The sequence below is a fragment of the Ruegeria sp. TM1040 genome, from assembly GCF_000014065.1.
Classification (GTDB): Bacteria; Pseudomonadota; Alphaproteobacteria; order Rhodobacterales; family Rhodobacteraceae; genus Epibacterium.
Genome location: NC_008044.1, coordinates 2,749,079 through 2,804,929 on the forward strand (window position 1 = coordinate 2,749,079; position 55,851 = coordinate 2,804,929).

55 protein-coding genes (2 of these 55 only partly in view) are annotated in these 55,851 nt (G+C 62.6%); 36 read left to right on the forward strand and 19 right to left on the reverse strand.

The window, feature by feature from the left end; genetic code table 11:
* From TM1040_RS17505 to TM1040_RS17520, 4 genes are all read left to right on the forward strand, one after another.
* On the forward strand, window positions 1–368 hold the 3' portion of the coding sequence (locus TM1040_RS17505) for an MFS transporter (protein ID WP_011539929.1). Its footprint begins 847 nt before the window's first position; the window shows 368 of its 1,215 coding nt (coding positions 848–1,215); its start codon lies off the left edge, out of view; the stop codon is at window positions 366–368.
* Between the two features lie 263 nt (window positions 369–631).
* Window positions 632–1,003 carry a 50S ribosomal protein L19 gene (rplS, locus tag TM1040_RS17510; RefSeq protein WP_011539930.1) on the forward strand — a complete coding sequence of 124 codons (372 nt, stop codon included), beginning with the start codon at window positions 632–634 and terminating at the stop codon, window positions 1,001–1,003.
* 11 nt (window positions 1,004–1,014) lie between these two features.
* The gene (rpmE, locus tag TM1040_RS17515; protein ID WP_011539931.1) at window positions 1,015–1,236 is read left to right on the forward strand and encodes a 50S ribosomal protein L31; all 222 of its coding nucleotides are present in this window, start codon (window positions 1,015–1,017) and stop codon (window positions 1,234–1,236) included.
* Window positions 1,237–1,520: 284 nt separating this feature from the next.
* A complete protein-coding gene (locus TM1040_RS17520) occupies window positions 1,521–2,330 on the forward strand; it encodes a division plane positioning ATPase MipZ (RefSeq protein ID WP_011539932.1) in 810 nt (269 codons plus the stop codon).
* Between the two features lie 190 nt (window positions 2,331–2,520).
* Here TM1040_RS17520 and TM1040_RS17525 read toward each other — a convergent pair whose 3' ends face one another.
* Window positions 2,521–3,666: an adenylate/guanylate cyclase domain-containing protein gene (locus TM1040_RS17525; protein ID WP_011539933.1), complete on the reverse strand. Its 1,146-nt coding sequence runs from the start codon at window positions 3,664–3,666 to the stop codon at window positions 2,521–2,523.
* 97 nt (window positions 3,667–3,763) lie between these two features.
* Entirely contained in the window at window positions 3,764–4,222 is a 459-nt protein-coding gene (locus TM1040_RS17530; RefSeq protein ID WP_011539934.1) for a MarR family winged helix-turn-helix transcriptional regulator, read from the reverse strand.
* 76 nt (window positions 4,223–4,298) lie between these two features.
* On the opposite strand from TM1040_RS17530, the gene hmgA reads away from it, so the two are divergent.
* The 7 genes from hmgA (at window position 4,299) to TM1040_RS17565 (ending at window position 11,994) form a co-directional block, all read left to right on the forward strand.
* Window positions 4,299–5,654, forward strand: a complete 1,356-nt coding sequence (hmgA, locus tag TM1040_RS17535; protein WP_011539935.1) for a homogentisate 1,2-dioxygenase — start codon at window positions 4,299–4,301, stop codon at window positions 5,652–5,654.
* A gap of 117 nt (window positions 5,655–5,771) precedes the next feature.
* A complete protein-coding gene (gene fahA / locus TM1040_RS17540; RefSeq protein WP_011539936.1) occupies window positions 5,772–7,028 on the forward strand; it encodes a fumarylacetoacetase in 1,257 nt (418 codons plus the stop codon).
* A gap of 82 nt (window positions 7,029–7,110) precedes the next feature.
* Entirely contained in the window at window positions 7,111–8,061 is a 951-nt protein-coding gene (locus TM1040_RS17545; protein ID WP_011539937.1) for an MBL fold metallo-hydrolase, read from the forward strand.
* Between the two features lie 122 nt (window positions 8,062–8,183).
* The gene (locus TM1040_RS17550; protein ID WP_011539938.1) at window positions 8,184–9,791 is read left to right on the forward strand and encodes an FAD-dependent oxidoreductase; all 1,608 of its coding nucleotides are present in this window, start codon (window positions 8,184–8,186) and stop codon (window positions 9,789–9,791) included.
* A 5-nt stretch (window positions 9,792–9,796) separates the two neighbouring features.
* Window positions 9,797–10,003, forward strand: a complete 207-nt coding sequence (locus TM1040_RS17555; protein ID WP_011539939.1) for a DUF2783 domain-containing protein — start codon at window positions 9,797–9,799, stop codon at window positions 10,001–10,003.
* Entirely contained in the window at window positions 9,996–10,643 is a 648-nt protein-coding gene (gene maiA, locus TM1040_RS17560) for a maleylacetoacetate isomerase (RefSeq protein ID WP_011539940.1), read from the forward strand. Before TM1040_RS17555 ends, maiA begins: the two co-directional genes overlap by 8 nt.
* Window positions 10,644–10,779: 136 nt before the next feature.
* Window positions 10,780–11,994, forward strand: a complete 1,215-nt coding sequence (locus TM1040_RS17565) for a GAK system CofD-like protein (protein WP_011539941.1) — start codon at window positions 10,780–10,782, stop codon at window positions 11,992–11,994.
* Window positions 11,995–12,069: 75 nt separating this feature from the next.
* Here TM1040_RS17565 and TM1040_RS17570 read toward each other — a convergent pair whose 3' ends face one another.
* Window positions 12,070–14,277: a transglycosylase domain-containing protein gene (locus TM1040_RS17570; protein WP_011539942.1), complete on the reverse strand. Its 2,208-nt coding sequence runs from the start codon at window positions 14,275–14,277 to the stop codon at window positions 12,070–12,072.
* A 289-nt stretch (window positions 14,278–14,566) separates the two neighbouring features.
* Here TM1040_RS17570 and TM1040_RS17575 point away from each other — a divergent pair, with 289 nt between their 5' ends.
* Window positions 14,567–14,905 carry a P-II family nitrogen regulator gene (locus TM1040_RS17575; protein ID WP_011539943.1) on the forward strand — a complete coding sequence of 113 codons (339 nt, stop codon included), beginning with the start codon at window positions 14,567–14,569 and terminating at the stop codon, window positions 14,903–14,905.
* A gap of 29 nt (window positions 14,906–14,934) precedes the next feature.
* Window positions 14,935–16,257, forward strand: coding sequence for an ammonium transporter (locus TM1040_RS17580; protein WP_011539944.1), 1,323 nt, complete (start codon window positions 14,935–14,937; stop codon window positions 16,255–16,257).
* Window positions 16,258–16,329: 72 nt separating this feature from the next.
* Here the strand turns inward: TM1040_RS17580 and TM1040_RS17585 are convergent, their stop codons facing one another.
* Window positions 16,330–16,974, reverse strand: coding sequence for a ribonuclease T2 family protein (locus tag TM1040_RS17585; protein WP_011539945.1), 645 nt, complete (start codon window positions 16,972–16,974; stop codon window positions 16,330–16,332).
* Window positions 16,975–17,143: 169 nt separating this feature from the next.
* Here TM1040_RS17585 and TM1040_RS17590 point away from each other — a divergent pair, with 169 nt between their 5' ends.
* The 4 genes from TM1040_RS17590 to TM1040_RS17605 all read left to right on the forward strand — a co-directional run bounded on the left by TM1040_RS17590 (window position 17,144) and on the right by TM1040_RS17605 (window position 20,791).
* On the forward strand, window positions 17,144–17,911 hold the full coding sequence (locus tag TM1040_RS17590) for a DUF1013 domain-containing protein (RefSeq protein WP_011539946.1): 768 nt from the start codon (window positions 17,144–17,146) through the stop codon (window positions 17,909–17,911).
* 211 nt (window positions 17,912–18,122) lie between these two features.
* Window positions 18,123–18,623 carry a hypothetical protein gene (locus TM1040_RS17595; RefSeq protein ID WP_011539947.1) on the forward strand — a complete coding sequence of 167 codons (501 nt, stop codon included), beginning with the start codon at window positions 18,123–18,125 and terminating at the stop codon, window positions 18,621–18,623.
* Window positions 18,624–18,751: 128 nt separating this feature from the next.
* Window positions 18,752–19,603, forward strand: a complete 852-nt coding sequence (gene sseA / locus TM1040_RS17600) for a 3-mercaptopyruvate sulfurtransferase (RefSeq protein ID WP_011539948.1) — start codon at window positions 18,752–18,754, stop codon at window positions 19,601–19,603.
* Between the two features lie 3 nt (window positions 19,604–19,606).
* Window positions 19,607–20,791: an aromatic amino acid transaminase gene (locus TM1040_RS17605; protein ID WP_011539949.1), complete on the forward strand. Its 1,185-nt coding sequence runs from the start codon at window positions 19,607–19,609 to the stop codon at window positions 20,789–20,791.
* Window positions 20,792–20,892: 101 nt separating this feature from the next.
* Here the strand turns inward: TM1040_RS17605 and TM1040_RS17610 are convergent, their stop codons facing one another.
* Complete coding sequence (locus TM1040_RS17610; protein ID WP_011539950.1) at window positions 20,893–21,507, reverse strand: enoyl-CoA hydratase/isomerase family protein; 615 nt, start codon at window positions 21,505–21,507, stop codon at window positions 20,893–20,895.
* Window positions 21,504–22,253 (reverse strand): SDR family oxidoreductase, encoded by a 750-nt coding sequence (locus tag TM1040_RS17615; protein WP_011539951.1) that lies wholly within the window; start codon window positions 22,251–22,253, stop codon window positions 21,504–21,506. Before TM1040_RS17615 ends, TM1040_RS17610 begins: the two co-directional genes overlap by 4 nt.
* A gap of 134 nt (window positions 22,254–22,387) precedes the next feature.
* On the opposite strand from TM1040_RS17615, the gene TM1040_RS17620 reads away from it, so the two are divergent.
* The 5 genes from TM1040_RS17620 to lpxK all read left to right on the forward strand — a co-directional run bounded on the left by TM1040_RS17620 (window position 22,388) and on the right by lpxK (window position 28,356).
* Window positions 22,388–23,902, forward strand: a complete 1,515-nt coding sequence (locus tag TM1040_RS17620) for a DUF2125 domain-containing protein (protein WP_011539952.1) — start codon at window positions 22,388–22,390, stop codon at window positions 23,900–23,902.
* 136 nt (window positions 23,903–24,038) lie between these two features.
* Window positions 24,039–25,385 (forward strand): TldD/PmbA family protein, encoded by a 1,347-nt coding sequence (locus TM1040_RS17625; protein ID WP_044026911.1) that lies wholly within the window; start codon window positions 24,039–24,041, stop codon window positions 25,383–25,385.
* Window positions 25,372–26,172: an inositol monophosphatase family protein gene (locus TM1040_RS17630; RefSeq protein WP_011539954.1), complete on the forward strand. Its 801-nt coding sequence runs from the start codon at window positions 25,372–25,374 to the stop codon at window positions 26,170–26,172. The genes TM1040_RS17625 and TM1040_RS17630 overlap by 14 nt, the downstream gene beginning before the upstream one ends.
* Window positions 26,172–27,368 carry a 3-deoxy-D-manno-octulosonic acid transferase gene (locus tag TM1040_RS17635; RefSeq protein ID WP_011539955.1) on the forward strand — a complete coding sequence of 399 codons (1,197 nt, stop codon included), beginning with the start codon at window positions 26,172–26,174 and terminating at the stop codon, window positions 27,366–27,368. The genes TM1040_RS17630 and TM1040_RS17635 overlap by 1 nt, the downstream gene beginning before the upstream one ends.
* A complete protein-coding gene (lpxK, locus tag TM1040_RS17640) occupies window positions 27,355–28,356 on the forward strand; it encodes a tetraacyldisaccharide 4'-kinase (RefSeq protein WP_011539956.1) in 1,002 nt (333 codons plus the stop codon). Before TM1040_RS17635 ends, lpxK begins: the two co-directional genes overlap by 14 nt.
* A gap of 36 nt (window positions 28,357–28,392) precedes the next feature.
* On the opposite strand, the gene TM1040_RS17645 is transcribed toward lpxK, so the two are convergent.
* Together TM1040_RS17645 and TM1040_RS17650 are read right to left on the reverse strand one after the other, a co-directional pair.
* Entirely contained in the window at window positions 28,393–29,094 is a 702-nt protein-coding gene (locus TM1040_RS17645) for a DsbA family protein (protein WP_011539957.1), read from the reverse strand.
* The gene (locus TM1040_RS17650) at window positions 29,091–29,618 is read right to left on the reverse strand and encodes a DUF721 domain-containing protein (RefSeq protein WP_011539958.1); all 528 of its coding nucleotides are present in this window, start codon (window positions 29,616–29,618) and stop codon (window positions 29,091–29,093) included. The genes TM1040_RS17645 and TM1040_RS17650 overlap by 4 nt, the downstream gene beginning before the upstream one ends.
* Window positions 29,619–29,703: 85 nt before the next feature.
* Here TM1040_RS17650 and mutY point away from each other — a divergent pair, with 85 nt between their 5' ends.
* Together mutY and TM1040_RS17660 are read left to right on the forward strand one after the other, a co-directional pair.
* On the forward strand, window positions 29,704–30,765 hold the full coding sequence (gene mutY, locus TM1040_RS17655) for an A/G-specific adenine glycosylase (protein ID WP_011539959.1): 1,062 nt from the start codon (window positions 29,704–29,706) through the stop codon (window positions 30,763–30,765).
* An 80-nt stretch (window positions 30,766–30,845) separates the two neighbouring features.
* Complete coding sequence (locus TM1040_RS17660) at window positions 30,846–31,988, forward strand: alkane 1-monooxygenase (protein WP_011539960.1); 1,143 nt, start codon at window positions 30,846–30,848, stop codon at window positions 31,986–31,988.
* Window positions 31,989–32,193: 205 nt separating this feature from the next.
* Here TM1040_RS17660 and TM1040_RS17665 read toward each other — a convergent pair whose 3' ends face one another.
* From TM1040_RS17665 to TM1040_RS17685, 5 genes are all read right to left on the reverse strand, one after another.
* Complete coding sequence (locus TM1040_RS17665) at window positions 32,194–33,657, reverse strand: globin-coupled sensor protein (RefSeq protein WP_166485565.1); 1,464 nt, start codon at window positions 33,655–33,657, stop codon at window positions 32,194–32,196.
* Between the two features lie 60 nt (window positions 33,658–33,717).
* Window positions 33,718–35,112, reverse strand: coding sequence for an adenylate/guanylate cyclase domain-containing protein (locus TM1040_RS17670; protein ID WP_011539962.1), 1,395 nt, complete (start codon window positions 35,110–35,112; stop codon window positions 33,718–33,720).
* A 183-nt stretch (window positions 35,113–35,295) separates the two neighbouring features.
* Window positions 35,296–36,402, reverse strand: a complete 1,107-nt coding sequence (locus TM1040_RS17675) for a site-specific DNA-methyltransferase (protein ID WP_044027278.1) — start codon at window positions 36,400–36,402, stop codon at window positions 35,296–35,298.
* A gap of 108 nt (window positions 36,403–36,510) precedes the next feature.
* On the reverse strand, window positions 36,511–37,128 hold the full coding sequence (locus TM1040_RS17680; protein WP_044027279.1) for a ribonuclease HII: 618 nt from the start codon (window positions 37,126–37,128) through the stop codon (window positions 36,511–36,513).
* Between the two features lie 115 nt (window positions 37,129–37,243).
* The gene (locus tag TM1040_RS17685) at window positions 37,244–37,711 is read right to left on the reverse strand and encodes a hypothetical protein (RefSeq protein ID WP_011539965.1); all 468 of its coding nucleotides are present in this window, start codon (window positions 37,709–37,711) and stop codon (window positions 37,244–37,246) included.
* 178 nt (window positions 37,712–37,889) lie between these two features.
* Here TM1040_RS17685 and TM1040_RS17690 point away from each other — a divergent pair, with 178 nt between their 5' ends.
* The 3 genes from TM1040_RS17690 (at window position 37,890) to TM1040_RS17700 (ending at window position 40,662) form a co-directional block, all read left to right on the forward strand.
* A complete protein-coding gene (locus tag TM1040_RS17690; RefSeq protein WP_011539966.1) occupies window positions 37,890–38,183 on the forward strand; it encodes a hypothetical protein in 294 nt (97 codons plus the stop codon).
* Window positions 38,155–38,856 (forward strand): winged helix-turn-helix domain-containing protein, encoded by a 702-nt coding sequence (locus TM1040_RS17695; RefSeq protein WP_011539967.1) that lies wholly within the window; start codon window positions 38,155–38,157, stop codon window positions 38,854–38,856. Before TM1040_RS17690 ends, TM1040_RS17695 begins: the two co-directional genes overlap by 29 nt.
* Before the next feature lie 252 nt (window positions 38,857–39,108).
* Window positions 39,109–40,662 carry a DUF427 domain-containing protein gene (locus TM1040_RS17700; RefSeq protein WP_011539968.1) on the forward strand — a complete coding sequence of 518 codons (1,554 nt, stop codon included), beginning with the start codon at window positions 39,109–39,111 and terminating at the stop codon, window positions 40,660–40,662.
* A gap of 118 nt (window positions 40,663–40,780) precedes the next feature.
* Here TM1040_RS17700 and TM1040_RS17705 read toward each other — a convergent pair whose 3' ends face one another.
* The 6 genes from TM1040_RS17705 to TM1040_RS17730 all read right to left on the reverse strand — a co-directional run bounded on the left by TM1040_RS17705 (window position 40,781) and on the right by TM1040_RS17730 (window position 47,291).
* Window positions 40,781–42,289 carry an L-piperidine-6-carboxylate dehydrogenase gene (locus TM1040_RS17705; RefSeq protein WP_011539969.1) on the reverse strand — a complete coding sequence of 503 codons (1,509 nt, stop codon included), beginning with the start codon at window positions 42,287–42,289 and terminating at the stop codon, window positions 40,781–40,783.
* 8 nt (window positions 42,290–42,297) lie between these two features.
* Window positions 42,298–43,419 (reverse strand): saccharopine dehydrogenase family protein, encoded by a 1,122-nt coding sequence (locus TM1040_RS17710; RefSeq protein WP_011539970.1) that lies wholly within the window; start codon window positions 43,417–43,419, stop codon window positions 42,298–42,300.
* Between the two features lie 127 nt (window positions 43,420–43,546).
* Window positions 43,547–43,975, reverse strand: coding sequence for an Lrp/AsnC family transcriptional regulator (locus tag TM1040_RS17715; protein WP_011539971.1), 429 nt, complete (start codon window positions 43,973–43,975; stop codon window positions 43,547–43,549).
* Between the two features lie 3 nt (window positions 43,976–43,978).
* Window positions 43,979–44,734 (reverse strand): YaaA family protein, encoded by a 756-nt coding sequence (locus TM1040_RS17720; RefSeq protein WP_011539972.1) that lies wholly within the window; start codon window positions 44,732–44,734, stop codon window positions 43,979–43,981.
* Window positions 44,735–44,835: 101 nt separating this feature from the next.
* Entirely contained in the window at window positions 44,836–46,875 is a 2,040-nt protein-coding gene (recQ, locus tag TM1040_RS17725; protein WP_011539973.1) for a DNA helicase RecQ, read from the reverse strand.
* Between the two features lie 128 nt (window positions 46,876–47,003).
* Window positions 47,004–47,291, reverse strand: coding sequence for a YggT family protein (locus TM1040_RS17730; RefSeq protein ID WP_044027283.1), 288 nt, complete (start codon window positions 47,289–47,291; stop codon window positions 47,004–47,006).
* Window positions 47,292–47,425: 134 nt separating this feature from the next.
* Here TM1040_RS17730 and TM1040_RS17735 point away from each other — a divergent pair, with 134 nt between their 5' ends.
* From TM1040_RS17735 to TM1040_RS17775, 9 genes are all read left to right on the forward strand, one after another.
* The gene (locus TM1040_RS17735; protein ID WP_011539975.1) at window positions 47,426–48,004 is read left to right on the forward strand and encodes an acyl-CoA thioesterase; all 579 of its coding nucleotides are present in this window, start codon (window positions 47,426–47,428) and stop codon (window positions 48,002–48,004) included.
* Between the two features lie 50 nt (window positions 48,005–48,054).
* Window positions 48,055–49,437, forward strand: a complete 1,383-nt coding sequence (locus TM1040_RS17740; RefSeq protein WP_011539976.1) for an MFS transporter — start codon at window positions 48,055–48,057, stop codon at window positions 49,435–49,437.
* The gene (mepA, locus tag TM1040_RS17745) at window positions 49,434–50,357 is read left to right on the forward strand and encodes a penicillin-insensitive murein endopeptidase (RefSeq protein WP_011539977.1); all 924 of its coding nucleotides are present in this window, start codon (window positions 49,434–49,436) and stop codon (window positions 50,355–50,357) included. Before TM1040_RS17740 ends, mepA begins: the two co-directional genes overlap by 4 nt.
* The gene (locus TM1040_RS17750; RefSeq protein WP_011539978.1) at window positions 50,330–51,256 is read left to right on the forward strand and encodes an esterase-like activity of phytase family protein; all 927 of its coding nucleotides are present in this window, start codon (window positions 50,330–50,332) and stop codon (window positions 51,254–51,256) included. Before mepA ends, TM1040_RS17750 begins: the two co-directional genes overlap by 28 nt.
* Before the next feature lie 154 nt (window positions 51,257–51,410).
* Complete coding sequence (locus tag TM1040_RS17755) at window positions 51,411–52,043, forward strand: queuosine precursor transporter (protein ID WP_011539979.1); 633 nt, start codon at window positions 51,411–51,413, stop codon at window positions 52,041–52,043.
* A gap of 616 nt (window positions 52,044–52,659) precedes the next feature.
* Window positions 52,660–53,079, forward strand: a complete 420-nt coding sequence (gene arfB / locus TM1040_RS17760; protein ID WP_011539980.1) for an alternative ribosome rescue aminoacyl-tRNA hydrolase ArfB — start codon at window positions 52,660–52,662, stop codon at window positions 53,077–53,079.
* Window positions 53,080–53,219: 140 nt separating this feature from the next.
* A complete protein-coding gene (locus tag TM1040_RS17765) occupies window positions 53,220–54,242 on the forward strand; it encodes a P1 family peptidase (protein WP_011539981.1) in 1,023 nt (340 codons plus the stop codon).
* Window positions 54,243–54,754: 512 nt separating this feature from the next.
* Window positions 54,755–55,717, forward strand: a complete 963-nt coding sequence (locus TM1040_RS17770; protein ID WP_011539982.1) for a DMT family transporter — start codon at window positions 54,755–54,757, stop codon at window positions 55,715–55,717.
* A 15-nt stretch (window positions 55,718–55,732) separates the two neighbouring features.
* On the forward strand, window positions 55,733–55,851 hold the 5' portion of the coding sequence (locus tag TM1040_RS17775; RefSeq protein ID WP_011539983.1) for an HAD family hydrolase. Its footprint extends 502 nt past the window's final position; 119 of the gene's 621 nt are visible here — the first part of the coding sequence; the start codon lies at window positions 55,733–55,735; its stop codon lies beyond the right edge, outside the window.

Consider the following 55,851-nt stretch of genomic DNA (forward strand, 5'->3'; position numbering starts at 1 on the left):
TTCTGCTGGGCTATGGGCTCATGGGGCTTGGGATGGCGGTACTGGCCCTTGCGCCGGGTCTTGCGATGATCTTTCTGGGGGCCGCGCTGGTCGGGCTTGGCTTTGCCACCGTCTCTCCGAATTTCAACGAAATTGCCCTGCGCGCCGCCCCCGCAGATCTGCGCGGGCGGGCTGCTGGGATCATGACAACTTCGGTCTTTCTTGGGCAGATCGTCTCTCCGTTTCTGACCCTGCCCATGGTGCGCCACGCGGGCTACTCTGGGACCTTCGCGACCCTTGCTGTCCTGCTTGGGCTGGCCGCCTTGGTCGCGCTTCTGGCCTATGGGGTCACACGCGGCGCAACCGATGCCGCCGAGCGCGCCTCCTAGGTGCCCTGCCGGTGACGATCGCGCTTGCAATGAAGGGGGATCTGGCCTAAACACCGCGCGTCCGGGGCTCTGATCGAGTCGTCCGGGCTCGCTTTGTTTGGCTTATGCCCGTCTTCTTCGGCAGGCTCGCGACGCAGGGCGCAGACGACAAGTAACGACACCACATCTCTGGCGGGCGCGATTGCGGACCCGGTGAAGACCAAGAGCTCTGGGGGATCACAAGACCTTCGTGGATATAACCACGAGCAACATAGGAGACGATCATGGATCTGATCGCACAACTCGAAGCGGAGCAGATTGCTGCGCTGGGGAAAGAGATCCCCGATTTCAAAGCCGGTGACACCATCCGCGTCGGCTACAAAGTGACCGAAGGCACCCGCACCCGTGTGCAGGCCTACGAAGGCGTCTGCATCAGCCGCAAGAACGGCTCCGGCATCGCTGGTTCCTTCACCGTCCGCAAGATTTCCTTCGGCGAAGGCGTGGAACGTGTGTTCCCGCTCTACTCCACCAACATCGAGTCCATCGAGGTGGTTCGTCGTGGTCGCGTCCGTCGCGCCAAACTCTACTACCTGCGTTCGCGTCGCGGCAAATCCGCCCGTATCGCCGAAGACGCAAACTACAAAGCCAAAGCGTAAGGAGTGGTCTCATGAAAAAAGACATCCATCCCGATTACCACTTCATCGACGTCAAAATGACCGACGGTACCGTTGTCAAAATGCGCTCCACCTGGGGCAACGAAGGCGACCAGCTGGCTCTGGACATCGACCCTTCCGCGCACCCCGCGTGGACCGGTGGCTCCTCGCGCCTGATGGACACCGGCGGCCGCGTGTCCAAGTTCAAGAAAAAATACGAAGGTCTGGGTTTCTAATCCATCCCTTGCAGGGTTTATCCCTCTCGGATTGCCAATCAGACGCCGCCCTCCCCGGGGCGGCGTTTTTGCGTTTCAGCCCCGTGCAGCGTGATTTCAGTGCGATTTCAGTGCGGCTTCAGGGCAACAGGGCGCACCGGGTCGTCGCACGACAGGGTTTGGTACAAAATAGGCTCTAACTGGGGTGTTTTGGCCGCTTCCCATTGATTCGTCAGAGCCGTATAGTCCAGCCAAATCACAAGGCGTGGCAGCCAAAGCCGCGCAGGTTTGAAGGGATCCGTGAGATGGCACATATCATTGTCGTCGGAAACGAAAAGGGCGGCGCGGGGAAATCCACCGTCTCCATGCATGTGGCCACAACGCTGGCACGGCTGGGGTACAAGGTGGCAGGGTTGGACCTCGATCTGCGGCAGCGTTCGCTGGGGCGTTACCTGGAAAACCGGCTGGCCTTTATCGCGGCGTCCGACCTCAACCTGCCGATGGTGTCGTTGCACGAGCTGCCCGAGATCGACCCGGACACATTGCAACCGGGCGAGAACATCTATGATCTGCGTCTCTCTGCGGCGATTTCCGAGCTGGAGCCGATCTATGATTTCATTCTGATCGACTGTCCCGGCTCTCACACGCGCCTCAGTCAGGTGGCGCATTCGCTGGCCGACACGCTGATCACGCCGCTCAACGACAGTTTTGTCGATTTTGACCTGCTCGCGCATACGGACGAAAAAGGCGAGAAGATCAAAGGCCCCTCGGTCTACTCCGAGATGGTCTGGAACGCGCGTCAGCTGCGCGCACAGGCGGGTTTGCCCCCGATCGACTGGATCGTGATCCGCAACCGTGTCGGCACGCAGCGAATGGTGAACAAGGAAAAGATGGAGCGCGCGATCAATATGCTCTCCAAACGGATCGGCTTTCGCGTCGCGCCGGGCTTTTCCGAGCGAGTCATTTTCCGCGAGCTGTTCCCGCGCGGGCTCACTCTGCTGGACCTCAAGGATGTGGGGGTCAAACAGCTCAATATCTCCAATATCGCGGCCCGTCAGGAGCTGCGCGACATGATGAAGGCGCTGGAGCTCCCCGAGGTCGAGATCGACATCTGATCCAACGGCGGAGCCCTTCGCGTTGAGGCTTTCCGCAGCCGCGTAGGCCCACCTATGGTGGGCCACTGCGTCCGCGGCGAAGGGCGCGCGCCGGGCCAAAGGCCCGGCGCGCGCGGGTCCACCCGGTCACGAGGGGAAACCCCTTTCGAAAGGTCGGCACGTCCCTCAGGCGCTCCGCTCTTTTGGGTGTTCAGGTTTCCGGTTGATAGAGCGTAAAGAGCTCAATGGGTTCCGCCACGCCGCGCAACATGTAACGGCCCACGGACACCAGATCCGCGCCATCCGCGCCTGCGGCGTCGCGGACATCTTCCGACAGAATGATCGACCGCTCCACGGCGCGATGCATGTCGGCTATCCGCGCCGTCAGGTTCACAGCCGGGCCAATCACGGTGAAATCCAGCCGGTTCGGCGCGCCGATGTTGCCATAGAGGATCTCGCCGGCGTGCAGGGCCATCGTGTATTCCGCCAGCGGCAGGCCTTCGGCGGCGCGGACCTCATTCACGGCCCTCATGCGCGGACCAAGCTCCGCCACCGCCCGCAGGGCCGCCTGCGCGTCCTCCTGCAGGGTGCCGAGGTTGAACATCGCCATCACCGCATCGCCCATGAACTTCAGGATATTGCCCCCATGGGACTGGATCAGCTGGACAACGTGACCGAAGTAATCATTGAGCAAATCAACAAGCTCTTCACCCGGCAACGACTCTGAGAGGGCCGTAAAGCCGCGCAGATCAAACAGGCAGATCACTGCATCAATACGTTGCGATGAGCCGCGCGCGATCTCACCCGACAGCACCCGCGCCCCGGCATCGCGCCCCAGGTAGACTTGCAAAAGGGCGCGCCCCATCTCCCGGTTTCCGGCAGCGGCCAACACCAGTGCCAGCGTCCCGAACACATTGCGCAGCAACGCGAGACAGGGTTCGGCCTCCTCTGGCGGGCCATCAAAACTCCAGGACGCGACCAAGCCTTCGGCATTGGGGCTATCGGGGTCAAACTGCGCCTGACTGAAATCGCCAAAGGGCTGCCAATGGGCAAAATAGCTCGTCGCCCCCATCTCCTTCAGGCGGGTAAAGATCGGAAAGCGCGCTTCGTCCTCGCGGCTGAAGCGACTGTAGTACTCCGCTTCGCCCGAGCTGATCAGAGCAAAGAACGGACTTTGCACCCATTCATTGCGTGGCTCCTTGTGGTCCACGCGCTCAAAATACTCGGAATTCAACCCGTCCTGACGGGTCCAGGTGAAACCGATCCCCCCGAATTCCGGATGCAGCGCGCGCTGCGACAGTTGCATCCGCAACAGAGGCACGCCGTGGTTGACCAGTTCCTCGCAGAAGCGGCGCAAGAGCTCTTCGCGCCCTACCGCCTTCAGACCCTGTTCGGTCAGCCAGTTCTTCAGATCCTCGGTCGCGGCGTGAATGGCCCCATCCCCCTGTTGCTGATCAAGGCGTGCGGTCAGCCGGCGGCTCCATGCTGGCCAATTGCCGCAACATTCGGCGCAAGAGCGCAACATCCTCTGCCGAAAACCCCTGGGTCAATCGCTGATCGTAGACCTGCGCCTGCTGTCGCAGATCCTCGTAAACACTGCGCCCTGCTGCCGTCAACTCCAGGTGTTCGGAGCGACGATCTGACTCGTCGCGACTACGACTGACCCAGCGCCGCGCGGCCAGCTTGGCAACGGCGCGGCTGATCTTGGTCTTGTGGATCCTGGCGCGCTGGCTGATGTCGCTGGCGGTCATGCGGGTGTACATCCCCAGATGAAACAGCACCCGCCATTCCGTCCGCAACATCCCATACCGCCCCTTGTAGAGCTTCTGAAACTCCAGCGAGGAATCCTCTGCCGCTCGGTTGAGCAGAAACGGCAGAAAATCCTGCACCGCAAAATCATCATTTTTCGACATGCCCAGGCTGTGCCTCCCTTGTTAGTTACAAAATCAACTATTACCGAGAGGAAAATGCAAGAGGAGGTTGGTCAAAATGACCCGTCACGCTTTGCCGGACCAGATGATCCAGGCCCCGTCCAATCAGGGCACCCACGAGGGGTATATGCCCGGATTTGGAAATGATTTCGAAACCGAAGCCCTGCCCGGCGCCCTGCCCCAAGGCATGAACAGCCCGCAGAAATGCGAATATGGGCTCTATGGCGAACAGCTTTCCGGCACCGCCTTTACGGCGGAACGCCCCGAACGCACCTGGTGCTATCGCATCCGCCCCAGCGTGAAGCATTCGCACCGCTACGAGAAAATCGACCTGCCTTATTGGAAGAGCGCGCCGCATATTCCCGAAGATGTGATTTCGCTTGGCCAATACCGCTGGGACCCGGTGCCGCATACCGAAGAGGGCCTCACCTGGCTCACTGGCATGCGCACGATGACCACGGCGGGGGATGTGAACACCCAAGTCGGTATGGCGACCCATATCTACCTCGTGACCGAATCGATGAAGGATGAATATTTCTTCTCCGCCGACTCGGAACTTCTGGTGGTGCCGCAAGAAGGCCGCCTGCGCTTTGCGACAGAGCTTGGGATCATCGACATTGAGCCCAAGGAGATCGCCATCCTTCCGCGCGGACTGGTCTATCGCGTCGAAGTGCTCGAAGGTCCCGCGCGCGGCTTTGTCTGCGAAAACTACGGACAGAAATTCGACCTGCCCGGCCGCGGCCCGATCGGTGCGAATTGCATGGCGAACCCGCGGGATTTCAAGGCCCCCGTGGCGGCCTTTGAAGATCGCGAGGCGCCCTCAACACTGACCGTGAAATGGTGTGGCCAGTTCCATGAGACCAAGATCGGCCAGAGCCCTCTGGACGTGGTCGCCTGGCACGGCAACTACGCGCCCTATAAATACGACCTGCGCACCTATTGCCCGGTCGGGGCGATCCTGTTTGACCATCCGGATCCGTCGATCTTTACCGTGCTCACCGCGCCCTCTGGCCAGCCGGGCACGGCCAATATCGACTTTGTGCTGTTCCGCGAACGCTGGATGGTGGCGGAAAACACCTTCCGCCCGCCGTGGTATCACAAGAACATCATGTCGGAGCTGATGGGCAATATCTACGGGCAGTATGACGCCAAACCGCAGGGCTTTGTCCCCGGTGGTGTAAGCCTTCACAACATGATGCTGCCGCATGGACCTGACCGGGAGGCCTTTGAAGGGGCGTCGAATTCGAACCTTGGCCCCGAGAAACTCGACAATACCATGTCGTTCATGTTCGAAACACGTTTCCCCCAGCATCTGACAGAGTTTGCAGCCAAGGAAGCACCGCTTCAGGATACGTATATTGATTGCTGGAGCGACCTTGAGAAGAAATTCGACGGCACGCCCGGTAAGAAATAGGGAGGCTGGGGGCGCTGCCCCCTCTGCGGCCCCAATTGGGGCCGCATTCACCCCCGAGATATTTGTAAAAAGCTGAAGGAGGGCCAGCAGAGCCCTCACCACCAAAAAGGAACGCGCATGCCTTTGAAAAAGTCCTGGGTGACGTCGGCCAATTCCGCTGACCACCCTTTTCCGCTGAACAACCTTCCCTATGGCGTGTTTTCAACCCCCGACAGTGATCCGCGCTGTGGGGTCGCCATCGGCGATATGATCCTCGATCTTGCTGCGGCAGAGGCGGCGGGGCTGATCGACCTCGCAGATGAGCCAATGTTCGAAATGCCCTTCTGGAACGAGTTTATGGAAGAAGGCCCCGCGGTCTGGGCCGCGTTGCGCACCCGCCTGATCGCGCTTCTGGAAGAGGGCTCGGACGCGCAAAACAAGGTCGAGCCTTGTCTCGTACCGATGTCAGGCGCTGAGATGCATATGCCAATCATGGTGTCGGAATACACCGATTTCTATGCCGGGCGTCATCACGCCACCAATGTCGGCACCATGTTTCGGGGCGCCGAGAACGCGCTGCCGCCAAACTGGCTGCATATTCCGATCGGATACAATGGTCGTGCCTCCTCGGTTGTGGTCTCCGGCACCGATGTGCGCCGTCCCTGGGGTCAGCTCAAGGGGCCAAATGACGACGCACCCCGTTGGGCCCCCTGTGCGCGCTTTGACATCGAACTGGAGATGGGAGCCATCGTCGGGACACCCTCCGACGGGCCGATCACGGTGCAGGACGCGGACGATCACATCTTTGGCTATGTGCTGCTGAACGACTGGTCCGCCCGCGATATTCAGGCTTGGGAATACCAGCCGCTCGGCCCTTTTCAGGCCAAGGCGACCGCCACCACCATCAGCCCCTGGATCGTCACCAAGGCCGCATTGGAGCCCTTCCGCTGCGACACCCCCGCGCGGGAGGTCGAGCTTCTCGATCACCTCAAGGACTGTGGCCCGATGCTCTATGACATCGACCTTGCCGTGACCCTGCGCCCCGAGGGGGGCGAAGAGGCCACCATCGCACGCACCAACTACAAGGAAATGTACTATTCCGCCGCGCAGCAACTGGCCCATCACACCACATCGGGCTGCCCGATGAACGCGGGCGACCTGCTGGGTTCCGGCACCATCTCCGGTCCGAACAAGGACGAACGCGGCTCGCTCCTCGAACTCAGCTGGGGTGGCAAGGAGCCTCTCACCCTGCCTTCGGGCGATACCCGCAGCTTTATCGAGGATGGCGACACGCTGACCCTCAAAGGCGCGGCCAAGGGCGAGGGCTACACCATCGGCTTTGGCGACTGCACCGGCACGGTGCTGCCCGCCCTCAGCGATCCGTTTGCACGCTGACGGTTCCATCTTTCCTCAAATACCTCCGCCGGAGGCACCCCAACCTGACCTCCGGCGGACCAGACAAAAAGGATACGCAACCATGGCCAAGGCCTTCGCATCCCAAGGCGACATGAGCGAAAAGAAAATCTCCTTCACCGAGGTGGGCGAGGGACTTTATGCCTTCACCGCCGAGGGCGACCCGAATTCAGGTGTGATCATCGGCGATGACTCGGTGATGATCGTCGAGGCGCAGGCAACCCCGCGTCTGGCCAACAAGGTGATCGAATGTGTGCGCTCCGTGACCGACAAACCGATCAGCCATGTGGTGCTCACCCACTACCACGCGGTGCGTGTGCTCGGGGCCTCGGCCTTTGGGGCCCAGAACATCATCATGTCCGACACGGCACGCGCCATGGTCGTCGAGCGCGGCCAGGAAGACTGGGACAGCGAATTCCAGCGATTCCCGCGCCTGTTCGAGGGTCATGAAAGCATCCCCGGCCTCACATGGCCGACGACCACGTTTTCGGACAGCATGACCGTCTACCTCGGCAACCGCCGTGTCGACATCAAGCATCTGGGCCGCGCCCATACCGCTGGCGACGCCGTGATCCATGTGCCGGATCAGAACGTCATGTTCACCGGCGACATCGTTGAATATCACTCCGCCTGCTACTGCGGCGACGGGCATTTTGGCGACTGGGGCAAGACGCTCGACAACATCAAAGCCTATGACGTGGACGCCATCGCCCCCGGTCGTGGTGACGCGCTGGTCGGCAAGGACATGGTCAACGCCGCCATTGAAAACACCCGCGACTTTGTGGAAAGCACCTATCGCCCCGCAGCCAAGGTTGCCGCGCGTGGCGGATCGCTCAAGGAAGCATGGGACGCGGTGCGCGACGCCTGTGACCCCAAGTTCAAGGACTACGCGATCTACGAACACTGCCTGCCGTTCAACGTCGCCCGCGCCTATGACGAGGCCCGTGGCATCGACACCCCCCGCATCTGGACCGCCCAGCGCGATCTGGAGATGTGGGAGGCGCTGCAGTCCTGATATCAGTCTCTAACCCATGGGTTAGAGACACATCACAGCCATTGGCGGCCTTGACCGCCCCTGCACCGGTCCCCCACCGAGGGACCGGCCCAGTACCCGCTTGCCCGGAGGGAGGAGACCGGATGAACAAGATATTTGAGGTGCCGCTTTATCCATATGCGCGCCATGCGGATCAGGACGCGCAGCCACCGGCTCGGCACAAGGTGGTCGTGGTGGGCGCGGGCCCAGTGGGCCTTGCCGCCGCCATCGACCTTGCCCAATCGGGAGTCCCCGTGGTGGTGCTTGATGACAATGACAAGGTGAGCTTTGGCTCGCGGGCGATCTGTTTTGCCAAGCGCACGCTCGAGATCGCAGACCGGCTTGGGGTTGGTCATGCCATGGCGGACAAGGGCGAAGAATGGAACGTCGGCAAGGTGTTTTTTGGCGACCGCAAGGTCTATGACTTCAACCTCCTGCCCGAAGACGGTCACCAGTTCCCGGCCTTTGTGAATCTGCAACAATACTACATCGAGGAATATCTGGTGGACCGCGTCCGCGCGCTGCGGGACGAGGGCGCGCCGATTGAAATCCGGGGCAAGAACCGGGTCACGCATGTCGAGGACCTCGGCGGCCATGTGGCGCTCACCGTGGACACGCCCGACGGCGCCTACCAGCTTGAGACCGGGTGGCTGATCGCCTGTGATGGCGCAGGCTCGCCCCTGCGGGCGCAGATGGGGCTCGACTTTGTGGGCCGCGTCTTTGAGGACAACTTTCTCATTGCCGATGTGGTGATGGAGGCCGATTTCCCGACCGAACGCTGGTTCTGGTTTGATCCGCCCTTCAACAAGGGCCAGTCGGCGCTGTTGCACAAACAGCCCGATGGCGTCTGGCGCATCGACCTGCAACTGGGCTGGGACATCGACAAGGAGGAAGAGAAACGCCCCGAGAACGTGATCCCGCGTTTGAAGGCCATGCTGGGCGAGGACGTCCAGTTCGAGCTGGAATGGGTGTCGATCTACACCTTTCAGTGCCGCCGGATGGAAAAGTTCCGCCACGGCCGGGTGATCTTTGCCGGCGATAGCGCGCATCAGGTCTCGCCCTTTGGCGCGCGCGGGGCCAACTCCGGCCTGCAGGACACCGACAACCTGATATGGAAACTGAAACTGGTGCTCGATGGCGTGGCCGATGAGAGCCTCCTTGAGAGCTACAACGCCGAGCGGATTGCGGCAGCGGATGAGAATATTCTGAACTCCTCGCGCTCCACCGATTTCATCACGCCAAAGTCCGACATGTCGCGCATCTTCCGCGATGCGGTTCTGGATCTTTCAGAACATCACAGCTTTGCGCGGCCCCTGGTCAACTCGGGTCGGCTGTCGCTGCCCTCAGTCTATGATGGCTCGCGGCTCAATTCCGCCGACCGCCTGCCCGGTGCCCCCACCCGCACGCGTCCCGGCGCGCCCTGCCCGGATGTGCCGCTGGAGGGGGGCTACCTGCTGCCGCAGTTGGCGTCTGGCTTTACCCTGCTCGCCATCAATGCAGAGGTGCCCGACGGGTTTGAGGAAGCCGGGGTCTTTGTCCCGGCCCTGCGCCTGAACGGCGAGGCCTCCGCGCCCCTCGCAGAGCGGTATCTGGGAGAGGCCAGTTCAGCCGTCTACCTCATCCGCCCTGACCAACATGTCGCAACCCGGATGGACCATTTTGACCCGGCCCATTTCCACGCCGCCCTGCGCCGCGCCATTGGCAAGGAGTGATTTGCATGTCCGACGATCTGACCCTGACCCCGAACCTCGCACAGCCCGATGATGCCTATGCCCTCTTGCTCTCTGCCCACGAGGGTCTGAGCAAGGCGCAAAGCGATGCGCTCAACGCTCGGCTGATCCTGCTCCTTGCCAACCACATCGGCGACGCCGAGGTGCTGAAACAGGCTCTAACTCAGGCCAAACAGGGTCTCACCGATGGCTGACGTGGTGCTCTATGACTACTGGCGTTCCTCCGCGAGCTACCGGTTGCGGATCGCGCTGAACCTCGCAGGGATCGCCTATGAGAGCCGCTCGGTCGATCTGGTGGCGGGCGCGCAGCGCAGCCCCGAGCATCTGGCGCGCAACCCACAGGGTTTTGTGCCGGTGCTGGAGATCGACGGGGAACGGTTCACGCAATCGCTGGCCTGTCTCACCTATCTCGACAGCACGCGCGGCCTTGGCCTCTTGCCCCAAGAGCCCGTCGCACGCGCCCATGTCGAGGCGTTGGCGCAGAGTATCGCGGTGGATCTGCATCCGGTGTGCAACCTCTCTGTGGCGCGGTTTGGTGTCACCAGCAGCGGCGGCAGCTTGCAGATGGGCGACTGGATGCGGCAGTTCATCGGACCGGGGCTAGAGGCGTTTGACAGGCTGCTTGCACGCTGGCCCGAACCGGGGGAGGGATCCTTTTGCACCGGCGCGCGTCCGGGGCTTGCGGACATCTGCCTGATGCCGCAGCTCTATAATGCGCGCCGCTGGGAGGTGGACCTGAACCCATTCCCGCGCCTCCAGCGGATCGAGGCCAGCTGCGCCGCGCATCCCGCCTTTGCGGCGGCACATCCGGATCACCACCAGCCGGCCCAGTGATTGTGCACCCCTGCTCGCGCGACCCTGATCGCAGGCGAATGATGGGCCGGAACCACAGGAGCGCCACCCGGCGCTCTTTTGTGGTGTTTTGGGCAAAGCGGTGGCATGCTCGGCCTTCGTTTGAAGACGGGACCCCATGTCAAAGACCGCGCCCTCGCCCCCAGCCCCAGCCTCTGCCCCCGGCTCCGATCCCGGTTCTGATCCCGGCCCTGCCCACGTCCGGCCCCCCGGACGGGATGCAACACAAGGCCCGCGCCTGTTGTTCTTTTCCGGTGGCACGGCCCTCAACGAGATCTCGCGCAGGCTCAAGGCCTACACGCAGAACTCGGTGCATCTGATTACACCCTTCGACAGCGGTGGCTCATCGCAGGTGCTGCGCAAAGCCTTTGGCATGCCCGCGGTCGGCGACCTGCGCAGTCGACTTATGGCGCTGGCGGATGAAACCGATAGAGGCCAGCCAGAGATCCTGCGCCTGTTCACCCATCGCTTTGCAAAACACGCGTCAGAGCGGAATGTGACACAGGACGCTGCCCGGCTCTTTGAGGGCACGCATCCGCTTTTGCAGGGGATTCCAACGCCGGTACGACAGCAAATCCGCGAAGACCTGCGCCAGTTTCAGGACGCCGCCCCGGCGGATCTGGACTATCGCAACGCCAGCATCGGCAACCTGATCCTCGCGGGGGGCTATCTGCGTCACGGCCGCCAGCTTGAGCCGGTGCTTGCCCAGATGTCGCGGATGGTGGCGGTGCGCGGCACCGTGCGCCCGATTGCGGATGTGAACCTGGAGATCGGTGCAGAGCTTCGGGACGGGCGGCGCGTCATCGGTCAGCGCCGGATGACGGGCAAGGAGCACGCACCGCTCACCAGCCCTATCGCGCGCCTCTTTCTGTCAGATGGCACCCGCGAACTGCCTGCGGATGCGGTGCCCCTCCCGCAAAGCAACCAAGACCTCATCGCCGGGGCGGACCTGATCTGCTACCCGCCCGGCAGTCTCTATTCGAGCGTGATCTGCAATCTCCTGCCCAAAGGTGTGGGCCAGGCCATTGCCGCGCGCAACGTGCCAAAGGTCTATGTCCCAAGCCTCGGCACAGATCCGGAATGTCTGGCGATGACGCTCTCGGATCAGATCTCTGCCTTACTGGCACCGCTGCGCCGGGACGCTGGTGATGTGGCCACCTCAGCCTTTCTCAGCCATGTGATCTGTGACCTCAGCGTGTCAGAGGCGGCACGCGCAGAGGTCCTGCGCGATCACGGCATCCCCTGCATCGCGCGGCCTTTGGCGGTCTCTTCGGGCAAGTCGCCCTGCTATGCGCCGGATGCCCTCTGCAGACAGCTACTGGCACTGGCCTGAGCCCACAATGCGCTCGGGCCAGTCCGCGCAGGCCAATGTAGGCGGGCCAAGGCTTTCAGGCCAGAAAGTATCCGGTCAATTGCCAAAGATGTCCTGCAACACGCCATTCAAGGTGCGCTCAAGCTCCCGGCCAAAGCCGCCCCCATTGCGCCGCTGCGGCTGAGGCTCGGGCACCACGATCGGCTCGGGCGCTGCCATTGGCAGGGGCTGGGGGGCCAACCCATCGTGGACCCGCACCATCGTCTCGCGCCAGATCTCTGCGGGCAAACCGCCGCCGGTGACACCGGTGAGCGGCGTGTTGTCATCATAGCCCATCCAGACCCCGGCGACGTAATCGGCGGTAAAGCCAATAAACCATGCATCCTTGGCCGAAGAGGTGGTGCCGGATTTCCCTGCCGCCTGCCAGCCGGGGATCTGCGCGCGTTGCCCGGTGCCCTCGGCGATGACTTTTTCCATCATCCAGATCAGCTCCTGCGCCGCGACGGGGCGGATCACCCGCTCCCCCATGCCGCCGGACGCGCCCATCAATGGCTCTGAATCGCCGACCAGCGTCAGCGCCTCCACCCCGTAGGGTGTCACGGAGGAGCCACCGTTCAGGATGCCCGCATAGGCGCCGGTCATTTCCAGGAGCGTGCTTTCAGAGACGCCCAGCGCCAGCGAGGGCCCATCGGCAAGATCGCTTTCGATGCCGAATTCGCCTGCCACCAGACGCACCTTGTCGCGGCCCACCGCCTCGGAGACTTTGACCGCGGGCACATTGAGCGAGTCCCGAAGCGCGCGCGCCAATGTCACCTCGCCATAGAACTTGCGAGTGTAGTTCTGTGGGCACCACGGGCCGGAGCCGGGAATATCGAGACAATATTCCGCATCCAGCACCCGGTCATAGGGCGAATAGCCAAGCTCCAGCGCGGCGGCATAGACAAAGGGTTTGAACGCCGAACCGGTCTGGCGCTTGGCCTGCGTGGCGCGGTTGAACACACCCGAGGCACGCACCTTGCGCCCGCCCACCATGGCCCGCACCGCGCCATCGGCGCTCATCACGACCACAGCGGTCTGCGCCTTGGAGCCTGCACGCACCTTGTTTTCAAACACATAGTTCACCGCATCCTCGGCGGCCTGTTGCAGCCGTTGATCAAGCGTGGTGCGGATCACCACATCTTCGGTGGTCTGATCGCCCAGAAAGGACGGCACCGTGTCCATGATCCAATCGGCAAAATAGCCCCCCGCGCGCGCTGCCGCCGCCTCGCTCAGCTCCGCGGGATTGGCGGCGGCCATCTGGCGTTCCTTGGGGCTGAGGTAGCCCTGTTCTTCCATCAGCCGCAGCACAGTGGCCGCGCGATTGCGTGAGCGTTCGATATTGTTGGTGGGCGCCAGCGTCGACGGCGCGGTCAAGAGCCCCGCCAGCATCGCCGCCTCCGGCGGGTTCACCTGATTTGCGGATTTGCCGAAATAGCGCTGCGCAGCGGCCTCCACCCCATGTGCCCCACCGCCCATATAGGCGCGGTTCATATAGATGGAGAGGATCTCGTTCTTGGTGTATTTCACCTCCATCGCGAGGGCAAAGATCGCTTCCTTCCCCTTGCGCCAGAGCGACGACTGGCGGCAGTCGCTCTCATAGGCGGCTTCGCTCTCCCAGATGTCGGGATCATATTCCACCCCAAGGCACATCAGCTTGGCGGTCTGCTGGGTGATCGTAGAGCCCCCATGCCCCGACAGCGGGCCACGCCCTTCGCTGAGGTTGATGCGCACCGCGCTGGCGATGCCGCGCGGCGAAATCCCGAAATGGCGGTAAAACCGTTTGTCCTCGGTGGCGACGATCGCGTTCTTCAGATGCGGCGAGACGGTATCCGCCGTAACCACGCCGCCAAACTGATCGCCGCGCCATGCAAATGTCTTGCCGTTGCGATCGAGCAGCGTCACCGAGCCCTGATGCCGCCCATCCAGCAGCGCCTGATACTCGGGCAGCTTGGTGTAGTGAAAGGCGACCGCCCCGGCCAGAAAGAGACCGCCGACAACCCCCATGCGCCAGCTCACCGCCCAGATCACCCGTGCCACGATCTGAAAAGGCAGCAACAGCCAGCCCAGGAGTCCACGTCTGCGCTGCGGGCGCGCGGTCTTGCGCCGTCCAAACAGGCTCCAGCCGCGTTTGGCCTTTTGTGGGGCGCGCTTCCTTGGCGCTTTTTTGGCCGGTTTACGCTGATTGCCGCCCAAATTGCGTTTCTCTGCAACCAGCGGGCCACGCCCGCGTCCAGTGCCGCGCCCAGAATTGCGCCCCTGAGTCATACTGAAAATCCTGTTCTGACTGCTCGTCTTTTAGGTCTCGGCGGGCTTACGCCTTCCTTGTTTTGCACAGAATAGCCCCTACGGCCCCTGATGTAGAGAGGCGGTTTTCCGCCAAATACGATCTAATTTGCGCCTAAATAACAAGCAAAGCCCCTTTTTTCAGCGAAATTATTCAGCCGCAGCCCAGAAAACAGGCGTCTTTACCCTGCTGCCGCGTTCCCACGACTCGGGAGGAGCGATCTTCTGCACCTGCAAACATCGGGCGCATGGCCCGGGAAAGGGTGACGAGATGAAATTGATCATAGCAGCCATCAAACCCTTCAAGCTCGAAGAGGTGCGTGAAGCACTGACCAAGCTTGGGGTGTCCGGTTTGATGGTAACCGAAATCAAAGGCTTTGGCGCGCAAGCCGGTCACACCGAAATCTACCGTGGAGCCGAGTACGAAGTGAACTTCGTTCCCAAGGTGAAACTGGAAATCGTCGTGCCGTCCGACCTCGCTGACCAGGTCGTCGAGACCATTACCCAGGCATCCCGCACCGGCAAAATCGGAGATGGCAAGATCTTCGTGCTGGATGTGGCGCAGGCCGTGCGCGTGCGCACCGGGGAAACCAATCAAGACGCGCTCTAACGCGCCTTTCGCAAAGGAAAGCCAAAGAAATGAAGAAACTGACAGTGACACTCGCCGCCACGGCGCTGGCGACCCTGCCGGGTCTGGCCTTCGCGCAGGAAGCCGCGGCCGAGACACCAGACATCAACCCTTATATCTTCACCACGCTCCTGTTCCTGATCGGCGGTTTCCTGGTGTTCTGGATGGCCGCAGGCTTTGCCATGCTCGAAGCAGGGCTCGTGCGCTCCAAGAACGTGACCATGCAGCTCACCAAGAACGTGGCGCTCTTCTCGATCGCCGCGATCATGTACTGGCTCGTGGGCTTCAACCTGATGTATCCGGGTGATGGCTGGATCATCCCGGGCGTGATGGGGCCGCTCTTTGCCACCACCTCGCTGGAGCCTGTGGGCCTCGGTGCCGACGCCGCAGCGCTGGATTATGCTTCCGTGGGTTCGGACTTTTTCTTCCAGCTGATGTTCTGCGCCACCACCGCCTCCATCGTATCCGGCACGCTGGCCGAGCGCATCAAGCTGTGGCCCTTCCTGATCTTCGTCGCGATCCTGACCGGCGTGATCTACCCGATCGAGGCCTCCTGGGTCTGGGGTGAGGGCTTCCTCGATGGGCTAGGATTCTCTGACTTTGCGGGCTCCACCCTGGTGCATGCTGCTGGTGGCTTTGCGGCCCTCGCCGGTGCCCTGATCCTCGGTCCGCGGATCGGCAAATACAAAGATGGCCGCACCATTCCGATGCCCGGCTCCAACCTCGCACTGGCCACTCTGGGTACCTTCATCCTGTGGCTCGGCTGGTTTGGCTTCAACGGTGGTTCGCAGCTGGCGATGGGCACCGTGGGCGATGTGACCGACGTGTCGCGCATCTTTGCCAACACCAACATGGCTGCCGCAGCCGGTGCTGTGACCGCGCTGATCCTGACCCAGCTTCTCTTCAAGAAGCCCGACCTCACCATGATCCTCAACGGCGCACTGGCCGGTCTGGTCTCCATCACCGCAGGTCCGCTTGACCCGACCCTCTTTGGAGCGCTCCTGATCGGTGCCGTGGGTGGCGTGATCGTTGTCTTCACCGTGCCGATGCTCGACAAGATGAAGATCGACGACGTTGTGGGTGCGATCCCGGTTCACCTGCTGGCCGGTCTCTGGGGGACGTTTGCGGTTCCCTTCTACACCGAAGGCACCTCCTTCATCACTCAGATCGTCGGCTTTGCCACCATCGGTATCTTCACCTTCGTGGTCTCCGGTGTGGTCTGGATGATCCTGAAGGCCACCATGGGCATCCGCGTCTCCGAGGAGGACGAGATCAACGGTCTCGACATGGCGGAGCTCGGCATGGAAGCCTACCCGGAGTTCAAAGGCAGCTAAGCCTTCGCTCCATAGAACAAAAGAAAACGCGGCTCCTCGGGGCCGCGTTTTTTTATTCATTTATTCAGAATGTTAGCGCACCGGCTCGAAGGTCGCATTGGACAGGGTGCAATCGCGGATGACATCGCGCCCACAGGGCACTGGGTCCAAATCGCGCGACAGGCAAACCCGCGCTTCTTGAATAAACCCGTCACGACAGGTGATGGTCAGACTGTCCGCCGTGAGGCTTGGATTGGCCTTCAGAAAGGCCTCTTCGACCACCGATGCGGGCAGCCTCACCGCCTTGTCGAGCCGGCGAAACACCTCGGGTCGCGTGACCGTGTCATAAGCCTGCCGTGACAACGCGAAATAGTCCCGCGCCGAAAGCCCGCTGCAGGTGCCGTGTTTCTTCCACTGGTGCCACGCCAGCCCCGGAGAGCCCATGATGTCGCGCATCTCGCCGGTCTGTCGCCGGGTCGGCGGCGCCTCGGTGGTGCGGCAATAGCTTGGCCAGCCGCGATGAAACTGCGGCCAGAGCCCATGCAGGGTCCAGCCGTAATCATGCCGGTCGTCACATTGCTCAGAGCCCTTGGCATCGCCCTCGATCGCGCACCAGTTGGGCGACCAGCTCAGCGCCATCACATAGTAATCAAACGCCCCCGCGCGCTCACCCTCGGCCTGCGCCGCCCCCGCCACAAGCCCCGCAGCCGTCAAAACAGTGAAGAAAACTCCCCGCATTCGCCTCTTTCCTTATGGTTTCGAGCCGACTATATAGACGGGAAGTTCCCCGACAACGGAAACCCGCCCCGAAGCTCCGGGGAAGCCGATCTAAGGCGACGGGAGAGGTTTACCCGCAGGTTGTCCGGCTCAGGGTTGGGGACGGACGTGTTTCGAAGGAGTAAAGCACATGGCAAAACCGTTGATGGCCAAGGCGACCGCCGTGTGGCTGGTGGACAATACCACGATCAGCTTCAAGCAGATCGCTGATTTCGTTGGCATGCACGAGCTGGAAATTCAGGGCATCGCGGATGGCGATGTGGCCGCTGGCGTAAAGGGCTTTGACCCGATTGCAAACAACCAGCTGACCCAGGAAGAAATCACCACGGCGGAAAACAACCCGCTGCACAAGCTGAAGCTCAAGTTTAACGCCGCCGCCGCAGGCGAGGAAAAGCGCCGTGGCCCGCGCTACACCCCGCTGTCCAAGCGTCAGGATCGCCCGAACTCGATTCTCTGGCTGGTGAAATTCCACCCCGAGCTGGCCGATGCCCAAATCGCCAAGCTGGTGGGCACTACCAAACCGACCATTCAGTCGATCCGCGAGCGCACCCACTGGAACATCGCCAACATGGAGCCGATCGACCCGGTGGCGCTTGGCCTGTGTAAACAGTCCGAACTGGATGCAGCCGTGCAAAAGGCCGCCAAGAAGCGTGCCGCCGAAGGCGGCGTGATGAACGACGACGAGCGCCGCAAACTGGTCTCCACCGAGCAGTCGCTCGAGATGGACGCCGAGCCCAAGATCCCCTCCGCGATCGAAGGGCTGGAAACCTTCACGCTTGGCTCCTCTGACGAGGACGACAAGAAAGAAGACGAAATCGTCGACGCCGACAGCTTCTTCAACCTGCCCGCCAGCAGCGATGAGGACGAAGACGACGACAGCGACGATCCGCGCTACTGAGTGCGTGGCTGACAGGCCCACGCGCCTGCCGACGTCTGACAAAAACACCGCAGTCGCCCCGTGCGCTGCGGTGTTTTTTTTGCCTCTTGCCAATATCCGACAAAAATACTAGGGAAATGGCGCCCAGCCTCTCGCCCGGTCCAGATGCAAACGCGCCCGACACATCCCGAATGTGGTTTGAGGGGGCGCATAGGTAAAAGGCGCAGTATCAATGACCCTCCAGGTGACGCTCACTCCCGACTTGGTGCAGGCCCCTTTGGTGACCTTTGGCTTTGACCCGTTCGAGGCCCGGCTGGTGTCGATCATGCGCCACTTTGTTGCGGCCGCCAACGCGCCGGGCAGTCAGGCGTGGCACCGCGCCTTTGTCATTGCGGCAGAAAACTGGGGCGAAGCACATGGTCTGGCGGTTGCGCATACCTTGTGGCCCGTGGTGCGCGAGCTGCTTGAACTCAGAGAAGGCGATTTCACCTCCAACGACCCGCTCGATCTCGACACCCGCGACCTGCTCACCACCGATGAGGCGCAGTTTATCGCCATGCTGCACCACATGCGCCGCGACCATACCGCCAAGGCCCGCGATGCGGTCGAGGCGCTGACCCATGGGCAGATGAACCCCGACCTCATTCGCGCGGGCCTGTCCTTTGCTGACCGCTTCCCCTCGGGCGCGCGGCAACGCCTGCGCGGCACTCCGGCCCTGCGCGTCGTCGGCTAAGGGTGGAAAAACAGCAGTTTCGCTCTCCCAACAGGCGGTCTGCGCGGGAAACCATGGCAAGCGGCCTTGCACGACCGGGGCGCGGGTAGTAGGCATTTTGCCAACGCAAGTCCCGGGAGGCGTTGAGAATGGACGATCCAAAAACCCTGGTTTCCACCGACTGGCTGGCCGCGCATCTGAAAGATCCCGACCTCAGGATCCTTGATGCTTCTTGGTATCTGCCGCAGATGGAGCGCGACGCAAAGGCCGAGTATGACGCCGAGCACATCCCCGGCGCGCGCTTCTTTGACATCGACGAGATTTCCGATCACCGCTCCGACCTGCCGCATATGGCGCCGCCGGTCGAGAAATTCATGTCCCGCCTGCGCGCCATGGGCGTCGGCGACGGGCACCAGGTGGTGATCTATGATGGCGCGGGGCTGTTTTCCGCCGCCCGAGTCTGGTGGCTCTTCCGTCTGATGGGACAGGTCAATGTGGCCGTGCTCGACGGTGGCCTCCCGAAGTGGAAAGCCGAAGGCCGCCCGCTCGAGGATCTGCCGCCCGTGATCCGCGACCGTCACATGACCGTGCGGGTGCAAAACCACCTTGTGCGCGACGTGACCCAGGTGTCCTCTGCTGCCAAGCTCGGCGATCACGAGATCATCGACGCCCGCGCCGCCGAACGCTTTCGCGGTGAAGCGCCCGAACCCCGTCCGGGCATGCGCGCAGGTCACATCCCGGGCTCCAAGAACGTCCCCTTCACCACGCTTCTCAATGACGACGGCACGATGAAGGACGCAGAGACCCTGCGCAGCCTCTTTGAAGCCGCCGGTGTTGATCTCACAAAGCCTGCCATCACCTCTTGCGGATCGGGCGTCACCGCCGCCGTGCTCAGCCTCGCCATGGAGCGCATGGGCAAGCACGATCACGCGCTCTATGACGGCTCATGGAGCGAATGGGGCGCCTTCCCCACTCTTCCCGTTGCAACCGGAGACAACTGAGACATGTTCGAGAACCTCAAACCCCAGCCTGCCGACAAGATTCTGGCGCTGATGCAGATGTACCGCGAAGATCCGCGGGACCAGAAGGTCGATCTGGGTGTAGGTGTCTACAAGAACGCCGAGGGTGTGACCCCGGTGATGCGCGCCGTGAAGGCCGCAGAACAGCGCATCATCGACGAGCAGACCACCAAGGCCTACACCGGCCTCGCGGGTGATCCCGCCTACGCCGACGCGATGATCGACCTCATCCTCGGTACCTCGGTCGAGCGCAGCAAGATCGCCGCCGTCGCGACCCCCGGTGGCACCGGTGCCGTGCGTCAGGCCTTTGAACTGATCAAGATGGCCAACCCCGAGGCACGCGTTTTTGTGTCCGACCCCACCTGGCCCAACCACGTGTCGATCCTGAAATACGTCGGCATCGAAACCGTGGTTTACCGCTACTTTGACACCGAGACCCGTGCCGTGAACTTCGACGGTATGATCGAAGACCTCAAAGGCGCCAAGACAGGCGACGTGGTTCTGCTGCACGGCTGCTGCCACAACCCGACCGGTGCCAACCTCAACATCAGCCAGTGGCAAGCCGTGGTCGAGCTGCTCAACGAACGCGGCCTGATCCCGATGATCGACATCGCCTATCAGGGCTTTGGCGACGGTCTCGAAGAAGACGCCGCCGGCGTGCGCCTTGTGGCCTCCTCGGTGCCAGAATGCCTGATCGCGGCGAGCTGCTCCAAGAACTTTGGCATCTACCGCGAGCGCACCGGCCTTCTGATGGCGATCAGCCAGAAGGGCGACGAAGCCGGTCTCAACCAAAAGACCCTCGCCTATCTGAACCGCCAGAACTACTCCTTCCCTCCTGATCACGGCGCACGCGTTGTGACCACGATCCTGAACGATCCCGAGCTGCGCGCGGATTGGCAGAAAGAGCTGGAAGAAACCCGCCTGGGCATGCTCGCCCTGCGCCAGCAGCTCGCGGATGAGCTGCAGCGCCTCTCCGGGTCGGATCGCTTTGGCTTTATTGCAGAGCACCGCGGCATGTTCTCCCTGCTCGGCACCACGCCCGAACTCGTCGAGAAAATGCGTGTAGACGCAGGGATTTACATGGTCGGGGACAGCCGTCTCAATATTGCGGGGCTCAACGCCCAGACCGTGCCGATCCTTGCCAAGGCGATCATCGACGCCGGCGTCTGATCCCGCGCTGAGATTTTAAAAAAACGCGCTCCCTCGGGGGTGCGTTTTTTAGTTTTTGGGGGGGCAGGCGTCGCGCTGTTGGGGGCAGGCCTCGCCCGGACTCAGGCGTCAGCAGCGCGCAGGATCGCGCGCGCCACATCAGGCTCTGCTGCAAGCGCGGGCGCAACCAGCGCCTCAGCCTCTGCCATCAGCTCTTCGGGCGCCACGATCCGGTCGATCAGCCCAAAGCCATAGGCCTCCTCGGCGGTGATCTTCTGGCCCGCCGCAAGGATCAGCTTGGTGCGCGCAGGCCCTACAAGCGCCCGCATCCGCTTCGCATCCGAGGGCTGCGGCAAATAGCCAAGCTGCATCACCGGATAGAACACCTTGGCCGTGGGCACCGCGATGCGCAGATCACAGGCCAGCGCCATGCCATTGGCCCCGCCCGCCAGCGTTCCGTTGAGGGCCGCAACCTTGAGACAGGGGAGCGCCGCAAGCGCGCCCGAGAGCTCTTCCCACAAAGGCGAGGTCGCAAGCCCCGCCTTTGCCGCGTCCAGATCCGCGCCTGCGCTGAACACCTTGCCGGTGCCGGTCAGGATCAGCGCGCGGGCCTCTGTTGCGGTGCGCAGGATCTCGATCATCTGCGCCAGCATCTCGGGCGTCAGCGCATTGGCCTTCTCGGGCCGGTTGAGCCGCAAGGTCAGCAGCCCGCGCGAATCCTGATGATGGTCGATCATATGAGACCAACCCGTTTGCGGATGCCTTCATCGCGCAGCGCGATCTCGGTGCCCACAAATTCATCCGCATCCGCGCTCAGCATCCACATCAGCGTGCGCGCGGGCCATTCGGCGGGAATGTGATCTTCCCAGGCCAGCTGGCTCACCGGGTTGATGCCGCTGGCCTTGATCTCACGCTGCATCTGCGTGGCCACCGTACCGGGCGAGAGCCCCATCACGCGGATGCCATTCTCGCCTTCTTCAAGGTGCAGCGCCTCGGTGAGCATGGCCGCCCCGGCCTTGGAGGTGCAATAGGCGCTCCAGCCCTCGAGCGGACGTTGCGAGGCCCCCGACCCGATGGTCAGCACCGCACCACCGCCTGCCGCTTTGAGATGCGGCAGACCAGCACGCATCATGTTGAAAACGCCGGTGATATTCACATTGATGAGCTGCGCCCAACCGGCAGGGTCCGCCTCTTCGAGCCGCGCGATGGGGTCGATCATGCCAGCGTTGCAAATCAGTACATCGAGACTGCCGAAATGATCGCGCGCCCGCGCAAACGTCGCCTCCACGGCGGCGTAATCCGCCACGTCGCAGGCCAGCGCCAGCGCTTTCTCGCCGATCTCCTGCGCCAGCGCCTCCAGCGCGTCCGCACTGCGTGCAAGCAAGACGACATTGGCGCCCTCTGCGGCAAATTCCTTTGCTGCACTGGCCCCGATCCCGCGGCTTGCACCGGAAATGACGATCGTTTTATTCGCGAATTTCATAAATTGTCTCCCAGTGGATGAGTTCTTATGTGTTAATCTGGCTTGGGGGGAACGGTCCAGACATTCGCTCCCTTGACCGCACGCGTACAAGCGGAGAGGTTCGCCCCAACGCTTCGATAGGAAAGGTTGTTGTTATGTCTATTTCTTTTGTTCGCAAGCTGGGCGCCGTCGCGCCGGTTCTGCTGATTGCCCAGGCGGCACATGCTGACGTCACGGCACAGGACGTCTGGGCCGATTGGAAGGACTACATGTCCAGCACCGGCTACGAGATCACCGCAACCGAAACCGAAAGCAGCGGCAAGCTCACCGTTTCCGACATCACCATGTCGATGGATGTCGAGGGCGACTCCTTCTCCATGACCATGGGATCGCTCGATTTCATCGAGAACGGCAATGGCACCGTGAACGTCGTGATGCCCACCACTTTCCCGATGTCCTTCAACGTCAACGCAGATGGCGATGCGATCTCTGGGGATCTCCTCTATACCCACGACGGCAGCCCGATGGTCGTGAGCGGCGACACCTCGGAAATGGCGTATAACTACACCGGTGCGACCTCCGCCATCAGCCTCGCCAACCTGGTGATCGACGGCGATGCTGTGCCCGCAGACGCGATCATGCTCAATGTCAACGTGACCGATATGGTCAGCAACACGCTGATGAAGATCGGCGATGTGCGCTCTTATTCGCAGACCATGACCATGGCCTCGGTTGCCTATGACTTCATGTTCCAGGAGCCCGAAGGGGACGATGGCGCAGCCTTCAACGGCGCGCTGCAGGGGCTTGAGTTCACCGGTGACATGACCATCCCCGAGGTCGACGATCCCAGCGATTTGGCCGCGATGCTCAAGGCGGGCATGGCCTATGTGGGTGGCTTCACCTTCGAATCCGGCAACACCAATGTCAAAGGCAGCGACGGTCCGGATAATTTCGACTTTCAGACCTCCTCAAATGGCGGCGCTATCAACATCGGACTGAGCCCCGCCGGCTTGAACTATGACGTGACCCAGCGTGACACGACGCTCAACATGATGGGGTCCGACATTCCGTTCCCGGTCTCGCTCAGCATGAAAGAAATGGGCATGAACTTTGCCATGCCGCTGACCAAGTCCGACGAGGAGCAAGATTTTGCCCTCGGGATCGCGCTGCGTGAATTTGCGGTGCCGGACATGCTCTGGGGTCTGATCGACCCGGCGGGCGAGCTGCCGCGCGACCCTGCAAACCTCGTTGTGGATCTCTCCGGCAAGGGCAAGCTGTTCTTTGACCTCGTGGACGAAGAGCAAATGGCCGCCGTGGAATCCGGTGAAGAAATGCCGGGCGAGGTAAACTCCCTCAGCATCAACGAGATCCTGCTCTCGGTTGCGGGTGCCGAACTGACAGGTGACGGCGCCTTCACCTTTGACAACACCGACCTCGAGAGCTTTGACGGCATGCCCGCCCCCGAAGGCGAAGCCAGCCTGAAGTTGGTGGGTGCAAACGCCCTGATCGACAAGCTGATCGGCATGGGCCTCGTCTCCGAGGATGACGCCATGGGCGCGCGCATGATGATGGGCATGTTCACGGTTCCAGCAGGCGACGACACCGTGACCTCCAAGATCGAAGTCAACGAAGAAGGCCATGTGCTCGCCAACGGCCAGCGCCTGAAGTAACGCGCACAGGGCCACGCCCAAAGGATCAGAGGCCGCTCCTTTGCCGGGGCGGCCTCTTTTTATGGCGCAGAGCCCTTGCGATACGGCGGCGCTCTGGCTAGCTCTGGTTCAATGCCACCCATTTGCGAAGGTGCCCATGACACAGACTCCTGAAACGCTTTGCCACGCCCTCCTTGATGCCGCCCAAAAGGCCGGGGCCGATTCTGCCGACGCCATGGCCGCCGAGGGCAGCTCGCTCTCGATCGAGGTGCGCGAGGGCGCGCTGGAACATGCAGAGCGCTCCGAAGGGGTGGACATCGGGCTGCGGGTCTTTGTCGGCCAGCGTCAGGCGCAGGTGTCCTCCTCCGATACCCGCCCCGAAACCCTGACCGCGATGGCCGAACGCGCCGTGGCCATGGCCAAAGAAGCGCCCGAAGATCCCTATGCCGGGCTTGCTGACCCCGCGCAGCTGGCCAAATCCTGGGATCTCGACGCCCTTGAGATGGCCGACCCCAGCGCCGAGCCTGCGCCCGATCAACTGCAACAGGACGCGCTGGCCGCCGAAAGCGCCTGCGCCGCCATCGACGGCATTTCTCAGGTCCAGTCCGCCGCGGCGGGCTATGGGCGTCATGACATCCACATGGCCGCGAGCAACGGGTTCTCCGGGGGCTATGCGCGCACCAGCCGCTCGATCTCCTGTGTGGGGATTGCGGGCACCGGCACCGGCATGGAGCGCGACTATGACGGCGACAGCCGCATCTATCAAACCGATCTGCGCAGCGCCGAAGAGATCGGGCGCACCGCTGGCGAGCGCGCCATCGAACGTGTGAACGCCCGCCGCCCCAAAACTGGCGCCTATCCCGTGCTCTTTGACGAGCGGATCTCCTCATCCCTCATCGGGCATCTTCTGGGTGCCGCCAATGGCGCGTCGGTGGCGCGCGGCTCCTCGTGGCTCAAGGACAGTCTCGGCGCGCAGATCCTGCCCGAGGCCTTCTCGGTCATCGAGGACCCCCTGCGCCCCCGCGTTTCAGGCTCGCGCCCCTTTGATGGCGAAGGCCTGCCCACGCAGCGCCGCGCGATCGTCGACAAGGGCGTGCTGACCGGCTGGACCATGGATCTGGCTTCGGCGCGCAAACTTGGCCTTGAGAGCACAGGCAACGCCGCGCGTGGCATCGGGTCGGTGCCGTCGCCCTCCAACTGGAACATCGCTCTGACCCAGGGGCAACAGACCCGCGAAGAGCTGCTGCGCGACATGGGCACCGGGCTTCTGGTCACCTCGATGATCGGCTCCACCATCAACCCCAACACGGGCGACTACTCGCGCGGCGCTTCGGGCTTCTGGGTGGAGAACGGCGAGATCCAGTATCCGGTCAACGAGGTCACGATTGCCGGGAACCTCCTCGATATGCTGAAAACGCTGGTCGCCGCCAACGACGCCCGCACACATCTGTCGCGGGTGGTGCCATCGCTTCTGGTAGAGGGACTGACCCTTGCCGGAGAATGACCTCTCCCTTCTGATAGGGGCGGCCCAAAAGGCGGGCGAGATCGCGGGGCAATTCACCGGCACCGAGGCACAGAAATGGGACAAGCCCGATGGCGCGGGCCCGGTGACAGAGGCAGATCTCGCGGTCAATCGCTACCTCGAGGACAGCCTGCGCGCCGCCCGGCCCGACTATGGCTGGCTCTCAGAGGAGAGCGAGGACGACCCGACGCGCCAATCGCGCGCGCGCGTCTTTGTGATCGACCCAATTGACGGCACCCGCAGCTTTGCCGATGGCTCTCGCACCTGGGCGCATTCGCTCGCGATTGTCGAGCAGGGCACGCCCATCGCGGCGGTGGTCTACCTGCCACAGCGGGATCTGCTCTTTGCCGCAGCCTCGGGTCAGGGCGCCACCTGCAATGGTGCGCGGCTCCAGACCACGCGCGCGCAGAACCCCGAGACCGCGCATATCCTCAGTGCCAAGCCAACGCTCGAGGCCAAGCACTGGCAGGGCGGCACACCACCGGGGTTTCAGCGCAGCCACCGCCCTTCGCTCGCCTATCGCATGTCGCGGGTCGCCGATGGCAGCTATGATGCCATGCTGACCCTGCGCCCCACCTGGGAGTGGGACATCGCCGCAGGGGTGCTGATCGTGCAGGAATCCGGCGGGCGGGCCACGGACCGCGATGGCGCGCCCTTGCGGTTCAATCGCGCCGACGCGCTGCAAAACGGGGTTGTCGCGGGCGGACCCAAGATGCACCGCGCCTTGCTCAACCGGCTGGTCTATGGCGCACAGGGGTCCAAACCCTGATGTTTGGCCCCGGCGGAACACAGATCCCAAACCCCCTGCGGCTGAAACGCCCCGAGGGCGAGCTGGTCTGGGCCCATGCGACCACCCAGGAACGTCTCTTGGGGCTTTGTGACGTGGGCTGTCGTCTCAAAATGATGCGCCCGGACCTCTCGGTGATGCTCACGTGGGAAGAGGACATGCGGCCCGCCAAATTGCCCGAGGGCTGCGACATCCCGCTCGGGCCGCTGACGGTGGAGCAACCCAACGACATTCGCAACTTTCTGGACAATTGGTCTCCCGATGTCTGCGTCTGGGCGGGCGGGCGTTTGCGTCGCCTCCTGATGCGCCATATGCGCGAGCGGGAGATGCCCGCGCTCTTGTGCGACATCGACGCGGACGAGCTGCCAAGCCGGGCTTCGCGCTGGCTGCCGGATCAGCGCCATCGTCTGCTCAACGGGTTTGCCGCGATCCTGGTGCCAGGCACCGAGGTCTCAGAGCGGCTGAAACGTGCAGGTGTTGCGCCCGAACGCATCCACCCCGCAGGCCGCCTGTTTCAATCCAGCACCCCGCCAAGCTGCAACGACGACGAACTGGCGCAGATGCAGAAACAATTTGCCAGCCGCCCGCTCTGGCTTGCCGCGCATGTCTCGCTTTCGGAACTCCCCGCCGTGCTCAAGGCGCACCGGGGGGCCCTGCGACTGCTGCACCGGCTCTTGCTGGTGCTCACGGTGGACACGTTTGAGGATCTCGACGCCGCCCGCAGCCTCCTCAGAAAAGAGGGGCTCTCCTTTGCCGACTGGGACATGGGCGAAGACCCCGAGGACCACACGCAGGTCGCCATTGGCCTCACGGAAAATCTTGGTCTGTGGTATCGGCTCTGCCCGATCAGTTTCCTCGGCAACAGCCTCATTCGGGGGGCGCAGGGCACCAACCCGCTGGACGCCGCCGCACTTGGCTCTGCGATCCTGCATGGCCCCGGCGTCGTCGCCCATGCCCAGGCCTATCAGCGCCTCGCGGCCCTTGATGCGGCCGAGCGGATCCACGGCGAAGAAGAGCTTGCCGATGCTGTCTTTCGCCTGTCATCACCGGACCGTGCCGCCGAAATGGCCCTTGCGGGCTGGCAGGTGGTGACCGAAGGTGCGGTCATGACAGACACCCTCCTAGAGCGGATCCAGGATCTGCTGGATCAAAGCGAACTCTCCCATGCGCCCGCCTGAATTCTGGAACAAACCGCCCAGCCACTTTGACCTGCGCGCCTGCCTGCTGTCGCCGCTGGGCGCTCTTTATGCCAAAGGCACTGCCACGCGGCTGCGCAAGGGCGCGCCCACACGGGCGCCAGTGCCGGTGATCTGTGTCGGCAATCTCAATGCAGGTGGCACCGGCAAAACCCCGACCGTGATCTGGCTGATGGAGCAACTGGGCGCTGCCGGCCACGAGGTCCATGTGGTCTCGCGCGGCTATGGCGGGCGCCTTGAGGGGCCCGTTCAGGTGGACCCGCGCCGCCACAGCGCCGCCGATGTCGGTGATGAGCCGCTGCTGATGGCTGCCTTTGGCGAGGTCTGGGTCGCCAGAGATCGCGGCGCGGGCGTCACCGAGGCCGCAGCTGCCGGAGCCTCGGTAATCGTGATGGATGACGGGTTTCAGAACCCCTCGGTGGCCAAGGATTTCTCCATCATCGTGGTGGACGCCAAACGCGGCTTTGGCAACGGGCGCTGCCTGCCTGCGGGGCCGCTGCGCGAGCCGGTTGCCACCGGCCTCAGCCGCGCCGATCTGGTGCTGTCGCTGGGCGATGCGCGCGCACAAGAGACGTTTCAATCCATCTGGGGCGCAGAGATCCCGGTGCCCCACCTCACCGGCCATGTGGAGCCGCTGCCCACCGGCATGCCATGGCAGGGCACCAAGGTGCTGGCTTTTGCGGGCATCGGCCATCCAGAGAAATTCTTTGCCACACTGCGCGGACTGGGCGCCGAGCTTTGCCGGGCCGAGGCGCTCGAGGATCACCAGACGCTTGCGCCCGCGCTCCTCACCCGTCTCGAACAGGAGGCACGCCTTCTGGGTGCGCAGCTGGTCACAACCGAAAAGGACGCCGTGCGCCTGCCGCTGAGCTTTCGGCCCAAGGTCATCACCCTGCCGGTGCGCCTGCGGGTCGCGCAGGGCGACACGCTTCTGGCCCGCCTCAAAGACATCGCGCCGCCCCCCGACTAGGAGAGCGGCGCGCACAACCGTCAGCGACGGATCTCTTTAGCCTTCAAGCTCGGCGTCGATCAGCGCCTTCAGATCCTCATAGGGCTGGTTGGCGATCTTGGTGCCGTTGAGGATGAAAGACGGGGTCGAGCTGATGTCATCCTTGGTGGCGTTCTCCTGATACCAGGTCACCAGCGTCTGTGCCTTGGTGGCATCCTGCAGGCAGGCCTCCAGCGCGTCGCCGTCCACACCGGCCACGCGACCGATCTTTTTCAGCGCTTCCACCATCTCGGCAGGGCCGCCAGCACGGGTCCATTCGGCCTGCTGCTTGAAGATCAGATCGGTGATGCCAAAGAACTTTTCTTCGCCACCACAGCGCGCCACCATCGACGCCCAGAGACCAAAGCGGTCGAAATAGACCTCGCGGTAGACCAGCTTTACCTTGCCGGTATCGATATATTCGGCCTTCAGCTTCTTATAGGCATCGGCGTGGAAATTCGCGCAATGCGGGCAGGTGTAGGACGAATATTCGATCAAGGTCACAGGCGCGTCTTCGGCGCCCTGTACCATTTCCATGATCGTGGAGGTGTCCACCTCTGCCGCCTCGGCGCCCTGGCTGCTCTCTTGCGCATTGGCCGCGCTCACCAGCTGGATGTCCAAAAGGCTTGCGTTGTCTTCGCGGCCCGAGAAATTGTTGATCGCGTATACGCCCGCTGCAACGGCAACGGCCGCGCAGATACCTGTCATGATGCGGGTCATTTATACCCCTTTCGCAGTGATTTTTGTCGTGTCAGCACATTGCGCCCAAGCCGCTCGAGAGCTGCGCGCAAGTCGTCATTCTCTACACCCGTCGCCGTCTCCTTGGCGGCGGCCACATCCTCTGGCGCAGGCTCTTCCTGTTTGCGCGTCTTGGGCGCATAGCGAAAATCCACCTGCCCGTCGGCAAATCCGATTGGGGCGGTCTGCGTGATGTGAAGTTTGGAAATGGCGTTATAGCCATAGACCGCGTTCACCTTCTCGCGCAGTGCCGCCTTTTGCATCTCCAGCATCGGCGCCATCGCCCCCGTGGTCAGCACCGTCAGCGTCGCCCCAAAACCGCCGCGCCCATAGCCGACCTTCACAGGGCGCGCCATGGCCGCCAGCTCCGGGCCGACGATCTCTTCCCAATGGGTCAACAGCCGTGACACCGCAAAGCCGCGGCTTTCGCCCGCCTTGCGAATCTGATCGTTGAGCAACGATCCCGTGCGTTTGAAACCGCGTGTGGAGGAATGCCTATATGCCATACCAGTGGTTTTGCGTGTGTCTCGGCCCTATTGTAAAGGGCCGAGTGCAAGAGACCAGCCAAACCCAGAGGCCAGAGGATAAAGAATGCGTGACCACCCCGTGTCTGCCGAGCAACTGAGCCAGGATCTCTTGGTGTGGTACGATACCCACGCCCGCGAGATGCCATGGCGCGTCGGCCCAGCCGCGCGCGCCTCCGGTGTGCGCCCCGATCCCTACCGGATCTGGCTCAGCGAGGTCATGCTGCAACAAACCACCGTCGCCGCCGTCAAAGACTATTTCGAACGGTTCACCCGGCGCTGGCCCCGCGTCGGCGACCTGGCCGCTGCCGAGGACGGCGATGTTATGGCAGAGTGGGCGGGGCTCGGCTATTACGCCCGCGCGCGCAACCTGTTGAAATGTGCCCGCGTGGTGGCGGAGGAGTTTGAGGGTGTGTTTCCAGATGCCTATGAGGGGCTGATCGCACTGCCCGGCATCGGGCCTTATACGGCAGCGGCGATCTCTGCCATTGCCTTTGACCGGCCCGAGACGGTGCTTGATGGCAATGTGGAACGGGTGATGGCGCGGCTTCATGACGAACACGAACCGCTTCCGGCAGTGAAACCCGTGCTCAAGGCGCATGCCGCCCATTTGACGCCCAGCGCGCGGCCCGGCGACTATGCGCAAGCGGTGATGGATCTCGGGGCCACCATCTGCACGCCCAAATCGCCCGCGTGCGGCATCTGCCCCTGGCGCGATCCCTGCCGCGCCCGCGTCAAGGGCACCGCGCCCGAACTGCCCAAGAAAACGCCCAAGAAACCCAAACCCACCCGCTATGGGTTTGTCTATCTGGCGCGCAGTGCCGAAGGCGACTGGCTCCTCGAGCGCCGCCCCGACAAGGGGCTTTTGGGGGGGATGCTGGGCTGGCCCGGTTCAGAGTGGAACGACGCTCCCACCGAGACGCCGCCCTTTGATGCCGACTGGCAGGATCTGGGCGCCGAGGTCCGTCACACCTTCACCCATTTCCACCTGATCCTGCAGGTGCGCAGCGCCGAGCTGCCCGCGGATTTTGAGCCCCGCGCAGGTCAGGAACTGGTCCGACGCCACGACTTCCGCCCCTCCAGCCTGCCCACCGTCATGCGCAAGGCCTTTGATCTGACGCACCGTTAAGTTCACGACTTCCCCCTTGGGATACGCCCCGAACGGGTCTAGGCTCCAGAGTGAGACGCCTCTGCCGCACGGAGACCTTCATGACTGAGTTCATCCCGACCGAGAAACTGCGTGACTGGCGCCATGCGTTGCCCTTCTGGCTGTCGCTGGCGCTGGTGCCGCTGGTCTGGGCTGGCGCCTATCTGGGCAGTTGGTGGGTGCTGATGACACCGCTGGCGACCTGGTATCTCTTTGCGGTTCTGGACGGGGTTCTCGGGCTCGAACTCGAAAATGCCGACCCGCAAACGGCCGAGGCGGACCTCAAGTGGTATGTGCGGCTGACCTCGGTCTGGGTGCCGATCCATGTTCTGTGTCTCTTTGGCCTTATCGCCTATGTCAGCGACGCCACGCATCTGAGCCGGCTTGAAAAGATCGGCGTTTTCTTTGGCATGGGGGTGATCTCTGGCACCATCGGGATCAACTACAGCCACGAGCTGATGCACCAACGCAGCCGGCTGGAGCGCTGGCTCGCGGATATTCTGCTTGCCATGGTGCTCTATTCGCATTTCCGCTCCGAGCATCTTCTGGTGCATCACCGCTATGTGGGCACGCCCCGCGACCCGGTGACGGCGCGCTATAACGAGGGGTTTCACCGCTTTTATCCGCGCGTGCTCTGGCAATGCTGGCGCTCTGCGTTTGGAGCCGAGGCAGACCGGCTGGCGCGCAAATCCCTGCCCTGGACGCACCGCAGCAATCCCTTCTGGCGCTATTGGGCGCTTCAGCTCGGGATGCTTGCACTGGCCTTTGCCTTGGGCGGGCTGTCGGGGGTGTTGCTGTTCCTTGTGCAGGCCAGCGCCGCGATCTGGCAGCTGGAGCTGGTGAATTACATCGAACACTATGGGCTGACGCGCAAACATCTGGGCGATGGCAAATACGAACATGTCAAACCGCATCACTCGTGGAACGCCGCGCATAAGGCCTCGAACTGGCTGCTGATCAACCTGCAGCGCCACTCCGACCATCACTACAAACCCGACCGGCGCTTTCCCCTGCTGCAGAACTACTCCGCATCCGAAGCGCCGCAATTGCCCTATGGGTATCCGGTGATGTCGATTGCGGCGATGATCCCGCCGCTGTGGCAGCGCATCATGAACCCGCGCGTGCGGCGCTGGCGCAAGCAATATTACCCGGAGATCACGGACTGGAAGCCCTACAACCGGCACCAAACCCCGATGCCGCGCTGACGATCGCTCGGCCCTGAGTGCACCGGTGGCCGGATGTACGCCATGTCTCGCGCTGGCATCCTGTCTCGTGCTTACATCCTGCGTCGCGTTTGGCTCATGCCGCGCGACTGCATTGCGCCTCTCTCTGGCCGGGATTGCCCCCAAGCACAGTTGGGTGCCTTTCAGGTTTGCGTCTCACACGCGCTGCGCGTGACACCCGCACATCCTAGCCGCGATTGGCGAGACGTTCGAACTCCTTATCCTGCGCCGCCTCTCGCAACGCAATATCGCCGGTTTTGAACCCGTCCATGCTGGCCTTCAGCGCCGCCGAGTCCTGCGCCAGCGCATCCGCCGTGCTGGAGACCTCATTGGCCTGATCGGCGCTGTCCTGCGTGTATCGATCCAGCCGCTCCATCCGTTCGCTGATGTTTTCAAGCTGGCCGGTCTGCTCAAAGATCACACCGTCGACCTCTTGCATGATCCGCGCCACGTTGTCCGCGCTTGATCGGATGCTGTCGAGCCGCTCCCCGGTCTGATGCACCAATTGACACCCCTCGAGGACCTGATCAGAGCTGGTGGCAATCAGTTTCTTGATATCATCCGCCGCATCCGTGGCCCGGCTTGCAAGCGCGCGCACCTCCGATGCCACGACGGCAAAGCCTTTGCCAGCTTCGCCCGCGCGCGCGGCCTCCACCCCGGCATTGAGCGCAAGCAATGTGGTCTGAAAGCTGATTTCATCAATCACATCAACGATCTTGTTGATCTGGCTGGAGGATTGTTCGATCCGTTCGACCGCCGTAATCGCATCGCGCACAACCGCGCCGCCCTCCTCGGCCACAAGTCGGTTGGCCTCGATCTGCTTGGCCGCATCGTTGACCTTCTCGCTGGTTAGTCGTGTGCTGCAGGTCATGCTGTTCACAGACGTCACAGTCTCGTTCAGGGTGCTGGCCTGTTCGCCCGAGCGATGCGCCATCTCGCGGGTCATACGCGCTGTTTCGGCCATCTTGGCATCCACCGAATGCGCGCGCCGGGTGGCATCCGACAGGATCCCCGACCAGTGGCGCAACAGGTGATTGTACGACAGACGCACATTGTCATAGCGCTCCGGCAAGCCGCCCTTGTCGCCCGACGGCATCTCGGTGGTCAGATCCCCGGATTCCAATCGCTGAATCCCCTGGGTCATGACCGTGAGCGCCTTTTCACGTTCCTGCAGCTGCGCGTCGATATACCCTGCGATCACCCGCTCGCAATCAAACAGAATGAGCCGCTGCAGCGCGCGCGCCTGTTTCATCCTTGCCTTGGTGCCGCGCCAGCCGTTTTTCTGCGTCAGGACCACCTTGAGGATACGGTCGCCCACCGTGGCATAGCCGCCCAGAAACAGGTGAAACGGCAGATCAACCTCAAAATGCACCCGTCCAACCTTGTCGGCAGAGCTCATGTAGCTGTCGTCAAAACGTCCCGAAAAGAGCTTCACCCAATGGGCGCGCTGCGCAGCCTTGGCATGGGCCACGATCTGTTCGGTCGGAAAATACCCTTTGGTTTCCGGCCGCGACAGGCAGAGGTCGTAGAAATCGTCGAGAACAGCATCAATGTGGCGCTCCACGAGGGGCGCCATACCGACAATAGAAGAACGATCTTCCTCGCCAAGTCCGAACCAGAAAAGCAGCTCGTCTCGATGGATCTGCGACATCACATAAACCTTTTGAAATGGTGATGTCACCATAGGTTCAGACCCTTAACGAATGGCTTATCAAAGCGACGTCAGGGCCCAGACCGGCATGGGTTCTTGCAGTCCACGGATGGTTTGCTCCGGCGTACAGTGAAAACCGCGCAAAAGCGCCGCAGCACCGCCCTCCTCTTGCACCCGGCGATAGAGGGCGTCGCTCATCACGATTCGGGCCTGCATCGGGCGGGTCATGCCCTCAAGCCGCGAGGCGATGTTCACGGCGGTGCCAATGACGGCGTATTCCAGGCGGTTTGCGCCGATGTCGCCTTGCACCGCCTCGCCAAAATGGATGCCGATGCCAGCATGGATCTCAGGCTCTCCAGTGGCGCGGCGCTCGGCGTTCCACTGGTCCAGCACCGCGCACATCGCCCGCGCGCAGGCCAGCGCGTCCGAGGCATCCTGCGGGCCCGGAGCAGGCGTGCCAAAGGTCGCCATCAACCCATCCCCAAGATATTTGTCGAGCGTGCCGCCATGGCGAAAGACTTCCGCCTCCATGCGGCCATGAAACCCGCGCAAGAGCTCGATCACCTCGACCGCGTCCCGATGCTCTGCCAGTCGCGTAAAGCCAACGATATCAACAAATAAAATCGCGATGCGCGAGGTGCGCACCTGGCTGATCGCCTCGTCGTTCTGCGACAGCTGGTCGACCACATTGGGCGAGAAGTAGCGCGACAGATTGGCCCGCTCTCGCGCCAGATCGGCATTCTGGTCCAGCATCAGATAGAACCGCCGGGTGGATTGCGCAAGGATCGCCGCCACCATCAGGAACACCATCGCTTCCTGGATGCGAAACCGGAATCCGACGTCGTTTGGATTGTACAAATCCTGCACATGCGGCCAGTCCACCAGCACCTCGGAGAGGCGCCGCGCCAGCTCTTCGTCCGGGGTCATGAAGGCCCACATCAGCCCCGCCGCCCCGAGCCAGATCACGCTTGCCCAGACCCCGATCGCCATCACCGTCCGCCAGCTGTAGGCAAGGGCACCGGTTGCAAGAATAATAAAGAAATACATGAAGTTATCATACTGATACAGCATCGGTACCGGCATCTCGTTCGGATCGAACGGATTGGGTACCACCATGCCAAAGGTCATCAGCACAAGGTCCAGCATGATCAGGCCCAGCTCGGCCCGCGACCGCCCCACCCGCGCAAAACGGCGGATGAAAAACCCGTTGACGCACAGGAGCGCGAGGAGCGCCACATAATAAAGCTGCGACGGCTCCGGATAGACCGCAATGAGGAACACGGCCACCATCGGCATGATGATCCAGCGCGCCAGAACGGCCATCTCGACGCCACGCTTCTTGTGTTCCTCAAGCGCGGCATGGATGTGTTGGGACTGCAAAGCGTCGTCTTGCAAAATCGGATCCAGCGACGCGCGCGCGGGCGGGTCTGCTTTGGTTAGGGCGACATCAGCCATCCGGCCCTCCCTTGGGGATTTTGGCTACCAGTTCTATCGCCAAAACCGCGCAGGCACACGCGCCATTTGTCGCGTCACATGCAAAAAACCCCGCCAGACCGGCGGGGCAAGGTGCAGCGCGCTGAACCCTTGGGCAGCGCGCTGTCGGCGTTCGAATAAATTCGGAATTCGGCTAAGCGCCGGTCAGGCTTGCATTTCCGCCCGGATCTGCTGGCGCAGCACATCAATCGGTACGGTCTTCCCGTCCTTCTTGAAGCACCAGTAGGTCCAGCCATTGCAGGAGGGCGCATTTTCAAGATGCGCGCCGACCTGATGGATCGAGCCCTTGATATTGTCGCCGATCAAGGTGCCATCCGCGCGGACCTTCGCCTTGTGGCGTCGGTTCATCGAATAGAGCTCCTCGCCCGGACGCAGCATGCCGCGTTCAACCAGCTGGCCAAAGGGCACCCGTGGCTCTGCCCGTTTGGAGGCCGAGACCTGCAGCGCCTCACGGTCAAATTTGCGCACGTTCTTGATGCGCTCTTCGGCAACCTTGCGATAGGCTTCCTCGCGCTCGATGCCGATGAACTCCCGCCCGAGCATCTTGGCCACCGCGCCGGTGGTGCCGGTGCCAAAGAACGGGTCCAGAACCACGTCACCGGGGTTGGTAGAGCCCACCAGAATACGGTGCAACAGCGCCTCGGGCTTCTGGGTCGGATGCGCCTTGTCGCCATTGGCATCTTTCAGACGCTCATGGCCGGTACAGATCGGCATCACCCAGTCCGAGCGCATCTGGATACCTTCGTTGAGCGCCTTCAGCGCCTCGTAGTTGAAGGTATATTTGGCACCTTCGGATTTCGACGCCCAGATCATCGTCTCATGGGCGTTGGTGTAGCGCTTGCCACGGAAGTTCGGCATCGGGTTCGACTTGCGCCAGACCACATCGTTCAGGATCCAGAAGCCCTCGTCCTGCAGCGCCGTGCCCACGCGAAAGATGTTGTGATAAGAGCCGATCACCCAAAGCGCGCCATTGGGTTTCAGGATCCGGCGGGCCTCTTTCAACCACGCGCGCGTGAACTGGTCATAGACGCCAAAGCTGGAAAACTGGTCCCACTCGTCGTCGACCGCATCCACCTTGGAGTTGTCAGGGCGGTGCAACTGCCCTTTGAGCTGGAGATTATAGGGCGGATCCGCGAAGATCATGTCGATCGAATTGGACGGCAGGCTTGCCATCCGCTCGATACAGTCGCCATCAAGAATCGTGTTTAAAGGGAGCGCCGTAGCGGCGCCCTTCGCGATGGTTTTGTTCATTTGCTCTGCCTCGATAACCACGGCGCTTTTGCGCTCATTCTGGTTATCCACAAGATGAGTCATCCCGGATTCGAGGTCAATTTGTTTTTTGAATCAGCAGGCTACGGTTCACTCTTGATACAATATCTTGTGGACCGGCTTGAACGACCTTCTATGATGTGGGGTCACCCCTATTTTTATGAGCGCATCGCGGTGTTGTTTCGACGGATAGCCCGCATTTCGCTCCCAGCCATATCCGGGAAACTGTTGCGCTAAATCCACCATGATCCGATCACGGGCTTCCTTGGCCAGAATTGAGGCCGCGGCAATTGACAAAGAGCGCCCGTCCCCTTTGACCACCGCTTCGGCCGGAATGTGCAGCGCGCGCGGGATCAGATTGCCATCGATCAGCAGGTAATCCGGCTGCGGGTCGAGGGCGGCCACCGCGCGCTCCATCGCCAGATGTGACGCACGCAAGATATTGTGGTGGTCGATTTCCTCGACGCTGGCATGGGCCACCGCATAAGAGGCGCGCGCCATGATTTCCGGTTCCAGCGCGGCCCGTCTGCGCGGCGTCAGCTTCTTGGAATCATTGAGCCCTTCGGGCAGATCCGCAAGATCGAGCACCACCGCGGCGGCCGTGACCGGTCCCGCCAGCGGGCCGCGCCCGACCTCATCCACGCCTGCAATCCGCGTATAGCCGCGCGCCTGCGCCGCCTCCTCGAGTGATAAATCCGGATAGTCCATCCCGCCACTGAGCGCGTTTGCCGCGCGCATGCAAGAGGGCGCACCAAAAGCGGCACAAAAAAAGGGGCGCATGCCAGATGCGCCCCAGTCTGCTGCTCGAATGTGCCGCTGGTGCTTAGAGCCGCACCAGTCGGTAGCCGTATTGACGCAGGCAGGCCGGACGATAGCCGCGACGGCTCTGGGTGCGGTTGTCAAACTCGCGGTAGCAGCGGTTCGGCAATGTATTCACATGCGTGTAGTTGCGGCGCAGGCAGTGCATCCCGAGGAGGTTGCGCTCCTTGCCATGGACACGAATGCTGGTGAGACACTGCGCCGGAAGATCATAGCGGCGCACACGCGGCGGCAGCGGCTTGGGCGCGGGCGTGGGGTCCACATGCGGCGGGCGGTGCCGGTCCTTCTTGTGGTCGTTGATCGCGGCACCGATGATCCCGAGAATCGCAGCCCCGGCAATGAACTTGGCGATGTCGTCACTGTCGGCGCGCGCAGGTGCGGCGGAAAAACCGGTGATGACAAGGGCCGTGGCGATCACGGCAGCGATGAACTTGCGGTGCAGGTTGCGGGTCGAAGAGGCAAGGCGGGTCATGGCAATGTATCCTGTGTAACTGTGTCTGAAGGCATGTCGTGGTTGAAGATCAACCGGATGCCCCGACCCTCGCCCCGCCGCCGCAAGACAGGCAATAACGCCCGCCTGTTATCAAATATCAGCGTCCCAATGCCCTGTTGTCATTGAATATCAGCCGCCTCACCCGCATGATGCCCTCATGAAACACACGCGCCTTCTCCCCGCTCTTTTGCTGCTCCTTCTGGCGCTTGCGCAGCCCGCGCAGGCCGCCGGATGTTACGCCGATTACAAGGCCAAACAGGACCAGCCGTTGAAACTTCATTATGGCGTGATGGAGCTGTCGGGCGACTGCTCCAAAGCGGCCGCCAAAGGCGAGGTGGCCGAACGCCTCTCGCGCGCAGGCTGGACCCTTTTGAACGTCCTGACCGTCTTTGGCCCCGAAGGGCTTGAACAAAGGAAAGCGGATGCCGGACGCAACTTTCTCCGTTTCTGAGGTCCGCCACGCCGGGTCCCGGGTGATCGCGCTTGGGATTGGCGCCATTGTGGCCCTTCTGGTCGTCGCGGGCACGGTGCTGCTTCTGACCCTGCCGGACGGCAATGCGTTCAATGCCCGCATTGAACGGCTCTTTGTGGAAAACGACCTCACCACCCAGGCCGAGATCAAGCTGCTGGAGATCCTCGCCCAGAGCGGCACCGCCTTTGCCGACACGCTGGCAAGCTACCGTATGGTGATCTTTGTGCTTTTGGTCTTTGCCACCGCGATGATGATTGCCGCCCTCGTGGTGCTGGCAATGCTGGTGATGCTGAACCGGCGCATGGCGCAGATCGAACGTGCCGGGATTCAGGTGACGGAACTGCTGATCAGCCGCGAGGAAAACACCGTTTACCTCAACAATATGGGCTTCAAGCTCACCCAGGCCGCGATGGAGACGCTCTCCGTCCTCGCCGAGGCGCGGCTTGATGATGATGTGCTCTCGGGTGCCGAGATCGAGGCGGTGATTTCCGGCAAATCCAGCCATGATTGCGAGGAAGCCGCCGGGGCGACCCGCATCAAACGGCTGCGCGACACCCTTGGCAATCAGATGATCAGCGAGCTGTTGGTGAAGAACATCGCCAAACGCGGCTATGTGCTGGCGATCAACAAGGATGTGATCCGCATGGTGTGACGCCCGCCCCGGTCCACCTCCGTTACCCCGGATACGCAAAAGGCGGGGGCGCTCCCGCCCGTCGTCTGTGAATTGAAAATTCCCATCCGCCCGTTGGGCCCGGCAGGCCGCGCCGAAGGCGCGGCCTGCCCCCCGGCGACGTGTTTTGCACGGCGCAATCCCTCAAATATGCTATCAGATGTTGAGAGGGGTCTGGAAATCCCTCCCAAACCTTCCCATATTGGGAAGGCTTCTATCGGAGAGCACCGCCTCATGAACATTCAGCTCCCCTCGCGCAACGGCTATGGCATCCTTGTGGAACAACTGGACGGCCCGGTTTCGGCCTATCACGGCAACACGCTGCTGGCCCAAAGCAGCCGTGCCAAGGTCATGTATGAAACCCGCCTGCCCCCCGTGGTCTACTTCCCCAAAGAAGACTTGCAGGTGGACATGGATCAGGCCTGCAGCAAGACCACTTTCTGCCCCTTCAAGGGCACGGCGCATTACCGCGACCTGATCCTGCCCGGCAAGAAGGAGCTCTGCAGCGCGGTCTGGAGCTATGACGAAACCCTGCCCGAAGCGCGCCAGATCAAGGGCCACGTGGGCTTCATGCCCGACGCGCTGGACCGTCTGGACCTTGGCAACAATCGCCTTCAGGCGCCAGATGACGGCAATATCTCTGGTCCGCTGGTGGACTGGCTGCTGCGCGAAGCCGCCTTCCTGCCCTCGCCCGAGACGTTTACCGAGGTGCTGGTGGAGCGGCTCCAGCAACAGGGGCTACCGGTCAGTCGCCTCACCATCCTCGCCTGGGCGCTGCATCCGCGCATCGCAGGGCATCACTATCGCTGGGAAAAAGGTGGCGCCGGGGTCGAGACCTTCTCGCCCTCCTACGAGATTCACGAAAAACCGGAGTTCAAGAACTCCCCGCTGCGCCATGTCTCCAAGGGGCTTGGGGGCCTGCGCTACCGGCTCACTGGCAATGTCCCTTCCGAGGATTTCCCGATCCTGCGTGATCTGCGCGAGAAAGGCATGACCGACTATGTCGCCATGCCGCTGCCCTTCTCGGATGGGCGCATCAATGTGCTGACCCTCGCCTCGGACGCGCCAGAGGGCTTCAGCACTGCCGATCTGGGCCTGATCTTTGAGTGCTCGGCGGTGATCGCCCGCTTTTACGAGGTCTTCATGCAGCGCGAAAACGCGCAGGCGGTGCTGGAAACCTATGTGGGCAAACGCTCCGGTGCGCGGGTGCTTGGCGGCGACATCCGCCGCGGCGATGGCGATGAGATCGACGCCGCGATCATGTTCTGCGACCTGCGCGGCTCCACGCAGCTCGAAGAGACCCTGCCGCGCGACAAATACGTCACCCTGCTGAACGAGTTCTTCGAGACCACATCCGGCCTCGTGCATGAAAACGGCGGCGAAGTGCTGAAGTTCATCGGCGATGCGGTGCTGGCGGTGTTTCCCGCCGGTCAGAACCCGGCAGAGGCGCGCGCGCAGGCACTGAAGGCGGCCCAGGACATCGTCGCTGCCCTGGCCGAGATCGCGCCCTGCCCCTCGCTGCCCAATCTGGAATGCGCGATCGGGATTGCTTCGGGGTCGGTGCTTTATGGCAATATCGGCTCGCAGGAACGGCTGGATTTCACCGTTATCGGTCAGGCCGCCAATATTGCGGCGCGTCTTGGCGATTACGGCAAGACCATTGGCCATCGCATCGTGGTGTCGCGCGACATCCTGACTCAAACCGCCGAGGCAAAGCCGCTGGGGCTTGTGAAACTGCACAATGTCTCGCAACCGGTCGAGAGCTTTGCCATCGCGGCATCATCCTGAGCCGCACACCCCATCGCCCTGACCATAGCGCTGAACGACATACGCCCGCCCCGAGGTAAAACCGGGACGGGCGCGGGACTGGCGCGCGTGCGCCAGCCAAATCAGGACCGGCCCGACCTTAGATGTCGAACTTCACACCCTGCGCCAGCGGCAATTCCGCCGAATAATTCACGGTGTTGGTCTGGCGGCGCATGTAGGATTTCCACGCGTCAGAGCCGCTCTCGCGCCCACCACCGGTTTCCTTCTCGCCGCCAAAGGCACCGCCGATTTCCGCGCCCGACGGCCCAATGTTCACATTGGCAATGCCACAATCGGACCCGGCTGCGGTGAGGAAACTCTCCGCCTCGCGCATATTGAGCGTGAACACGCAGGAGCTCAGCCCTTGCGGCACGTCGTTCTGCATCTCCACCGCGTCCTCAAAATCGTCATAGCCCATGACGTATAGGATCGGCGCAAAGGTCTCTTCTTTGACCGACGCGCTCTGACCGGGCATCTCGACGATGGCGGGCGCCATATAGACACCGCCTGCGGGCACGCCCTCGGTGACACGCGCGCCACCATGCACCGTGCCGCCCTCGCTCTCGGCCGCCTTCAGCGCAGAGATCATCGCATCCCCTGCGGCCTCGTCCACGAGCGGGCCAACCAGCGTGCCCGCGGCCTGCGGATCACCAATCGGCAGACCGGCATAGGCGGCCTTCAGGCGCTTCACCAGATCCGCGCGGATGGAGTTGTGCACGATCAGGCGGCGCAGCGAGGTGCAGCGCTGACCGGCGGTGCCCACGGCAGAGAACACGATCGCCCGCACTGCCATTTCCAGATCCGCCGACGGGGCCACGATCATCGCGTTATTGCCGCCCAGTTCGAGAATGCATTTGCCAAACCGCTCTGCCACCACAGGTGCCACCGCGCGGCCCATGCGGGTCGACCCCGTGGCCGAAATCACCGGCACGGATGGGCTGGCGACCAGCTCCTTGCCCAGCTCCGCATCGCCGATCAGGATCTGCAGCAGGCCCTCGGGCGCATCCTCGCCAAAGCGTTTCACCGCGCGTTCAAAGATCTTGGTGCAGGCCAGCGCCGTCAGCGGTGTTTTCTCCGACGGTTTCCAGATCACCGGATCGCCGCAGACAATCGCCAGCGCCGCGTTCCACGACCAGACCGCAACCGGAAAGTTGAACGCCGAGATCACGCCCACAGGCCCCGCCGGATGCCATGTCTCGCGCATGCTGTGGCCGGGACGTTCCGAGGCAATCGTCAGACCATAAAGCTGGCGCGACAGACCCACCGCAAAGTCGCAGATGTCGATCATCTCCTGCACTTCGCCAAGGCCTTCAGAGGTGATCTTGCCCGCTTCCCAGCTGACCAGCGCGCCAAGGTCCTCCTTGGCCGCGCGCAGCTCTTCACCGAGCAGGCGAATGAGCTCACCGCGCCGCGGGGCGGGCACCACGCGCCACGCCTTGAACGCGGACTGTGCGCGGTCCAGAATCGCGGGCATCTCGCCTGCGGGTGTGTCGTGGACCTCGGCCAGCGTGCTGCCATCAATGGGCGAGCGCACCGCGCGGCTGCCACCGCTCAGCTCTGCCGCCGTCAGGCCCAGGTTCTTCAGGATATCGTCTGCTGTTCGTGCCATGTCTTTCATCACTCAGCTGCCAATTTTGTTGTGTCTGTCATGTGGTCGATGTCGCCCGCCCGGTAGAGCTGGCCAAATTCTGTCTCGAGGAAGTCCTGCAGCTTCACCTGTTCCTGGCTTACAAAGCCGCGCGCGGGCAGGACGCCTTGCCGCACCAGATCCACAACCCCCAGCACCCCGGCGGTGGTGGTGACTTGGATCGCGCTCCAGGTCTTGCCGCCGATCTGGCGGGCATAGCTCTTGTTGATGAGGCTCTTTTCACGCAGCTCGCCATTGATGCGGCCCCGCGCGGTGCAATAGACCAGCACCACGTCCTGATCGGTGCGCGGCAATGCGCTCTCGAAAATCTCTTTCATCAGGTCGCGGCGGCGTTCCAGCCCCAGATCATGCAGCAGCATTTTCAGGATGTCGCAGTGACCGGGATAGCGGATCGACCGATACGAGACCGCCCGCGCCTTCCCGTCCAGCGTCTCTGGCAAGGTGCCAAGCCCACCCGAGGTGTTGAAGCATTCATACTCAACCCCATCAAGGCTCAGACGCTCGTAATCTTCGAGCGGCGCTGTCTTGGTGCGCGCGCCATTCACGATGGCATCGCAGGGGTTGCAATACTCGTTGATCAGCCCGTCGGTGGACCAGGTGAGATTATATTTCAACGCGTTGGTCGGAAACTTCGGCAGCGCGCCGACCCGCATGTGCAGGCTGTCCAGCTCATCGAATTCTGCCGCCAGTGACGCGCCCGCGATGCCCACGAAACCGGGCGCAAGGCCGCTCTGGGGCATGAACACCGTCTCGCTGCCTTCGGCCAGTTTGCGCACCGCTTCGGTGGCGGCCACATCCTCGGTGAGGTCGAAATAATGCGCGCCGGCGGTTTTTGCGGCCTCCGCTATCATTGGCGTCAAAAAGAACGGCGCGGCAGAAATCACCGCGTCAAACCCCTGAAGCCCCTTTGCCAGCGACACCGGATCCTTGGCGTCGATCTGCCGGGTCGGCACCCCCAGCTCCGCCACCGCGCCCAGCGCATTCAGGTCATGATCCGCGAGGGTCACCTGATAGTTGGCAGATGTCTTTAAAAACGTGGCAATCGCCTGGCCGATCTTGCCCGCGCCCACAACACAGATGTTCCATTGCATGTGACCTGCACCTCCTGTTTGAGAGCAGCGTGCAGGTTCAATTGTTCGATTTGTAGGGCCGGAATTGTCGGAGTGACGTAAAATCACGCCACTATGACGGATCAATCGTCAATTTGTTCAGATACCGTCAGACGCGATCGATCCGGCGGCCAAAAACCACCAGCGTATTGGTGCGCTGCACGCCGGGAATGCGCCCGACCTCATCGACCAGAATGTCCAGATCCTCGATGCGCGGTGCCTCGGCCGAAACCATCAGATCGTATTCGCCATTGATCGACAGGCATTGGCGAATTTCGGGGTAGGCCTCCAAGCGCTTGATAATGCGTCCGGTTTCCTTTTGCTGAACCTCAAGGAGCACCACCACCATGACCCGGTTACCTTCGTCGGGATCGCGCAGCACCACGGTATATCCCGCGATGATGCCACGCTCTTCCAGCCGGGTGATGCGCTCATGCACTGTGGTGCGCGCCACCCCCAGCTTGGCCGCCAGTTTGGTGGTGGACTCGCGGGCATTATGCTGCAGAGCAGCGACAATCCGACGGTCGAGATCGTCCACGGATCAGCCTCGCACAAAGATCGGGCGCTGCGGCGCGGAAGTCTCGGCGTCAAACGCATAGCCCCCAACCGTGAACCCCTTGAGGTCATCCGCCTCAGTGATGCCATTCTCCAGCACCCAGCGCGCCATTGCGCCACGCGCGCGCTTGGCCGCAACGCCAATCACCTTGCGACTGCCGCCGCGCTCCTCTTCAAAGCGCGGGCTGATCAGCGTCAGATCGCCCAGCGCTTTGGGCGGGACTGCCTTGGCGTATTCTTCAGAGGCGAGGTTCAGGACGCTGCCCACACCCAGCTCGCGGGCCTCTTCCACGATGGCCGCGGCAATCTTGTCGCCCCAGAACCCATAGAGCGTCCCGGCCGGGTGCCCCGGCGTTTTGCGTCCCATTTCAAGACGATAGGCCTCGATGGCATCCGTGGGGCGCAACAGACCATAAAGCCCCGACAGGATCCGCAGCCGCCGCTGTGCGGCGTCCTTGGTCACATCGTCAAAGGTGGCGGGCTCCAGCTCCTTGTAGACGTCGCCGTCAAACATCAGCCCCGCCGCGCATTGCCCATCACCGGACCAGGCCGCAAAGCGATCCTTGTTGAGCTTGGCCAGCGTCGCACTGATCCCCATCAGCTTGGCGATCTCATCCTCGGACCACGTGCGGGCCACCCCCGCCAGCTCTGCCGCCTGATCCAGAAACCGCGGCACCGTTGTGGCCTGACCACGCGCGCGCTCTTCGTTCAGTTTCTTGGCGGGGGATACGAGAATAATCAACGGCTGCACTCCTGTCAGGTGAACTTGCCCAGAGTTGTAACGCAATTCGCACGGGTGCCAAGCGCTGCTGCGGCAAGGTCCGGTCAAATCTGGGCGATGACCTAGCCCGCGCCGCGCAGGACCTCCAGAAACGCCGAGGCAAACCGTTGCGCGCGGCGCTCCCCCAACAGCCGCTCCATCCCGCTCTCGTCATCGCTGCGCATCTGCGCCACTTTGGCCAGTTGCGAGGCCGAGCAAGTCAGCGGTTTCTGAGTGCCGCATTCGCCGCGTTGCAGCCGCGCCTGCACCTCCAGAAGTGTATCGTAAATCGACCCCTGCGCGCGCCCCGCCAGCTTGCGCCGCGCCGGGTGCAGCGCTTCGGCCTCGCCGGTGATCACACTGAGAAACGCATCGCCATACCGCTCGAGCTTTTTGGCGCCCACGCCCGAAATCCGCGCCATTTCATCCAGGCTTTGCGGGCGGTTCTCCGCCATCTCGATGAGGGTCCGATCGGGAAAGATCACATAGGCCGGGACTTTTTGCGCCTCGGCGAGGGCGCGCCGCTTGGCCTTCAGCGCCGACAAAAGGGGCGCATCCTCATCCGAGACCAGCGCCTTGACCGCCGGGCGGCGGGTGGCGGATTTGATGGTGTCCTTGCGCAGGGTGATGCTGTCCTCGCCACGCAGGATCGGCAGCGCCGGTTCGGTCATCCTGAGTGCCCCGTGACGCTCCGGGTCCGGCCGCACCAGATCGCGCCCCATCATCTGCCGGAAAATCGCCTGCCACTCGGGCTTTGAATGCTCGCGCCCGCAAGCAAAAACCGACAGATCGTCATGCCCCTTCTGGCGCACGCGGTCGTTGGCGTTGCCGATCAGAATGTCAATGAGATGCCCCGCGCCATAGGTCTCCTCGGTGCGCAGAATGGCCGAGAGCGCCTTTCGCACGGCGGTGGTGCCGTCAAAGGTCTCAACCGGCGTGTCGCACAGATCGCAATGGCCGCAAGGCTCTGGATTTTCACCAAAATAACTCAGCAGGCTCTGACGGCGACAACTCATGGCCTCCGCCAGCCCCAGCAATGCGTTGAGCCGCGCATGATCCGCGCCGCGCCGTTCGGGCGGTGCAAGCCCCTCGTCAATCTGGTTGCGGCGCAGGCGGATGTCTTCGGGACCAAAGAGCGTCATCGTCTCGGCGGGCGCCCCATCGCGGCCGGCGCGGCCGATTTCCTGATAATAGGCTTCGATGCTCTTGGGTAGGTCGGCGTGGGCGACCCAGCGGATGTCGGGCTTGTCGATGCCCATGCCAAAGGCCACCGTAGCCACCACGATCAGCCCATCCTCGCGCGCGAAACGTGTCTCGACGATGCGCCGGTCCTCGGCCTCCATGCCGCCGTGATAATGGCAGGCGACATGGCCAGAGGCCTCGAGCGCGCGGGCGATGTCCTCGGTCTTGGCGCGGGTGCCGCAATAGACAATGCCCGACTGGCCGCGCCGCGCATCGGCGAACTCGAGGATCTGTTTGCGCGGGCTGTCCTTGGCGGCAAAGGCGAGGTGAATATTGGGCCGGTCAAAGCCGCGCAAGAAGGCGCGCGGCGCCTCACCGTCGAACAGTTTCTGGACGATCTCGGCCTGGGTTTCCTGATCTGCCGTGGCGGTAAAGGCTGCCAAGGGCACGTCGAGCGCGCGGCGCAGCTCGCCGATGCGCAGGTAATCCGGGCGGAAATCATGGCCCCATTGGCTGACGCAGTGGGCCTCGTCCACCGCGATCAGCGAGACACCAATCCGGCGCAGCATGCCCATGGCGCTGCCCGCCGCCAACCGTTCGGGCGCCATGTACAAAAGCTTCAGCTCGCCCGCCTCGATGGCGTTCCAGACCGCCTCGGTCTCTTCTTCCGTATTGCCAGAAGTAAGCGCCCCGGCACAGACCCCGGCCTCCTGCAAGGCGCGGACCTGATCGCGCATCAGCGCAATCAGCGGCGAGATCACCACCGTGATCCCCGCGCGGCGCAGCGCAGGCAACTGATAACAAAGGGATTTACCACCCCCCGTGGGCATGATCGCGAGCACGTTTTCGCCCGCGCTCACGGCCTCGACGATTTCCTCCTGACCGGGACGAAAGTCATCGAATCCAAAGATATCGCGCAACAGGGGGATTGCGTCGTGCATGCGGGGGCCTGTGGGTTGGTCTGCTCAGGTTATGAGCGGCACAATCCCACAGCTGGAATCGGGGGGCAAGAGGGCCTCAGCCCAGAAGCGGCGCCCAAGCCGCGGCAAAGCCGCCGCAGCCCAAGAGATCACATGTAGCCAAACAGCGTCGGCAGGATATAGGCGCGCAGAGAGATCACGATGAGCAAGGCCGCAAGCGGCGCCAGATCCAACGGATGCGTGTTGGGCAGAATGCGCCGCAGCGGCGTGTAGATCGGCTCCAGCAGGCGGTTGATGCCATACCAGATCTGCGCCACGAACTGCTGGTGCAGGTTCAGAACCTGAAAATTGATCAGCCAGCTCATGATGATGTGCACGATCATGATGAAGTACACAACGCTCAGGATCAGCTGAAGCGGTCCATAGATTGCCATCATCGGTGTCAGGTCCTCGTCTGATTTCGCATTTGAGGTAATCATCTGCACAGATTTTCGCAACCCTTCCGCGAGGTCTTAGGTTGACGTGTGGTGAACAGGTGGCATGTAGAAGAGAAGTAAACCGGAGCGTTTAGATGTACCCAATTGTCCGCCTGTTGAAAGATGCCGCCCTTGCCAGCCGCCAGCCCCGCCTTGGCCCGCTTGAGACCCATGTGTCGCGCCATCACTGCTGGCCCTGGGATCTTGATATCTGGCTTGAACTCAACAATGGCCGCACGCTGACGCTCTATGATCTTGGGCGCACCATGCTGACCCTGCGCACGGGACTTGCGGGTGTTCTCAAACGCGAAGGCTGGGCGGTGGCCGTTGCGGGTGCCTCGGTACGCTATCGCCGCCGCATCAAGGCGATGGAGCGGTTCGAGATGAAAAGCCGCGCGATCGGCTGGGACGATCGGTTCATCTATGTGGAACAGGGCATGTGGAAGGCCAACGGCGAATGCGCCAACCACGCATTGCTGCGCACGGTGGTCACCGACAAGAACGGTATCGTACCTCCCGAGCGGGTCATCAAGGCCTGGGGACAAGACATCCAGAGCCCGGATCTGCCCGAGTGGGTCAAGGCCTGGTGCGCCGCCGAAGACCTGCGGCCCTGGCCTCCGATGGCAGAGTCATCCGCCGACAAAGGTGACGTGGCGCTTGCCAGCGCCTCCTGACCCCTGTCATAGCTGGTCCAAACAATGCACCAAAGCATTTGAGGACAGGTATGACAGAGCAGTCACTGCAGAGTATTCCCCTGCGCAAGCGCATCTGGGGGTGGTGGTTTTTTGACTGGGCCAGCCAGCCCTATCACACGCTGCTAGTCACCTTTGTTTTTGGTCCCTTCTTTGCTGCAAGTGCGACGCAGTATTTCATCGGCACCGGCCTCGAGGGGGAGGCCGCAAAGGCCGCCGCGCAATCGAGCTGGTCGCTCTGCCTCACCATTACCGGGCTGATTATCGGCCTCTCGGCGCCCTTTCTTGGCGCATTGGCGGACATCGCCGGACGCAAGCTGCCGTGGATCATCGGGTTTTCCATTGCCTATGTGCTGGGCGCTGCGGGGCTGTGGTTCATGGATCCTGCGGGGAGCAATCTGTGGTGGATGCTCATCAGTTTTGGCGTGGGCTTTATCGGTGCAGAGTTTGCGCTGATCTTTGTCAATGCGCAGCTGCCTTCGCTGGGCAGCAAGGACGAGGTCGGCGCGCTCTCGGGCTCTGGCTTTGCCTTTGGCTATCTGGGCGGGGTGGTGTCGCTGTTCATCATGCTGTTGCTGTTTGTCGAACAGGACAGCGGCAAGACGCTGATCGGCCTTGATCCCATTCTTGGCCTCGACGCCAGCGCCCGCGAAGGCACCCGCGCGGTGGGGCCCTTTGTGGCGATCTGGTTCGTGGCCTTTATGATCCCCTATTTTGCCTGGGTCCGCGATCCGCGCACCCCCCGGCGCGGCACGGCAAGCCTTGGGCGGGCGGTGTCGATGGTGGTCGCCTCGGTCAAGGGGCTGAAACATCGCAAGAGCCTCACCAGCTATCTGGTGTCGTCGATGCTCTACCGCGATGCGCTCAACGGGCTCTATGGGTTTGGCGGCGTCTACGCGGGGTTGGTGCTTGATTGGTCGATTACCCAGATCGGGATCTTTGGCATCATCGCCGCGATCTCTGCCGCTCTGTTCAGTTGGGCAGGCGGGCTTGCCGATGCGCGGTTTGGCCCCAAACCCGTGATTGTCTTGGCCATTCTGGTGCTGAGCCTTGTGTGCCTCATCGTCGTCAACATGACCCGGACGGAGGTCTTTGGCGTCGCTTTGGCAGAGAGCTCCGGTCTGCCGGATCAGATCTTCTTCGCCTGTGGCGTGCTGATCGGCGGTTTCGGCGGAATTCTGCAGGCCACCAGCCGCACCCTGATGGTGCGCCACACCACCCCGGAGACAGCTACCGAAGCCTTTGGTCTTTATGGGCTTTCCGGCCGGGCCACCGCCTTTGTCGCGCCTGCGCTCATCGGCCTTATGACAACACTGACGGGCAGTGCACGCCTTGGCATTACACCAGTGATTGCGCTCTTTGCCCTCGGTCTGCTTTTATTGCTTTGGGTGGATGGTGAAGGAGATCAGTCTTGAGGTTATTGCGACATATCACCCTCGCGGCCTTTGTGCTTGCGGCCTGCGCCCCGGCGCAAGACAGCCCACGCCCCTCTGCCGCCGCCTTCGCCAACAAGGCCGCCAGTTCCACCGTGCCGGCCAAACAGCTGTTCGGCGCAAAACGCGGCCCCTCCGCCCAGCGCCCCGCGCCACTGGGATCTTATGCCAAAGGCTGTGTCGCAGGCGCGGCACAACTGCCGGAAACCGGCCCCACCTGGCAGGCCATGCGCCTCAGTCGCAATCGCAACTGGGGCCACCCCGAAACCATTGATTTCATTCAGGACCTGAGCCGTGTTGCGGCACGACAGCCGGGCTGGCAGGGGCTCTATGTGGGCGACATCAGCCAGCCGCGGGGCGGGCCGATGCTGTCGGGCCATCGCAGCCATCAGATCGGCCTTGATGCCGACATCTGGATGCTGCCCCCCGACCGGCTCGACCTCAGCCGCGAGGCACGCGAGAATATCTCGTCGATCTCGTTGCGCCGCGCCAGTGGTGCCTATGTGAACGACAACTGGAGCGCCCAGCATCACGCGATCCTGAAGGCCGCCGCCTCCGACCCCCGAGTGGCGCGGATCTTTGTCTTTCCCGGCGCCAAGGTCAAAATGTGCGACACCGAGACCGGCGACCGAAGCTATCTGCGCAAGATCCGGCCGTGGTGGGGGCATCACTACCACTTCCATGTGCGTCTGAATTGTCCTCGTGGCACCCGTGGCTGTGTCGAGCAGGATCCGCCGCCACGCGGGGATGGCTGCGATGATGCGCGCCAGTGGGTCGCCAATATCCTGAACCCGCCGCCCCCAAAACCGGTTGACCCGAACGCGCCAAAGCCTAAACCGCGCAGGGATTACACCCTTTCGGATCTGCCTCAGCAATGCGCCGCCGTTCTTTCATCCGACTAGCCTCCGTCGCGATCGGCCTCTTGGTCGCTCTCTGCGCGGCTGCCCTTGCGGCCTCCACCGTCTGGAGCGTGACTCACGCCGACAGCAACAGCGCCCGGCTTGTCTCAAGCTACCGCTGGCACGAAGATGCGCCGTGGTTCGGGGGCATGTCGGGGCTGGAACTCTCAGAGGACGGGACGCGCTTTGTCGCGATCACCGACCGTTCGCATCTGGTCAAGGGCGAGATCATTCGGCAGGACGGCGACATCACCGGCCTGCGGATGACCGAACAACACCGTCTGCGCAACGCGGGCGGCGCGCGGATGCCCGAGGATGTCGAAGACAGCGAGGGCCTCGTGGTTCAGGGCGCGCAGATGTTTGTCTCTTTTGAAAGCCCCCATCGGGTGCTGGAGTACAACGCAACCGAGGTGCGCCAACTGCCCTCACCAAGAGGATTTCGGCGGTTCTCTTTCAACGCGTCCTTTGAAGCGCTGGCCCAAAGCCCCGAGGGCGATCTGGTCCTGATAGCCGAAAGCCCGCCGCGCAATAAAAATGTCTCAAGAGTCTGGCGCTGGTCCGGGGCCGAGGGCTGGCAGGGGCTTGGGCCCTACCCCGAAGCGGATGGCTTCCTGCCCGTGGGGGCGGATTTTGGCCCCGATGGCGCGCTCTATGTGCTGGAGCGGAAGTTCGCAAAGATCGGCTTTCGCAGCCGCCTGCGTCGCTTTGACCTCACTGCAAAGGGGCTCGGTGGCGGGGAGATCCTGCTCAATACGCCGCTGGCCCGCCACGACAACCTTGAGGGGCTGAGCATCTGGCGCACCCCATCCGGCAATCTGCGCGCCACGATGATTTCAGACGATAATTTCTTTTGGGTGCAGCGCACGGAGCTGGTGGAATACGATCTGCCCGCGCGCCCCTGAGCCCTGTCCCCGTCCAGCCAGACACGCAGCGCCCCATAAAATATGGGCGTATTGGCTTGCAATCGACTCTGGATCTGCATAAACGAGGCGATCTTTCGCGCTCCTGAGGGGGCGCACAAGTCTCCGCGACCTTGTCTAAAAAACGGTACTGTACATGACCCGCACCTATCTTCCTGGCGTTCTCGCCATGGCTGCCGTTGTGGTGGCCTCCAACATTCTCGTGCAATTCCTGTTCGGCAACTGGCTGACCTGGGGCGCGTTTACCTATCCCATCGCTTTCCTCGTTACCGATGTGACCAACCGCGTCTATGGCGCAGGCCCCGCGCGCAAGGTCGTGCTGGCCGGGTTTGTGGTCGGCGTGATCTGCTCGCTCATTGGCACGCAGATTATGGGCGAGTTCGGCCCGCTTGTGACCCTGCGCATCGCGGTGGCCTCTGGTCTGGCGTTCCTTTTGGCGCAGCTCACGGATGTGGCGATCTTTGCCAGCCTGCGCGGCGGCAAATGGTGGCGCGCGCCGTTGGCCTCGACGCTGATTGGCTCTTCGCTTGATACCGCGATCTTTTTCACCATCGCCTTCTCCGGCGCGCTGACCTTCCTTGAGCCCGCAAATGACGTCTCCTGGGCCGGTGAAATGCTGCCGCTTCTGGGCGCTGGTCCGGTTGCGCCCCTGTGGGTGTCGCTCGCCGTGGCCGACTGGCTGGTGAAACTGTCGCTGGCGCTGATCGCGCTGATCCCCTTCCGCCTGATTGTTGCGCGTTTAACGCAGGGCCAACCCAGCAAAGCGTGATTTCGCGCGAATTTCATTTGGAGATCCGACTTTTCCGTGCCAACCTGAAGGCAACAGAAACAGAGAGAAAAGGAGGTGATCCAGTGTCAAGAAAGGGATTGGAGCAAGGAGCAGCAACCACCGGAGCGGTCCGCCACTGAGGCAGCCCTCTCTGGCAGCGGCCAACCGGCTGGGTCTGCACAGGCTGATACTGCCTGATACTGCGTCAGGAGAAACTGAAGTGACAGCGCCCTAACCTGCCTTTGCTCTCATAGACTTTCGGAAGGGCCGCGCCTTATGGGCGTGGCCCTTTTCCGTATCCTGTTCCGTATCTAGGCTCGATATAGTCTTGGCATTTCGATGCGTGTTGCAGGGTATGGGCTTGAGCCGCCCCTGTGACGCTGGCGGGGGATCGCCTGCAAGAGACACGCGCGCCCATCCCGCAAGCTGCGCGCAGTCCCCCTGCTCGCGCGCCGCGCCATGTCTCGCTACCCCGCGGCATCCGCGTATGGCCGTCAAATGCGCGCGCAGCGCAATCCAGGTTCCCACTTTTGCGCGACATGCTCTTGGTAATGCCGCATGTCTGAGGTCGCAAAACCGGTTCCCACTTTTGCGCGACATGCTCTATGGTCCGCCCATGCTACGCATAAACGACGATATCACCCTGCAAGACTGGGAACTGACCGAGAGCTTCATGCGCGCCTCTGGCCCCGGTGGGCAGAACGTCAACAAGGTTTCATCGGCCGTTGAGCTGCGCTTTGAGGCCGAACGCTCTCCGCATCTGCCCGGCCCGGTCAAAACCCGCCTGCGCCGCATTGCCGGGCGGCGCTGGACCAATGACGGCGCGCTGATCCTGCAATGTGACGAGACCCGCTCGCAGGCGCGCAATCGCGAGATCATCCGCGAGCGTCTCGCAGAGCTCATTCGCCGTGCCCTGATAAAACCCAAGCGCCGTATCGCCACCAAACCCACCCGTGGCAGCGTCGAACGCCGCCTCAAGGCCAAGAAAACCCGCGCCGAGGTGAAATCCCTGCGCGGGCGGGTGGACGGCGACTGAATTTCACAATTGCGTCCGCATGTGAGGCGGGCCACCCTGCACAAAGTTGCGCCAGAACGCCAAACGGCGCGGCAGCGCTAAGACTGTGCGCCCGGAACGGGCGCTCCGCTTGAGACCCAGAACTGACGACAGGACAGCCCATGAAACCCGGTCCCCGCAATCTCATCACCGATGTCACCGGCCTGCGTGTTGGCAATGCCGCGGACGCGCGGTTGAAATCAGGCACCACGGTCCTGACCGCGGATCAGCCGTTCACGGCAGCGGTGCATGTGATGGGGGGCGCCCCCGGCACGCGAGAGACCGATTTGCTCGCGCCCGACAAAACCGTGCCCGCCGTTGACGCGCTCGTGCTCTCTGGCGGCTCGGCCTATGGGCTGGATGCCTGCTCGGGCGTGGTGGACGGGCTGCGCGCCATGGGGCGCGGGTTTCGTCTTGGTCCCGCCATTGTGCCCATCTGCCCCGGCGCGATCATCTTTGATCTGTTGAACGGCGGCGACAAGGACTGGCGGGACAATCCCTATCCCGCGCTTGGGCGCGCCGCGCTCAGGGACGCCAGTGCGGAGTTTGCCCTCGGCACGGTGGGCGCGGGCACCGGCGCGCTCACGGGTATGCAAAAGGGCGGGCTGGGGTCGGCCTCGCTGGTGCTCGAAAATGGCCTCACCGTGGGGGCGCTGGTGGTGGTGAACCCGATTGGATCGGTGACCACCCCGGGCGAGCGCCACTTCTGGGCGGCCCCGTTTGAAATCGACGGAGAATTCGGCGGGCTTGGGCCTGACCCCAGCGCCGGGATCGGGCGCAGCCTGCGCAGCCGCAAGATGGAGGCCATGGCAGAGCTGGCAGGCGCAGCCGTCTCCTCGGAGGGGTCCAACACCACGATTGCGATTGTGGCCACGGATGCGGCGCTGACCAAAGCCGAAGCCACCCGCATGGCGACCACCGCCCATGACGGCATGGCGCGGGCCATCCTGCCGAGCCATGGGCCACATGATGGCGATCTGGTCTTTGCAGCCGCCACCGGCGCGCAGTCCATGACCGACCCCGCAGCGGATATGTTGGCGCTGTGCCATGCCGGATCGCTCTGCCTCGCGCGTGCGATCGCCCGCGCGGTCCATGCCGCCACCCCGGCCGAGGGTGATATTCTGCCCTGCTGGTCAGACTCCTGAAGGAGAGGCTGGATACGCGCAACGGACAGGTCTTTGCACCGGGCTGCCCTCTGGCATCCGGTGGGAGGAGTTTGTCTGGTCCGGTGGCGCGCTCTGTCCAAAGCGCCAGTGACCATTTGGTGTCCGTCTTGCGTGTTCATCTTGACGTCGCATGTCGAAAGAGAGGGCGGCGCCGCCCGAGGGGGCGGAGGTGGCCGGGAGTATCCTCCCGCGTGCTCAACGTTATCTCTGCACTGCTCCCCCAAGGGGAAGCCGTTTCCTGATGTCGCCGGATTTTATCCCGGCAAAGATCGCGATCCCGGCCAGCATAGATTTCCGAATTTAGAATTTCCTAAGCAGGGCGTGCGCTGATAGCGCAACGGGATGCGAGGCGCTGCCTCGCGCTCCGGGATATTTTGAGTTAGAAGAAGATCAGGGCAACGAATTGGTACATATGGAAAATTGTACCTTGGCTTCATTCTGATTGCCCTGAGGGCAGTCCTGCGCGACAACCCTCGGGGAGGCAAACGGATATGAGCGCAACTGTGGTACAATCCAATGTATTGGGCATCCTCGCCGCAATTGGAGCGGCGGTGGCCTTTTCTGTCATTGATGTCACCTTCAAGTTTCTCTCGGACGGCTATCCGCTCTACCAGGTGGTTTTTATTCGCTCTGTGGTTGCGCTGGTGCTGCTGTTGGCGGTGATCATCCCGCTCGAAGGCGGCGTGAAGATCCTGCGCACGCAGAATATCCGCCTGCATGGTCTGCGGGTGACGGCCGTGGTCTTTGCCAATATCACCTTTTTTTCCGGTCTGGCGGTGTTGCCGCTCGCCGAGGCGGTGGCCATCGCCTTTGCCACGCCCTTGATTGTTACCCTGCTGTCAGTGCTGTTTCTCAAGGAGCGGGTCGGCCCGTGGCGCTGGGGCGCGGTGATGGTGGGGTTCAGCGGCATTCTGGTGATCGTAAAGCCCGGGATGGCGGCGTTTCAGCCCTATGCGCTGCTGCCGTTTCTGGGCTCTTGCGGCTATGCGACGCTGCATATCCTGACCCGCCGGGCGGGCGGGTCGGACAAGGCCGCGACGCTGTCGTTTTATCCCACGCTTGGATTTTTGATCGTAAGCGCGCTGGCGGGGCTGGTGTTTGGGCATGGGCAGTGGGCCACCGGCGTGCCGCTTTGGGATGTGGTGCTCAAACCCTGGGCCTGGCCCAAGGGGATCGAATGGGTGATCTTTGCCGTCGCCGGGGTCTCTGGCGCGGTGGGCGGCTATCTGGTCGGGCAGGCCTATCGGCTCTGTGAGGCAGGTCTGGTCGCACCCTTTGAATATGTCGCCATGCCGCTGGCTGTGGTTTGGGGGGTACTGGTTTTTGCGGAATGGCCGGAACCTTCGGTCTGGCTCGGCTCGGCCTTGATTATCGGAGCGGGGCTTGTTTCTCTTTGGAGAGAGACCCGCACGCCCGGCCCGCCGCCGCGTCCGCGCCCGCGTTCCTCTGGCTAGAAAGGCCCAGAAAATATGCCCATCACCGCCGTCGTCTTTGATATTGGTCGCGTTCTCATTGAGTGGGAACCGGAGCGCTTTTTTGACCGTTTGATCGGGGAGCCGCGCCGGCATGCGCTCTTTCAGGAGGTCGA

Excerpts from the sequence above, each read along its gene's own strand:
- TM1040_RS17565 (WP_011539941.1), top strand. The coding sequence starts at position 10,780 with ATGTCAAAGACCGCGCCCTCGCCCCCAGCCCCAGCCTCTGCCCCCGGC.
- TM1040_RS17620 (WP_011539952.1), top strand. The coding sequence starts at position 22,388 with ATGTCTATTTCTTTTGTTCGCAAGCTGGGCGCCGTCGCGCCGGTTCTG.
- TM1040_RS17735 (WP_011539975.1), top strand. The coding sequence starts at position 47,426 with ATGTACCCAATTGTCCGCCTGTTGAAAGATGCCGCCCTTGCCAGCCGC.
- TM1040_RS17545 (WP_011539937.1), top strand. The coding sequence starts at position 7,111 with ATGGCCAAGGCCTTCGCATCCCAAGGCGACATGAGCGAAAAGAAAATC.
- TM1040_RS17700 (WP_011539968.1), top strand. The coding sequence starts at position 39,109 with ATGAACATTCAGCTCCCCTCGCGCAACGGCTATGGCATCCTTGTGGAA.
- TM1040_RS17685 (WP_011539965.1), bottom strand. The coding sequence starts at position 37,711 with ATGACCCGCCTTGCCTCTTCGACCCGCAACCTGCACCGCAAGTTCATC.
- TM1040_RS17690 (WP_011539966.1), top strand. The coding sequence starts at position 37,890 with ATGAAACACACGCGCCTTCTCCCCGCTCTTTTGCTGCTCCTTCTGGCG.
- TM1040_RS17770 (WP_011539982.1), top strand. The coding sequence starts at position 54,755 with ATGAGCGCAACTGTGGTACAATCCAATGTATTGGGCATCCTCGCCGCA.
- TM1040_RS17570 (WP_011539942.1), bottom strand. The coding sequence starts at position 14,277 with ATGACTCAGGGGCGCAATTCTGGGCGCGGCACTGGACGCGGGCGTGGC.
- TM1040_RS17675 (WP_044027278.1), bottom strand. The coding sequence starts at position 36,402 with ATGAACAAAACCATCGCGAAGGGCGCCGCTACGGCGCTCCCTTTAAAC.
- TM1040_RS17665 (WP_166485565.1), bottom strand. The coding sequence starts at position 33,657 with ATGTCGCAGATCCATCGAGACGAGCTGCTTTTCTGGTTCGGACTTGGC.
- rplS (WP_011539930.1), top strand. The coding sequence starts at position 632 with ATGGATCTGATCGCACAACTCGAAGCGGAGCAGATTGCTGCGCTGGGG.
- TM1040_RS17605 (WP_011539949.1), top strand. The coding sequence starts at position 19,607 with ATGTTCGAGAACCTCAAACCCCAGCCTGCCGACAAGATTCTGGCGCTG.
- TM1040_RS17580 (WP_011539944.1), top strand. The coding sequence starts at position 14,935 with ATGAAGAAACTGACAGTGACACTCGCCGCCACGGCGCTGGCGACCCTG.
- TM1040_RS17705 (WP_011539969.1), bottom strand. The coding sequence starts at position 42,289 with ATGGCACGAACAGCAGACGATATCCTGAAGAACCTGGGCCTGACGGCG.
- TM1040_RS17650 (WP_011539958.1), bottom strand. The coding sequence starts at position 29,618 with ATGGCATATAGGCATTCCTCCACACGCGGTTTCAAACGCACGGGATCG.
- rpmE (WP_011539931.1), top strand. The coding sequence starts at position 1,015 with ATGAAAAAAGACATCCATCCCGATTACCACTTCATCGACGTCAAAATG.
- mutY (WP_011539959.1), top strand. The coding sequence starts at position 29,704 with ATGCGTGACCACCCCGTGTCTGCCGAGCAACTGAGCCAGGATCTCTTG.
- TM1040_RS17695 (WP_011539967.1), top strand. The coding sequence starts at position 38,155 with ATGCCGGACGCAACTTTCTCCGTTTCTGAGGTCCGCCACGCCGGGTCC.
- TM1040_RS17590 (WP_011539946.1), top strand. The coding sequence starts at position 17,144 with ATGGCAAAACCGTTGATGGCCAAGGCGACCGCCGTGTGGCTGGTGGAC.
- TM1040_RS17680 (WP_044027279.1), bottom strand. The coding sequence starts at position 37,128 with ATGGACTATCCGGATTTATCACTCGAGGAGGCGGCGCAGGCGCGCGGC.
- TM1040_RS17765 (WP_011539981.1), top strand. The coding sequence starts at position 53,220 with ATGAAACCCGGTCCCCGCAATCTCATCACCGATGTCACCGGCCTGCGT.
- TM1040_RS17585 (WP_011539945.1), bottom strand. The coding sequence starts at position 16,974 with ATGCGGGGAGTTTTCTTCACTGTTTTGACGGCTGCGGGGCTTGTGGCG.
- TM1040_RS17595 (WP_011539947.1), top strand. The coding sequence starts at position 18,123 with ATGACCCTCCAGGTGACGCTCACTCCCGACTTGGTGCAGGCCCCTTTG.
- TM1040_RS17635 (WP_011539955.1), top strand. The coding sequence starts at position 26,172 with ATGTTTGGCCCCGGCGGAACACAGATCCCAAACCCCCTGCGGCTGAAA.
- arfB (WP_011539980.1), top strand. The coding sequence starts at position 52,660 with ATGCTACGCATAAACGACGATATCACCCTGCAAGACTGGGAACTGACC.
- sseA (WP_011539948.1), top strand. The coding sequence starts at position 18,752 with ATGGACGATCCAAAAACCCTGGTTTCCACCGACTGGCTGGCCGCGCAT.
- fahA (WP_011539936.1), top strand. The coding sequence starts at position 5,772 with ATGCCTTTGAAAAAGTCCTGGGTGACGTCGGCCAATTCCGCTGACCAC.
- TM1040_RS17750 (WP_011539978.1), top strand. The coding sequence starts at position 50,330 with ATGCGCCGCCGTTCTTTCATCCGACTAGCCTCCGTCGCGATCGGCCTC.
- TM1040_RS17660 (WP_011539960.1), top strand. The coding sequence starts at position 30,846 with ATGACTGAGTTCATCCCGACCGAGAAACTGCGTGACTGGCGCCATGCG.
- lpxK (WP_011539956.1), top strand. The coding sequence starts at position 27,355 with ATGCGCCCGCCTGAATTCTGGAACAAACCGCCCAGCCACTTTGACCTG.
- TM1040_RS17740 (WP_011539976.1), top strand. The coding sequence starts at position 48,055 with ATGACAGAGCAGTCACTGCAGAGTATTCCCCTGCGCAAGCGCATCTGG.
- TM1040_RS17645 (WP_011539957.1), bottom strand. The coding sequence starts at position 29,094 with ATGACCCGCATCATGACAGGTATCTGCGCGGCCGTTGCCGTTGCAGCG.
- TM1040_RS17575 (WP_011539943.1), top strand. The coding sequence starts at position 14,567 with ATGAAATTGATCATAGCAGCCATCAAACCCTTCAAGCTCGAAGAGGTG.
- maiA (WP_011539940.1), top strand. The coding sequence starts at position 9,996 with ATGGCTGACGTGGTGCTCTATGACTACTGGCGTTCCTCCGCGAGCTAC.
- TM1040_RS17625 (WP_044026911.1), top strand. The coding sequence starts at position 24,039 with ATGACACAGACTCCTGAAACGCTTTGCCACGCCCTCCTTGATGCCGCC.
- TM1040_RS17730 (WP_044027283.1), bottom strand. The coding sequence starts at position 47,291 with ATGATGGCAATCTATGGACCGCTTCAGCTGATCCTGAGCGTTGTGTAC.
- TM1040_RS17555 (WP_011539939.1), top strand. The coding sequence starts at position 9,797 with ATGTCCGACGATCTGACCCTGACCCCGAACCTCGCACAGCCCGATGAT.
- TM1040_RS17530 (WP_011539934.1), bottom strand. The coding sequence starts at position 4,222 with ATGTCGAAAAATGATGATTTTGCGGTGCAGGATTTTCTGCCGTTTCTG.
- TM1040_RS17550 (WP_011539938.1), top strand. The coding sequence starts at position 8,184 with ATGAACAAGATATTTGAGGTGCCGCTTTATCCATATGCGCGCCATGCG.
- TM1040_RS17520 (WP_011539932.1), top strand. The coding sequence starts at position 1,521 with ATGGCACATATCATTGTCGTCGGAAACGAAAAGGGCGGCGCGGGGAAA.
- TM1040_RS17615 (WP_011539951.1), bottom strand. The coding sequence starts at position 22,253 with ATGAAATTCGCGAATAAAACGATCGTCATTTCCGGTGCAAGCCGCGGG.
- hmgA (WP_011539935.1), top strand. The coding sequence starts at position 4,299 with ATGACCCGTCACGCTTTGCCGGACCAGATGATCCAGGCCCCGTCCAAT.
- TM1040_RS17710 (WP_011539970.1), bottom strand. The coding sequence starts at position 43,419 with ATGCAATGGAACATCTGTGTTGTGGGCGCGGGCAAGATCGGCCAGGCG.
- TM1040_RS17670 (WP_011539962.1), bottom strand. The coding sequence starts at position 35,112 with ATGGCTGATGTCGCCCTAACCAAAGCAGACCCGCCCGCGCGCGCGTCG.
- TM1040_RS17610 (WP_011539950.1), bottom strand. The coding sequence starts at position 21,507 with ATGATCGACCATCATCAGGATTCGCGCGGGCTGCTGACCTTGCGGCTC.
- TM1040_RS17755 (WP_011539979.1), top strand. The coding sequence starts at position 51,411 with ATGACCCGCACCTATCTTCCTGGCGTTCTCGCCATGGCTGCCGTTGTG.
- recQ (WP_011539973.1), bottom strand. The coding sequence starts at position 46,875 with ATGCACGACGCAATCCCCCTGTTGCGCGATATCTTTGGATTCGATGAC.